Below are 57,671 nucleotides of genomic sequence, written 5' to 3' on the forward strand. Positions count from 1 at the left end.
CAACGGGAGCAACAGGTCCAACGGGAGTGACAGGAATAACGGGAGCAACAGGTCCGACCGGAGCGACAGGAATAACGGGAGCAACGGGTCCGACCGGAGCGACAGGAATAACGGGAGCAACAGGTCCAACCGGAGCGACGGGAGTAACCGGAGCAACAGGTCCGACCGGAGCGACAGGAATAACGGGAGCAACAGGTTCAACAGGAGCGACGGGAGCAACAGGTTCAACGGGTCCAACCGGAGCAACAGGAATAACGGGAGCAACAGGTTCAACGGGAGCAACAGGTTCAACGGGAGCAACAGGTTCAACGGGAGCAACGGGTCCAACGGGAGCGACGGGTTCAACAGGTTCAACCGGCCCAACGGGAATAACAGGTACAAGTATCACGGCGACGTATGCATTTGCAAATAATACGTCGGGTTCAGCGATATCGGTACTTCTTGGTGGAACGAATGTCCCGCTTCCAAATAATCAAAACATCGGTCCAGGAATTACTGTTTCTGGTGGAAATACAGTATTTACGGTTGCAAATGCTGGGAATTATTATATTTCATATACGATTAATATAACGGCTTCATTATTAGTCAGTTCTCGTATTACAATTAATGGAGCACCACTTGCTGGAACGATCAATTCTCCTGCGTTAGCAACGACATCATTTAGCGCAACAATTATTACAACTCTTGCAGCAGGAGATGCTATTAGTTTGCAACTATTTGGTTTGTTAGCTGTTGCAACATTATCAACAACTACACCAGGAGCTGTGTTAACGATAATAAGATTAAGCTAAATAATAACTCTCTTACTTTTTTAGATTAGGAGAGTTTATACATATAATAAGAAGTTAATGAAGTAAAGCATAGTTATACAAAAGTCAGAATATTATGATTGTAACGTTATGGTGACTATAATATAATGAAAACAACCTCATGAATGAACATTCATTTATTTTTATGTATTTGAAGGGGGAATGAAGATGGAAAAACCATGGTTGAAAAATTATCCAGAGGAAATTCCAAGTACAATTTCTTATGATATTCAGCCGCTTCATAAATATGTAGAACAGATGGCTTCTCGCTACCCAGAAAAGAAAGCGCTTCACTTTTTGGGGAAGGATATTACATTTTCAGACTTTCATGATAAGGTGAAGAGATTTGCAAATTATCTTCAAAAGCTCGGTGTGGAAAAGGGTGATCGAGTTGCTATTATGTTGCCGAACTGTCCGCAAGCTGTAATTGGTTATTACGGTACATTACTTGCAGGAGGTATCGTAGTACAAACAAATCCACTATATACAGAAAGAGAATTAGAATATCAGCTTCATGACTCGGGAGCAAAAGTCATTCTTTGCCTCGATTTAGTATTTCCAAGAGTGACGAATGTTCAATCTGTTACAAAATTTGAGCATATTATCGTAACGCGTATTGCGGACTTTTTACCCTTCCCTAAAAATCTATTGTATCCATTTGTGCAGAAAAAACAGTCGAATTTAGTTGTGAAAGTATCAGAGAGTGAAACGATTCATCTTTGGAACTCAGTAGAAAAAGAAGTGAATACGGATGTTGAAGTGCCTTGTGATCCTGAAAATGATTTAGCTCTTTTACAGTACACAGGAGGAACAACTGGATTTCCGAAGGGTGTTATGTTAACGCATAAAAACCTCGTTTCTAACACTTTGATGGGAGTTCAATGGTTATATAATTGCAAAGAAGGAGAAGAAGTCGTTCTTGGGGTTCTTCCATTTTTCCACGTGTACGGCATGACGGCTGTCATGAATTTAAGTATTATGCAAGGATACAAAATGGTTCTTATTCCAAAATTTGATATGAAAATGGTTTTTGAAGCGATTAAGAAGCATAAAGTGACATTATTTCCAGGGGCACCAACTATTTATATCGCTCTTTTAAATAGCCCGCTTTTAAAAGAATACGATATATCTTCTATTCGTGCTTGTATTAGTGGATCAGCACCACTGCCAGTAGAAGTACAGGAAAAGTTCGAAACAGTTACAGGGGGCAAACTAGTAGAGGGATATGGTTTAACAGAATCATCTCCAGTTACACATAGTAATTTTTTATGGGAAAAGCGAGTGCCAGGTAGCATTGGAGTTCCGTGGCCAGATACAGAAGCAATGATTATGTCGCTTGAAACTGGTGAGGCATTACCACCGGGAGAAATCGGTGAAATTGTAGTAAAAGGTCCTCAAATTATGAAAGGATATTGGAATAAGCCAGAAGAAACAGCAGCTGTACTGCAAGATGGATGGCTCCATACAGGCGATGTTGGCTATATGGATGAAGATGGCTTTTTCTATGTGAAAGATCGTAAGAAAGATATGATTGTTGCGAGTGGATTTAATGTGTATCCTCGTGAAGTAGAAGAAGTATTATATGAGCATGAAAAAGTGCAAGAAGTAGTGACGATTGGAGTTCCCGATCCATACCGAGGAGAGACAGTTAAAGCGTTTGTTGTGTTAAAAGAAGGTACAGAGTGTTCTGAGGAAGAATTAAATCAGTTTGCTCGTAAATATTTAGCGGCCTATAAAGTGCCGAAAGTATATGAGTTTAGAGATGAACTGCCGAAAACGACAGTCGGAAAAATTTTACGCCGTGTCCTAATTGATGAAGAGAAAAGAAAGAATGAGGATGAGCAAACGGGCTAAGGCCCTTTCTTTTTGAAAAAATAGGATTGACACTTTTCTAAATAGTCAGTATTATAAGAATATGAATGACTATTCATTCAGTCAGTCATCTTCTTGAAGGGGACAGTAAAGTGAAGAAAAATAGACCGAAATACAATCAAATTATTGATGCGGCAGTCATTGTGATTGCGGAGAATGGGTACCATCAAGCGCAAGTTTCTAAAATAGCAAAGCAAGCTGGGGTAGCGGATGGCACGATTTATTTATATTTTAAAAATAAAGAAGATATATTAATATCCTTATTCCAAGAGAAGATGGGAGAATTTGTCGAAACAATTCGTCAAAAAACAGCAGGAATTGAAAGCGCTGTATCGAAGTTATTCATGTTGGTAGAAACGCACTTCTTGCTGTTGTCACAAAATGATCCTCTTGCTATCGTTACGCAATTAGAGCTAAGACAGTCCAATCAAGAATTACGCCTAAAAATAAATGAAGTATTAAAAGGCTACTTACAAGTTATGGATGAGATTTTAGAGACAGGTATAAAGCAAGGTGAATTTCGAGCGGATTTAAATGTTCGCGTGGCAAGACAAATGATCTTTGGAACAGTAGATGAAGTTGTGACCAATTGGGTAATGAGCGATCATAAGTATGATCTGGTCGCACTTTCAAAAACGGTACATGGGCTACTTATTGCAGCTTGTGGTTATCGTCAATAATGGGAGGGATCATGTTGAAATTCCTATCTGTAAGAGTTGAAGATCATATCGCGGTGGCTACGTTAAATCATGCGCCAGCTAACGCGATGTCTTCACAAGTTATGCATGACGTTACTGAATTAATTGATCAAGTGGAGAAGGATGATAACATTCGTGTTGTTGTTATTCACGGTGAAGGGCGTTTCTTCTCGGCGGGAGCAGATATTAAAGAATTTACATCTGTTACTGAAGCGAAGCAAGCGACTGAATTAGCGCAGCTTGGACAAGTTACGTTTGAGCGCGTTGAAAAATGTTCAAAACCAGTTATCGCGGCAATTCATGGAGCGGCACTTGGCGGCGGCCTTGAGTTTGCTATGTCTTGCCACATGCGCTTTGCAACTGAAAGTGCAAAACTTGGTTTACCTGAATTAACACTTGGATTAATTCCTGGATTTGCAGGTACACAGCGATTACCACGTTATGTTGGGAAAGCGAAAGCTTGTGAAATGATGTTAACAAGTACACCGATTACTGGTGCAGAAGCATTAAAATGGGGACTAGTTAACGGAGTTTTTGCTGAAGAAACATTTTTAGATGATACGCTTAAAGTTGCAAAACAGATTGCTGGAAAAAGCCCAGCGACGACTCGTGCTGTACTAGAGTTATTGCAAACGACGAAATCGTCTCATTATTATGAAGGTGTACAACGCGAAGCTCAAATCTTTGGTGAAGTATTTACGAGTGAAGATGGAAGAGAAGGTGTAGCAGCGTTTTTAGAAAAACGTAAGCCTTCATTTAGCGGCAGGTAGTTTAATTATTTTTTAATATAAATTAACAGAAAATTAGAATTGATAGAATCTTTCTGAAAAACAAGGGGGTAAATGGAATGAACATCTACGTACTCATGAAACGAACATTTGATACAGAAGAAAAAATCGTAATTAAAAACGGTGCAATTTACGATGGCGAAGCGGAATTCATCATCAACCCTTACGATGAATATGCAATTGAAGAAGCAATTCAAGTAAGAGATGCACAAGGTGGAGAAGTTACTGTCGTAACAGTTGGTGGCGAAGATAGCGAGAAAGAACTTCGTACGGCGTTAGCGATGGGCTGCGATAAAGCGGTATTAATTAATATTGAAGATGATGTAGAAAATGGTGACCAGTTCACGACTGCAAAAGTGCTTGCTGAATATTTAAAAGATAAAGATGCAGATTTAATTTTAGGCGGAAACGTTGCAATTGATGGTGCATCTGGACAAGTTGGCCCGCGTGTAGCTGAAGCGTTAAATATTCCGTATGTAACGACAATTACAAAACTTGCAATTGACGGTAAAAACGTGAAGATTGAGCGTGATGTTGAAGGCGATACAGAAGTGATTGAAACTTCATTGCCAGTATTAGTAACAGCACAACAAGGTTTAAATGAACCACGTTATCCATCGCTTCCAGGTATTATGAAAGCGAAGAAAAAGCCACTAGAAGAATTAGAATTAGATGATTTAGATTTAGAAGAAGATGATGTGGAAGCAAAGACAAAAACAATTGAAATCTATTTGCCTCCTAAGAAAGATGCAGGAAAAGTGTTACAAGGCGAGCTGCAAGATCAAGTAAAAGAACTTGTATCGTTGCTCCATACAGAAGCGAAAGTAATCTAATAAAATACGAAATTATATATGCAGGAGGGAAAATCTATGGCTCGTAAAGTATTAGTAATGGGTGAAGTTCGTGATGGATCGCTACGTAACGTTTCATTTGAAGCGGTAGCAGCAGCAAAAACAATTGCAGAAGGCGGTGAAGTAGTAGGTCTTCTAGTTGGAGACAGCGTTGCCTCTTTTGCAAATGAGTTGATTCATTACGGTGCAGATCGCGTTGTGACAGTTGAAAATGATAAATTAAAATCATATACATCTGATGGGTATGCACAAGCATTTTTAGCTGTATATGCTGAAGAAAATCCAGAAGGTATTGTATTTGGACATACAGCACTTGGTAAAGATTTATCACCAAAATTAGCAGCGAAGCTTGAAGCTGGTCTAGTTTCTGACGTAACTGCTTTAGAAGTTGAAGGTGGAAATGTTATCTTTACTCGTCCAATTTACTCTGGTAAAGCGTTTGAGAAGAAGATTGTAACAGACGGCATCTTATTTGCGACAGTGCGTCCAAATAACATCGCAACGCTTGAAAAAGATGAGTCTCGCAGTGGTGACGTGTCTTCTATTACAGTAGATGTGAAAGACTTACGTACAATCATTCAAGATGTCGTCCGTAAGACGGCAGAGGGCGTTGATCTTTCTGAAGCAAAAGTTATTATCGCTGGCGGACGCGGTGTGAAGAGTGAAGAAGGATTCAAGCCATTAAAAGAGTTAGCTGACGTATTAGGCGGCGCTGTTGGAGCATCTCGTGGTGCTTGTGACGCTGAGTATTGCGATTACTCATTACAAATTGGTCAAACTGGTAAAGTTGTTACACCAGACCTGTACATTGCATGTGGTATTTCTGGTGCGATTCAGCATTTAGCTGGTATGTCTAACTCAAAAATAATCGTTGCGATCAATAAAGATCCAGAAGCAAGTATTTTCAAAGTAGCTGACTACGGTATTGTTGGCGATCTATTTGAAGTTGTACCTCTTTTAACAGAAGAGTTTAAAAAGTTAAAAGTACATTCATGATTTGAGTACCCTTGAGTTCCAAGTGAAGTACCCCTATATATAGAAAAAGGTGAGAGATCCCCTGTCTCTCATCTTTTTAGTATGTAATCCGTATTTTTATATAGTATAAAGGAACACTTTTTTGTTACAATACATAACGATACATATTATTCGCCACGTATATAAGTTAATGATATACTCTTGGTAGAATATACTTGAAGGAGGAAATAAAATGGCAATTGTAAACGCAAATGACCAAAGCTTCGCAGCTGAAACTAGCGAAGGTGTTGTATTATTAGATTTCTGGGCACCTTGGTGTGGACCTTGTAAAATGATCGCTCCTGTATTAGAGGAAATTGATGCAGAACTAGGCGAAAAAGTAAAAGTAGTAAAAGTAGACGTGGATGAAAATCAAGAAACTGCTCGTCAATTCGAAGTAATGAGCATTCCAGCTCTTTTCGTATTAAAAGACGGTAAAGTAGTTGATCAAGCGTTAGGTTACAAACCGAAAGAAGCGTTAGTGGAATTAGTTTCTAAACACTTCTAAAATAAAAGGGCTACCATTTGGTAGCTTTTTTTATTTTCCTTTTTTACACCTTTCCGTTACAATAAAAGAACGTATGTTGGGTGTTTTGGCATAGTATGTTTTCATGTGAAAATAAAAATGCTAAGCATGTAGAAATGGAGGGTAACGAGTGCACGAACATTTAAAAGAGAAATTGGCTATTTTACCAGATCAACCTGGTTGTTATTTAATGAAAGATAAGCAAGGAACGGTTATATATGTCGGAAAGGCAAAAGTGCTTAAAAATCGTGTGCGCTCGTACTTTACTGGTTCGCATGACGGGAAAACACTTCGGCTAGTAGGAGAAATTGTAGATTTTGAATATATTGTAACCTCCTCAAATCTAGAGGCTCTCATTTTAGAGTTGAACTTAATAAAAAAGCATGATCCAAAATATAACATTCAATTAAAAGATGATAAAACATATCCTTTTATTAAAATTACAGCTGAGAAACAACCACGATTACTTATTACGAGAAATGTAAAAAAGGATAAGGGAAAGTATTTTGGCCCTTATCCGAATGCACAATCAGCTCATGAAACGAAAAAACTGCTAGATCGTATGTATCCGCTTCGTAAGTGCTCAAATATGCCCGATAAAGTTTGTTTATATTATCATATGGGTCAATGTTTAGCGCCTTGTGTGAAAGAAGTGACGGAAGAACAAAACAAAGAAATTGTAGATGAAATTATTAAGTTTTTAAATGGTGGGCATAAAGAAGTTCGTTCAGAATTAGAAACAAAAATGTATGAAGCTTCAGAGAAACTAGAGTTTGAACGTGCAAAAGAGTTACGTGATCAAATCGCTCATATCGATGCGATTATGGAAAAACAAAAGATGATTATGAGTGATTTAGTGGATCGTGATGTGTTTGGGTATGCAGTTGATAAAGGGTGGATGTGTGTTCAAGTTTTCTTCGTTCGAAAAGGAAAGCTAATCGAACGTGATGTTTCTATGTTTCCAATCTACGACGAACCAGAAGAGGGATTCTTAACGTTTATCGGTCAATTTTATGAAAACAGCAGTCATTTTAAGCCGAAGGAAATCGTCGTTCCAGGAAGTATCGATTCAGAATTAGTAGAACGCTTTTTAGAAGTGGAAGCGACACAGCCGAAACGCGGTAAGAAAAAAGATCTTGTAGAACTGGCAAATAAAAATGCGAAGATTGCTCTTGAAGAGAAATTCTATTTAATTGAGCGCGATGAAGAGCGAACGATTAAAGCTGTAGAGAATTTAGGGAAGCGGCTCGGAATTGAAACGCCTCATCGTATTGAAGCGTTTGATAACTCAAATATTCAAGGCACAAATCCTGTTTCTGCAATGATTGCTTTTATTGATGGGAAACCAGCTAAGAAAGAATACAGGAAATATAAAATTAAAACGGTTCAAGGGCCAGATGATTATGAGTCTATGAGAGAAGTTGTGAGACGCCGTTATACAAGGGCACTGAAAGAGAACTTACCTTTACCAGATTTAATCATTATTGATGGCGGAAAAGGCCATCTGGCGGCTGCAAGTGATATTCTAGAAAATGAGCTCGGTTTATATATTCCGATGGCAGGTCTTGTGAAAGATGACAAACATAAAACATCCCATTTAATTATTGGGGATCCACCTGAACCTGTGATGCTTGAGAGAAATAGCCAAGAATTTTATTTATTGCAGCGCATTCAAGATGAGGTGCATCGATTTGCAATTACATTCCATCGTCAATTACATGGGAAATCTGTCATTCAATCGGCACTCGATGATATTCCTGGAATTGGAGATAAACGAAAAAAGATATTGTTAAAACATTTCGGATCGCTAAAAAAGATGAAAGAGGCTTCTGTAACAGAATTTGTCGAAGCGGGTATGCCGAAAAATGTCGCAGAGACGATTTATACTTATTTAGCGGATAAGAAGACGTTGTAGTTTACAACGTCTTCTATTTTTTGGTATAATTTCTGAAGATTTAAAATAAATTCAAATGAATGAAAATGCAAAAAGTCAACTAAACTGATATGTCTAGTTGACTGCGGGTAATGCTACACTTCAATGAGATCTTTTATATCCCATTTTACAAGAAATGTAATAGAGTCTGAACGTTTTTTCTTTTCTTCGTAGGACTCTGCAACGACGTTTCGTTGCTTTTGAATTTGTTCAGCGATGAACCCAGCTTCTAATTGATAAGAAGAATGTCTTTTTTGTTTTTGACGTTCAGCGATGAGTGTGCCTTTAAGTTGGAACTGCATTTCACGACGCTTATGTTCAATAATGCTTAAAGTGCCCCAGCCAGCTTTTTCAAAGAACTGAATGACTTCTTCAATTGTGTCTAGTGGATATTTTCTTGCAAGGTTTCTACCGGACCAGTATAAAATACCATCTAGATCGTTACCGATTAAATCAGGTAGTAATTCTTCACGTAGCAATTCGTAAGCGAAGGCGTTCAATGAAACATCTTCTAAAGATGTTGTATCGATTGTATTTTTACTCACAATATTCCCCTCTTTCTATAGGGATTATTATATAACATTTCTCATTTATAAAAACAGATTTTTCTTTGGGAAAATCTGAATATATAAGAAGAAAAAAAGAATTGGCAAATTATATGCAAATTATGTATACGTTTTCTTGACGCTTCGACAAAAATAGGAGTAAAATGAACTTGGTATCAAATTATGCTGAAATATTTCGAATAATTTTTTCAGTTTTTCTTATGCCAATAGTGAAAAAACATTATTGCCATAAACTAATCTGAAAACAGCAGTCAATCATTCAAGGGGGGTAATGGGGACATGAAAGGCCGCGAGTATACGTTTCGTAAGTGGCACTCATTAATGGGGGTCATCCCGGTTGGTGTCTTTTTGACGCAACATTTAATTGTAAACAACTTTGCAACACGAGGAGCAGAGGCTTTTAACAAAGCTGCAGGCTTTATGGAGCTCCTTCCATTCCGGTATGCGCTAGAAATTTTCATTATCTTTTTACCAATACTGTACCATGCTATATATGGTTTATATATTGCATTTACAGCTAAGAACAATGCGGTTTCTTACGGTTATTTCCGTAACTGGATGTTCGTCTTCCAAAGAATTTCAGGTATCGTTACACTGATTTTCATTTCTTGGCACGTCTGGGAAACTCGTATTCAAGCAGCGTTAGGTAAAGAGGTAAACTATGATATGATGGCAGATATTTTAAACAATCCAGCTATGTTTGCATTCTACTTAGTTGGTGTTGTTTCAACAATTTTCCACTTTGCAAATGGACTATGGACATTCTGCATCAGCTGGGGAATTACAGTATCTCCACGTTCACAAAGAATCTCTACTTATGTAACATTAGCTATTTTCTTAGGTCTATCTTATGTAGGTGTGAGTGCATTATTAGCGTTCATCGATCCACAGCTAGCAAACCAGTAAGGAGTGGGAGAGCATGAAAGGGAAACTTATAGTAGTCGGCGGTGGCTTGGCTGGCTTAATGGCAACGATTAAAGCGGCGGAAGCAGGAGTAAATGTTGAACTGTTCTCTTTAGTACCAGTAAAACGTTCGCATTCTGTATGTGCCCAAGGTGGAATTAACGGTGCCGTAAATACGAAAGGTGAAGGGGATTCTCCATGGATCCACTTTGACGATACAATTTATGGTGGGGACTTCTTAGCGAACCAACCACCAGTTAAAGCAATGTGTGAAGCAGCACCTGGTATCATTCATTTAATGGACCGTATGGGTGTTATGTTCAACCGTACGGAAGAAGGACTTCTTGATTTCCGTCGTTTTGGTGGAACGCAACATCACCGTACAGCATTTGCTGGTGCAACAACTGGACAGCAATTACTATACGCATTAGATGAGCAAGTACGTCGTCACGAAGTAGCAGGACTTGTAACGAAATATGAAGGTTGGGATTTCTTACGAGCTGTTATTGATGATGAAGGTGTGTGCCGAGGAATCGTTGCACAAGACTTACAAACTATGGAGATTAGAAGTTTCCGAGCTGATGCCGTGATTATGGCAACAGGGGGCCCTGGTATCATCTTCGGAAAATCAACAAACTCCATTATCAATACAGGTACAGCAGCTTCTGCTGTATATCAACAAGGCGCATATTATGCAAACGGTGAGTTCATTCAAATTCACCCAACGGCAATTCCTGGAGACGATAAATTACGTCTGATGAGTGAATCTGCACGTGGTGAAGGTGGACGTGTTTGGACATATAAAGATGGTAAACCATGGTACTTCTTAGAAGAAAAATATCCGGCTTACGGAAACCTTGTACCTCGTGATATCGCAACGCGTGAAATCTTTGATGTTTGCGTAGAGCAAAAACTAGGTATTAACGGTGAAAACATGGTGTACTTAGATCTTTCTCATAAAGATCCGAAAGAACTAGATATTAAACTTGGTGGAATTATTGAAATCTATGAGAAATTTACAGGTGACGATCCTCGTAAACTACCAATGAAAATCTTCCCAGCTGTTCACTATTCAATGGGCGGGCTATGGGTTGATTATAAGCAGATGACAAGCATTCCAGGTTTATTTGCAGCAGGTGAGTGTGATTATTCTATGCACGGTGGTAACCGTCTTGGCGCGAACTCACTGTTATCAGCAATTTACGGTGGTATGGTAGCAGGACCAAATGCAATTGAATATATGAAAGGTCTTTCTAAATCATCAGATGCCGTTTCATCTACTGTGTATGAACAAAATGAATTAATCGAAACAGAGAAATTTAACAATATTTTAACGCTTGATGGTAACGAAAATGCGTATGTTCTTCATAAAGAGCTTGGAGAATGGATGACAGATAACGTTACAGTAGTTCGTGAAAATAAAAAATTATTAGAAACAGATGCAAAAATTGAAGAGTTAATGGCTCGCTACAAACGTATTAACATTAACGATACAGCGAGATGGAGCAACCAAGGTGCTTCATTTACACGCCAACTTGCAAATATGTTTGAATTAGCACGTGTTATTACAATTGGCGCATATAACCGTAATGAGAGCCGTGGGGCGCATTACAAACCTGAATTCCCAAATCGTGATGATGCAAACTTCTTAAAAACTACGATGGCGAAATTTGAAGGAGAAGGAAATGCACCGGCATTCCATTACGAAGACGTGGATATTTCATTAATTAAACCACGTAAACGTGATTATTCTTCAAAACACGATGTAGCTGCTAAGAGTGAAGAGAAGGGGGATAAACAACATGTCTGAGAAAACAATCCGCCTCATCATTACGAGACAAGACGGACCAGATGCGCAAGCGTTTGACCAAGAGTTTGAAATTCCGTATCGTCCGAATATGAATATTATTTCGGCGCTTATGGAAATTCGTCGTAATCCTGTCGATGCAAAAGGAAACAAAACAACTCCGATTGCATGGGATATGAACTGTTTAGAGGAAGTATGTGGTGCATGTTCGATGGTGATTAACGGAAAACCACGTCAATCATGTACAGCTCTTATCGATCAATTAGAACAACCAATTCGCTTAAAACCGATGAAGACATTCCCGGTTGTTCGTGACTTACAAGTTGACCGTAGTCGCATGTTTAATGCTCTAAAACGTGTTAAAGCTTGGATTCCAATTGATGGTACGTATGACTTAGGACCAGGACCAAGAATGCCTGAGAAGAAACGTCAATGGGCTTATGAGCTTTCAAAATGTATGACATGTGGTGTTTGCTTAGAATCATGTCCAAACGTAAATAGTAAATCGGACTTTATTGGACCAGCTCCGTTATCACAAGCTCGTCTATTCAACTCACATCCAACGGGTGAAATGCATAAAGCAGATCGCTTACGTGCAATTATGGGTGATGGAGGACTTGCAAACTGTGGTAACTCTCAAAACTGTGTGCAATCATGTCCAAAGGGTATTCCGTTAACAACTTCAATTGCGGCGTTAAACCGTGATACAACAATTCAATCGTTCAAAGATTTCTTTGGTAGCGACAATAACTATTAAAAAATATTGCCTCTTCATTTCGAAGGGGCAATATTTATAACTGTATTATTCTGTTTATTCTGTTTATTTTGAAGTGAAAAGGAGAGGGAACAATGAAGAGAATTTCTTATATTGAAGACTTTGAGCAATGGGAAAGTGGTTTTTCGTTTTACAATCCTGTAAAGGTTCGTTTTGGTGAAGTAGATATGTTTGGACATGTAAATAATGTCGTTGCCTTTACCTATTTTGAAGAAGCACGTATCGCATTGTTTAAAGAACTTGGATTTATGCAAGAATGGACGCATGAATCTTCAGAAACGATGATTGTTGTTGCGGATTTACAATGTAATTTTATTAAGCAAATATATTTTGATGAACAGTTGAAGGTGTATGTAAAAGCTGGATCAGTTGGAAATTCTTCATTAGATTTGCATTATATGGTGAAGAATGCAGAAGGAGAAGTTTGTTTAGTTGGTCGTGGAATGATGGTCCAAGCGTCGAAAAAAACGGGAAGAGGCGAACCGTGGCCTGAAGAGTGGAAGAAAAAATTAATACAATGATAGAGTGAAAGAAAAATAAGAGAGCAATTTGCTCTCTTATTTTTTGTCTTCCATCGCCTCTTCTAATGTTAAATGATGTTTATATATGTATGTAGCGTATGGATTTCCAACGTAGCGCAAATGCCACGGTTCATATGAGTATTCTGTTGTTTCTGTTTTATCTTCTAAATAACGAATGACAAAGCCAAATTCATGAGCATGTTTTGCAACCCATTTACCTTCGTTTGTCTCTCCAAAAATAGGCTCTAATTGGAATTTAGCAGATTTTGAACTAATATCCATTGCTAAACCAGTTTGATGTTCACTCGTACCGGGAATGGCACTTACTGAATCCGCCTCAGCTTTTCCTTGACGTCTAACGTATGTATCATGTAATGATTTTTGGCGTTTGTATGAACGATAACCAGATACAGCTGTAAGTTCAAGTCCTTCTTTCTTTGCCGCTTCAAACATACTTTCAAGCGCATCTGCAGCATCTTTGCGCAGCAATGTTTTTTCTTTATCTTTTGGACTAGTAAATGGTACGTTTGGTCTCGTTAAGTCTTCAGGTGTGTATCCGTCTGGTAGTTTTCGATGTTTATTAACTAATACAAGATTAGACTCTGGATTTGTTACAACGGAAAAATCATTGTCTAGCTTCTTTGCATTATGATCAGCTTTTGGAAAAGCAGGAATCTCTTCTTTTTGGTGGTTACTATGCTGTTGACTTTCGACAGCTTTCGCATTATTTTGTAGTGGTGATTTAGAACTAAAGTAAGCGAAAGAAGTGATACCGATTACAATAGTAGTGGCAGAAATAATAATTATCTTTTTCATGATGCCTTGTAATCACAGTCCTTTCTTAATAAAATGTGTATCGTTTCTTATTATAAGTCTAGTTTAATGAAAAAGAAATATAAGAGTCGTAACGTAATAGAAATGCAAAGAAAATGTCAGAAAATGTGTGAAATTGTAGTATTTTTTTATATAATTCATTTCTTGTCTTTCATGAAATTCATTTTTTATGTAATATATATACATAAGAAGATGTAGCGATTATCGAGAATAAAGAACTTCTTGTATAGACTAGGAGTGAATGGGAATGGATTTTGCAACACTTATTGGAATTATTTTAGGAGTAGTGGCGGTAGTAGTAGGAATGGTCGTCAAGGGCGCTGACGTAATGGCCTTAGTTAATCCTGCCGCAGCATTAATTATTTTCGTTGGTACATTTGCTGCAGTATGTATAGCATTTCCAATGAATCAATTAAAAAAGATTCCAAAATTATTTAAAGTTCTTTTTGGTTCTAATAAAAAAGATTTAAGTTATGAACAGTTGCTAGAATTGTTTGTTCATTGGACATCTGAAAGTAGAAAATACGGTATTTTGTCTTTAGAGCAGCAATTAGACAAAATTCAAGATGAATTTCTTTTGCGTGGTATGAAATTTGTGATTGATGGCGTATCTGCAGAAGATTTAGAACAAATTTTAGAAGCTGAATTAGAAGCAATTGAAGAAAGGCATGCAAAGGGAGCAGCAATTTTTTCTCAAGCTGGTACATATGCACCAACATTAGGGGTTTTAGGTGCTGTTATTGGTCTTGTAGCTGCACTTGGTAATTTAACTGATATTGAAAAGTTAGGTCACGCTATTTCGGGTGCATTTATTGCAACGATTTTTGGTATTTTCTCAGGTTATATACTATGGCATCCATTTGCAAATAAATTAAAGCAAAAATCTGCAGCTGAATTAGAGAAAAAACGTTTAATTATTGATTGTCTATTAATGTTACAAGAAGGTACATATCCGTTTATTATGAAGAACCGCATTTTAGGTGCACTTTCTGCAACTGAGCGCAAAAAGCTTGAAAAAGGGGCAGAAAAAAATGCGGAGTAAAAAAAATAGAAGAAGTAAAAAGAAAAAACACGAAGAACATATCGATGAAACTTGGCTAATCCCTTATTCTGATATGTTAACGTTGTTGTTTGCATTGTTCATCGTTTTATTCGCAATGAGCAGTATAGATGCTGCTAAGTTTAAACAGATGGCTGTTGCTTTTCGAAGTGAATTAGCTGGTGGAACAGGTAACAAAGAATTTTTAAGTGATCAGAAGCCAAATGATGAAAAGGAATTATCAGCAAGTAGTTTAGAGTCTGAGAAGATTAAAAAGAATGCTGAAGCTGAAGTAAAGCAACAAGAAATGAACGAATTAAAAGCGGTACAAAAAGGTATTGATAAGTATATTGAGGAAAATCGATTATCTTCTTCTTTTAAAACTGATTTAACAGAAAAGGGATTGAAGGTAACGATATTAGAAAATGTACTATTTGATTCTGGGAAAGCGGACGTAAAATTAGAATCGTTAAGTATTGCGAAAGAAATGTCTAATTTACTTGTTTCAGCATCACCTCGTGAAATCACAGTATCTGGACATACAGATAATGTTCCTATTGCAAATGCGCAATTTGCATCGAACTGGGAATTAAGTACGCAGCGGGCAGTTAATTTTATGCAAGTATTACTGCAAAATAAAGAATTACAACCAGGAAAATTTAGTGCAGTTGGTTACGGAGAATACCGGTCAATTGCTCCAAATGATACGCAAGAAGGAAAAGCGAAAAATAGACGTGTAGAAGTGTTTATTTTACCTTTAACGAGAAATTTGCAATAAAAGAGGATGGCACATGCCATCCTCTTTTATTTTGCATCAAATGATTTTAAGTTGTCATGGCGGATTTTATCTTTTTCTGCATCTGATTTTTTGAAATCATAATCATATAAAGCGCCTTCCCAATCGCCATACATTGGATTTGGGAAAATAATAAATTTCTCCCCAAATTGTGCTTTTGAATCTGAGACTGCTTGGTTTCGGTCCTTTACAGACTTTCCATCAAAACCAGTGAAGTCAGATAAGTTATCACCGAAGAATAAAACGATATCATGTGTTTGAGAAACGAGTTCACGACGTTTTTCTTTTCCTTTTTCTTTCGGGTCTTGTAGTAATATATGTTCTTTCGTTGCTTGAGGAGCGCCTACACGCTCAAGGTTTTTAATTGTTGCATCTAGTTGGTTTGTTTTACGATTTGAGATGTAGTAAATATCTACACCTTTAGACTCTGTATATTTTAAGAAATCAATTGCACCTGGAAGGGCCTCAGCTTCAGCCTTATTAATCCAATCATCCCATTTATACGGATAGCCTTTTCCTGTTTTTACGCTCATTGCTTGATGAGGACTGTTATCTAAAACAGTTTCATCTAAATCAAGTACGATAGCGGGTTTTTTCTCGGTTCCTTTTGCAAGAGCTGCATCAAGCTTCAATTGACCGATATTGTATCCTTGGTAGTACAATGCTTTCGTTTCACCGGCTGTTTGATACCATAAATCAGCCATTAATTGCTGGTCTGTTAATTTTACTTTCTCTTCTTTCGCCACTGTTTTCTCTTGCGTTCCTGAACATGCTACAAGCGATGTAGATAGAACCGCTACAGATAATAAAGTGGTAATGCCCCTCTTCATCTTCATATGTATCCTCCTTGATGTTAAAAAATCATCTTATATTATATATTAAAATATAAAATTTTTTTATGAACATTTGCATATTGTCTTTTGTATATGTAGTAGTATGTCCTATATTAGAAAGATGAGAAAAAATGATGGGAATTATTTTGACAAGTTTAATTGTCGAAATGACAATAATAATTGACAAATCGTACGATAATATTTACAATTTTAACTAAATAGAACAAATGATGGATTAAGGCGGTGTTACATATTAAGAGGATAAAGTGTAGTGCTATATTTTATCTTGTATAAACATAGTCTTTGAAAGAGAGTATGAATGATAGTAAAGGGGAGGCTTTATACTTTGAGTTTACAAATTCAAAACTTAACGAAACAATTTGGGGAATCAAAAGCAGTTAACGGCTTGCAAATTTCATTACCAAAAGGTGAAGTGTTAGGATTGCTTGGACGAAACGGTGCAGGAAAAACAACGACAATCAAAATGCTTCTCGGATTATTAACGCCTAATGAAGGGTCTATTACATGGGATGGAAAATCATTTGGGACTAGTGGAGTAACGATAGGGTACTTACCAGAAGAAAGAGGCTTATATACAAAAAGTAGAGTAGTAGACCAGTTGCGATATTTTGGCAGATTAGAAGGCATGACGAAAAAAGAAGTAGATCTTGCTATTGATCACTGGTTAGATCGATTAGCAATACCGGAATATAAATTTAAAACGGCAGGAGAGCTTTCAAAAGGGAACCAGCAAAAAATCCAATTAATTGCTGCTCTTCTTCATAACCCTGAACTTCTCATTTTAGATGAGCCATTTAGCGGACTGGATCCAGTGAATGCGGGGATGTTAGCTAGCATTATTGAAGAACAAGTACAGAACGGAAAGACAATTATTTTATCTAGTCATCGCATGGAACAAGTGGAGGCTTTTTGCCAACATGTATGTATTTTGAAAAAAGGTGAAGCAGTCGTAAAAGGTCAATTAAGTGATATTAAAAAAGAATATGGTTTCCGTAATTTAACGATTGAAGATACAGAAGAGAATGAGAAGGGATTAAAAGCTATTCATGTATCGTATGAAAAACAACAAGGCCTTCTTTATGTGAAAGTACAAGACGATGCAGAAGCTCTAAACATTTTACAACAATTACAAGAACAAGGTATTACCTTACGACAATTTAAAATGTTAGAGCCGACGTTAAACGAAATCTTTGTAGAGAGGGCGAAATAACGATGCGTAAATTTTCACATGTATTTTCATTTTATTTTAGAGAAGCGTTTTTATCTAAAAAATCATTAATTACGAGTGCGATTTTGTTTTTAGTTGTGTTTGGGCTTTTCGCATTTAATCATTTCACAGCTGATAACGATAAAGGAAAAGATAAATTTGCTGTAGTAACAGAAAGCGATACGTATAAAGTGCAAGAAAGTGATATAACAAAGTTACTTCCGTCTGCTAAAGTAACGGTAGAAAACAAGGATAAGTTTAATAAACTACGTAAGCAAGTAGAAGATGGGGATTTAGACGGTTTATTCCGTATTACAGAAAAGAATGGTATCCCAGAAGTGACGTATATGTATAGTGGTTTTCCGAGTCAATCAACGGCTACACTTATGGCAAGTTATTTGAAGGAACAGTATACAGCGGTAATGATTGAAAAAAATAACGTATCTGCCGAAGTAGCAAAACAGTTACAGATGGAAATTCCGTTAAAGCAAGAGGCGGTAAAAGATCATGCATCTTCCTTTGGAATTGGCTATGTTTTCTCGTTTGCTTTATATATGTTTATTATTGTGTTTGGAACTGCAATTGGGACGACGATAGCATCCGAAAAATCATCCCGTGTTATGGAGTTAATGCTTCCGAAAGTAAAACCATTAACAATGCTACATGCTAAAATTTTAGCAATTGTTTCTAGTGCTTTACTATTACTTATTACTGCTTCTCTCGGTTTTCTTGTACCGTATTTATTAGGTTGGGTAGACCTAGAAAATGCATCTTTAGTAGGACTTGTACTAGACTTTTCCAAGTTGGATGCTGTAGTAATTAGTATGTTCGTTGTATATTTTGTTACAGGCTACTTACTATATGCAATGTTATATGCAGCGGTTGGTGCTGTTGTATCAAAAATTGAGGATGTGCAATCTCTTTCGTTCCCAATTACAATGTTAGGTATAGCAGCATTTTTCATTAGTATTAAATCACTATTTGATCCTAATAGTACATTAGCTGTAGTTAGTTCGTATATTCCATTCTTTACACCTATGGTTACATTTTCAAGGCTTGTAGCGGGTGAAGCAGGAACTGTAGAGATTATTGTGACTTTAGTCATTTTATTGGTGACTATTGCTATCGTCAATATGCTTGCAAGTCGCATTTACGTAAATGGTGTAATGAATTACTCAGACAAAGTAAAATTTAAAGATTTAGCGAAATTTATAAAGCGTCAATAATGAGAGAAAAGCATGATTTCCTGTTGAAATCGTGCTTTTTCTTTATGTATAAATTAAAAATAGTATATAATAATAAGAGTCGTCTTTTAATAGAATGAATAAAAAGGAGGGTGTGCAGATGGGAATTAGTAGTCGTTTTACAGTAGGTGTTCATATGTTGACATTACTTGCGATAGATCGAAACTCTCGCTGTACCTCTGAATGGATTGCCGGTAGTGTGAATACAAATCCAGTTGTGATTCGTCGCATTACAGGAATGTTGAAGAGAGCAGGACTTGTTGATGTACAAGCTGGTAAAGGTGGTACGACACTTGCTCGTGATTTAGAAGAAATTACATTACTTGATGTATATAAAGCAGTGGAAGTTGTAGAAGAAGGACAGCTATTTTCCTTCCATGAAAATCCCAACATTGAATGTCCAGTAGGAGCTAATATTCAATCAGTATTAGAAATTATTTTAATGCAAGCGCAAGAAGCGATGGAAAATGTACTTGCAAATGTAACAGTAGATCAATTAGTTACAAATTTAAAGTCTAAAATGAAAGAGTAAAAAAGCGAGCATCCTCATAATGAGGGCTCGCCTTTTTTATTTAGAAATATTGAAAATTTTATTTTTCAGTATTTAAAATGAATTTACCTACGATAGCTGCTACGATACCACCAACAATTGGTGCAACGATGAATACCCATAGTTGAGAAAGTGCCTCTCCGCCAGCGAATAAAGCTGGTGCGATACTACGAGCTGGGTTAACAGAAGTTCCAGTTAACGGAATACCTAATAAGTGAACTAAAACTAATGTGAAACCAATTACTAATCCTGCTAGAGAAGAACTTCCTTTTTTACCTGTTACAGCAACGATTACTAAAATGAATACGAAAGTTAAAATAAATTCAACTAGAAATGCTCCAGATAAACCAAGAGTTCCAAAACCGTTTTGACCTAAATTATCTAAAGGTGTTTTAGCAGATTTTAAAATTGTTACTAACGTTGCAGTTCCTAATAAACCACCTAAAATTTGAGCTAATACATAATAACAAAGTTCCATAGCGTTCATTCTTTTATTGATGAACATAGCTACTGATACTGCTGGGTTAATGTGACATCCAGAAATTGTTCCGATGCTATATGCCATAGCCACAATAGATAGACCGAAAGCCATAGCGATTCCTAATGTTCCAATTCCTTCAATTCCGCCGCCAATGACAGCTACTCCAGTTCCGAATAATACTAGTACAAATGTACCAATAAATTCAGCGATTGCTTTTTTTAACATAATTTACCTCCTATTGTTGCGCATGAACCGTATTATAACATAGGTTTTAGTATAAACCGTTAATGAAATACTATTCTGATAAGGCGCAATAGGGGGACAATAAAAAAAGAGTATGGTTCTTTGTCACAGAACCATACTCTTTTTTTATGCTGTTTTTTTCTGTTTAACGACTGGAACAGAACGGTTTAAAATGCTATTTGCAACCATTCCTAACATAATAATAATCATTCCAAGTAGGGAAAGCCCGCCAGGAAATGAACCATTTAAGAAAACAATTTCGCCAAGCACGGTAAAGACCATCGTTCCAGCTTGCGTTGCTTCAACAGCTCCAAGTAGAGCGAGATTATCTTTGGCTAAGTCAGTAGCAAAGAAAAATGTCATTGTCGCTATAACGCCAGAACATAATGCTAACAAAAATCCTTGCAGCATTTGGCTTGATGTTGGAATACCCGTAGTAGAAAATCCGAATATACCAAGTAAAATTGTTATAGGAAGACTGCCTATTGCCATTCCTAATACACGTTGGAATGTATCAAGACGCCCGCCAACAAGTTCCATCATTTTTCGGTTACCGAATGGATATAAGAAAGCAGCTAACACGACAGGTAAAAATCCTGAAATGAACTGAGTCATTGTAATGTGACCTGCTGCAGTTGCTTGCATACAAATTACACCAAGTAAAATAAATAATGCGACATATAAACTACGAAGTGGAATTTTTCCGCGTACAAGTTTCGTACCTGATTTTGTTTCTATTTTAACGAAAAATAATGGCGAGAGTAGTAAACCTGCTAATATAGTAACTTGCCAAGTTCCAGCAACGAGCCAAGCGGGAGAAAAGACAGCTGCAAAACTTAATAAAGAATAGAAACCAATACCAGCAACAGACCCCCACCCGATCCAAGCCAATGGATGTTTCTTTAATTCTTCCCATAACCCCCTTAAGTTTTTGCGAAATAAAACGATAAGGAATAAAATAGGGAGAGCAAATAAAAAACGGAAGGAAGCTGTCCAAGCCCAGCTCGTTCCAGATACATTCATCGCTCGATTAATAATAAAGGTTGCGGAAAAAAAGGCTGATGATAAAAGGCCTAATAAAATTGCGCGCATGAAGTATAGCACTCCTTTCGAAACTTGAAGAATATGTATAGTATAATATACTTTATCGTTATAAAAGTAAACTATTTTATATTTTAAGGTGGTTTTATAGATGAAAGAACATGAAGATATGCAAACGAAAGAAGTCATTCAGCAAGTAGGTCAGTTATTAAGGCAAATTCGAAATGAGCAAAAATTAAGTTTAGAAGAATTAGCTCAAAAAACAGGAGTTAGTAAATTAACGTTAGGAAAGATTGAAAGAGGCGAAACGAATCCGACGTTAGCTGTCATTTGGAAAATAACGAAAGGATTATCGATTCCTTTATCGAGATTGATGGTTGTTGGAGAACCTGTAGCTGTTGCGCGCTGCGGAGAAGGATTTGCAGTAGATGTAGGACAAGCATGGCATTTAGAAACAATGTTCCGTTATACGAAAGAAACGGGGATGGAAATGCACCGTGCTTGTTTACGATCGAATAGTATATATGAACCAGAAGCGCATCATGAAGGTGCTATTGAGCTTGTAACGGTAATGAAAGGGAAAGTATCGATTCAAGTAGAAAGCGATGTATACGAATTAAATGAGTTCGACTCGATTCAATTTGAAGCGAATAAGAAACATAGTTATAAGAATGAAGAAGATGAAGTAGCCGTATTACATTTGACGATGAAATATTCTTCATGAAAAAAATCCCCTATAGAAAATCTATAGGGGATTTTTTATACGCTATGCTCAAATATATGAAAGAAAGTTATTAGTAAGAGCGTGGCATAAGTAATAAACAAATAAAATAAACTAAAAACCCTGTCCCAAAACATAAAACAGCAATGACCCAAAGTATGCGAATGAGAGTAGAGCTAATATCAAAATATTCTCCTAAACCACCGCATATACCAAATAGCATTTTATCAGTTTCGGATTTACATAACCTTTTTGACATCTTCCAATCCACTCCTTTTTATGACAAGCTATATACTTCTATTCTATATGGAAATTTATGAGAAGACTATGAGGTTGTATTACATTTTTTTTAGAAAACAGTCGTATTAATTGTCTTAATTTTCAGTGGATATTAAAATTATATCATGAGGTGAGTTTCAATAAAGGGTGGGAGGGATAGAGATGACAGTATATTGGCTGACTAATGTAATGCTTGAATCAGGGTATACATATGAAGAGGGTAGAATTTCTCAAACAGAAACAGAGTTATGTAGTTTACTCATTGAAGATGGAAGAATTAAAAAAATGATAACAGGGGCTATTCAAGAGGAAGGGGTATCAATTTTTGATGCCAATCGTTTATTAATTTTGCCTGCTTTCGAAGAGATGCATATTCATATTGATAAAACATATTATAGTGGTCCTTGGAAAGCTTGTATGCCAGCAGAAAGTATTTTTACAAGTTTCATGAAGAAGAGGAAATTTTACCGAAGCAATTAGCAACTGCTCAAGATAGGGCGGAAAATATGCTAGCGTTATTGCTTCAAAATGGTGCAACGAATATAAGAACGCATTGTAATGTTGATCCAATTATTGGACTTGGTAATTTGGAGGCGACGTTAGCGGCGTTGGAAACATATAAAAAGCAGGTTTCTGGTAGAATTGTTGCTTTTCCGCAACATGGATTATTGCGCAGTAATTCTGTGCAACTTGTGAAAGATGCGATGCGTATGGGTGCGCATCTAGTCGGTGGAGTGGATCCAGCTACAGTGGATAATGATATTGAAAAATCATTACATACCATTATGGATATCGCAGTAGAATTTAATGCGGACGTTGATATTCATCTGCATGATGCGAATAATCTTGGGACGTTTACGATGAAGAGATTGGCAAGTTTAACAGAAGAAGCGGGATGGCAAGGTCGCGTAACGATTAGTCATGCGCTTGGACTTGGTGGTGTTACAGATAAAGAAGCTGAAGAAGTGGCGGAAAGACTAGCAGCTTTACACATTGATATTACTTCAACAGTACCAATTGGGAAACAAGTAATCCCAATTCCATTATTAGATAAAAAAGGTGTGAAAGTTTCATTAGGAAATGATAGTATTACAGATCATTGGTCACCGTTTGGAACAGGTGATATGTTGCAAAAGGCAAATCGATTAGCGGAACGTTTTGGATGGAGTGATGAAAGATCGTTAGGAAAAGCACTTCGCTTTATTACGGGAGGAAAAGAAACGTTAAACAGTGAAGGGAAGCGAGCTTGGCCGAATGTAGGAGATGGAGCGAGTTTTGTTTTGACGAATGCAACATGCGTCGCTGAAGCAGTAGCGCGTCAAACAGAGAAGCATTTAGTCGTGCATAAAGGAAATATTGTTGTTGGAAGTTTAAGTGAGGTTAAATTTAATAATCTTGTGTAAAAGAATCGTTTAAATGTTTTGAGGAGGGTTCTAATTGTGAGTATAGAACTCTTCTTTTTTATGTTTGAAATATATTTCTTATAGGTTACTAGGAAGGATGAAAAATTTGGACAATCAACATAATCAAAATCATATTATGGGAACTTTGCAATGGTTTATATTTTTATTAGCGAATTCAATCGCATTACCAATTGTCGTTGGCGGATTATTTCATCTTACGACGGAAGACATATTTTATTTAATGCAGCGTACATTTTTTGTAGTTGGTATATCATCTTTTTTACAAGGGTGGGTTGGGCATAGGCTGCCAATTGCGGATGGGCCAGCTGGATCTTGGGTTGGAGTATTTACCGTACTTGCTTACGCAACGGCCGGACAAGATCAATTACATAGTACATTGCAAATTTTAGAATTAGGAATGATAATTTCCGGTGTTATTTTAATAGGGTTAGGGGTAACTGGTTTTATAGGACGTATTTTATTTTTGTTTACGCCGCTTGTGACAGGGACGTTTTTACTTTTATTATGCTTACAATTAAGCGGTGTATTTTTAAAAGGAATGCTAGGAATTACTGCTACTGTTTCTCAAATCGACGGATTTACAGCAATGATCGCTTTTAGTATATTTCTGTTCGTTATTATACTATCTAATTTTGGAAAAGGTTTTGTCAAAAGTTATGCAGTTTTAATAGGATTAATTAGTGGATGGATTCTTTTTCTCATTGCAGGAAAAGTGACGATTCCAGCTCAAGTAACTCATTTTGTGCAACTTCCGCAAATATTTGCTTGGGGACTTCCAAAATGGAATACAGGTATGGCTGTATCGAGTTTCGTTATGGTATGTATTTTAGTTTCAAATACAGTGGCAGCTATTATAGCGATTAATCAAGCAACTATTCATAAAGCGACTATTGAACAAAAACAGTTGAAAGATGGAACATGGGTTGGAGGAATTTCACATATCATCTCTTCCGTATTTTCAACTGTAGGTGTCGTGCCGTTACCAGCAACGGCAGGATTTATACGTTTAACGAAACAAAAATATATACGATCGTTCTTACTAGCATGTATGTTACTAGTCGTAATGTCGATGTTCCCAAGTATTATTCGTTATTTAGCATCTTTACCATCCGCTGTCGCTTCTGCGGTTTTAATGGCTTCATTCGTACAGCTAATTGGAATTGGATTCAATAATATAAAACAAGTGGAGCTTAATGAAAGGAATATAACAATTTTAGGCGTTGCAGTATTATTTGGCAGCGGCGTTATGTTTCTACCGTCTGGAGCGCTCCAGTCCTTACCGTCTGTTATACAATATATATTTGGAAATGGTTTGTTCGTAGGTACCGTTGTTAGCATTTTACTAGAACAAATATGGCGTACTGAAAAGTGAGTGGATGCAAGGAGTGTCTGCACTGTATAAAAGTCTAAAATAACATGTGAAATAAAGCCCATTTTCATTCACCACCCGCACATTTCGTTCATACAATATCTTGACTAAATAAACACCCAACTTACACATACACAGCTCTGGCTTAAGCAAGGAGGGTTATACCAGTTGAAGGAAAAAGCGTATCAATCTAAACCTTTACTCACAAAGAGAGAGAGAGAAGTATTTGAATTACTGGTTCAAGATAAAACAACGAAGGAAATTGCAGGTGAACTTTTTATCAGTGAAAAGACAGTTCGTAACCACATCTCAAACGCAATGCAAAAGCTAGGGGTTAAAGGACGTTCACAAGCAGTTGTTGAGCTTCTTCGCATGGGAGAGCTCGAGTTATAAAAAGAAAGCCGACTTTTAAATGAAGAGTCGGCTATTTTTCTGTCTGTTTCTTGTTCTATATGAATGATAAGAACACTCCATACATAAATAGGTAGTAAGGAGGGGATATGTTGAAAAGGATATTGTTAGTTTCAACAAGCGCTCATGATATGAATGGACACCCGACTGGTTTGTGGCTGGAAGAGCTCGCAGCTCCTTATAATTTGTTTAAAAAAGCTAAGTTCGATGTTGATATTGTGTCGATACAGGGCGGTAGAGTGCCGATTGATAGAGTTTCTATTCCGAACGGGATACCTCGTGAATTTAAGCATGTCGCTTCTTTATTGCAAAATACGAAGTCGATCTCAACGGTTCATTTTTCGGATTATGATGCAGTTTTATTTGGTGGTGGACACGGGGCGATTGTAGATTTTCCAGGTAATCCATATGTTGCAAATTTAATTGTGAATATGTACAACAACAACCGAATTGTAGCGGCTGTGTGTCACGGAGTAAGTTCTTTAGTCGGTGTGAAAAATAAGGACGGCTCGTTTTTTAGTGCGGGTAAGCATATAACAGGTTATACAAATGATGAGGAAAAAGCTGTACATTTAGAAAAGCGAGTGCCGTTTTTGTTAGAAAGTAAATTGAAAGAAGAAGGGGCTTTGTTTTATGTTGCTCCAAATTTTACGCCGCACGTCGTAGTAGATGGGCGTTTAATTACAGGGCAAAATCCGCAGTCTAGTATGGAAATAGGGAAAGCTATAAGAAGAGTTATAAATAAAGTATAGAAAAAGTGCTCGTTACTCATAAAGGTAGCGGGCATTTTTTCTATAGCATAAATGACTCTTTAAACTAAAAAGATGTATTGAGTATAGTGACTTCATTTATAATTAATCGTGAATTTGCTATACTATTTTGTATGGACAAAAGGGGAGGCTCTTTTAATGAGAAAAGTTGCGTGTGCAAATACTTATATTAATAAAATAAAGCCCGTTATTAGAAAAACGAGTTTTAGTCAATTGAAAATAGATGAAATTGCGAAGTATATGGATATTAGTAAAGCTACTTTATATAAACGTTTTTCTTCAAAAGATGAGATTATTGAAGCTGTGGTAGAAGATTTTATGAACTACCTTCTTGAAGGGGATGCGGATAATCAAGATGAAAGTATGTCTTTTGCAGAACGTTTCCAAAAGACGTTTATTCACTCTTTAAAATGTGTGACATACATTTCTGATGTCTTTTTACAAGATTTGAAAGAGGCATATCCGCACTTATCTGATCAGTTAGTCGCTGCACAACAAAATCGTAATCATAATTTGCAAATGTTTTTTGAAGCTGGTATGGAACAAGGCTACTTTAATAAGATGAACGCACAATTATTTATGGTGCAAGATGATGTGATGTTAAGACGTATTATAGATCATTCTTTTTGTATTCAGTACGATATTACGTTAAAGAAAGCGATACTTGATTTTTATCAACTAAAGAAGTATCAACTGTTTAAACCGGAGTATATAGAAGCGATTGATGATTCTGAAATTGAAAAAGAAGTTATGGCTATTTTACAAATGATTTCGTAAAAAAGCAGATTTTCCTATATGAATGGAAAATCTGCTTTTTTTATTACATGTTCTTTTTTAAGTGTTGTAATACTAATTCAGCTACTGGACCACCTGAAGCTGGGTTTTGACCAGTGATAACACGGTTATCTTCTACGGCGAAAGCTTCCCAAGGCTGTGTAGCTTTTTCGTAAAGCCCTCCATTTTTAATAAGTTCATCTTCTGTTAAAAATGGAACGAATTGATCTAATTCAGCTAGTTTTTCCTCTTCATTTGAGAATCCTGTTACTTTTTTACCGCTAATTAAACGTTCCCCATTACTTAATGTAATATGAAATAAACCAGCAGCTCCGTGACAAACAGAGGAAACAATTCCGCCATTTTCATAAATGCTACGGCTAATCATTTGGAGTTCTTTATTTTCAGGGAAGTCCCAAATCACACCGTGACCACCTGCGTAATAAATAACAGCATAGTCTTCTGGATTCACCTCACTTGGTTTCAGTGTAGAACCGAGGCGATTCATAAATTCTTTCTTTTGATACCATTCCCAATCGATGCTCTCCGCCATTGCTAAACTATGCGGATCAATCGGTGTATAACCACCTTGTGGGCTAATATAATCTACTTCGTAACCAGCTTCTTCAACTTTTTTAACGAAATGAACAGCTTCACCAAGCCAAAGGCCAGTAGCTCGATTTAAATTTGGATATTTTTCAACGCTCGTTAATACAACTAACATTTTTTTCTTCATCATAATCCTCCTATAATGTTTCTTCTATATATAAGTTCATTATTTTATTAAGTTAAAAATTGCAAATCTGAATAACCATGTCAGTCCTCCTTATATCGGATTCGAAATTAGTGTATAATAATTTTCGAACAAAGTAAACTAAAAACACTAAATTAGTTTACTTTGTATATTTTTTCGTTGACAAACTATAATGCTGAAACTATGATAGTTCCATGAATATCGAACAACGTACATGTTTCGTTTCGAATTCAATTTGTCGCGCGATAAATGTATACATTTGATGAAGTTGTCTAGTGATAATAGAAGAGCTAAACAACTTCATTTTTCGTTTTCAATTACTACAATCAGGAGAGGTGTTACACATGGGGGAAGATATAAGTAATCATTCAAAATGGTTTGTTTTCACATTATGTTTTATCGTTTTATTAGGACCGATGAATGCGGTTTTATTTAATGTTGCGTTAGAGGATATTGCTCATGATTTATCTATTAGTCAATCGAAAGTAAGTTGGGTTGTAGTAGGTTATTCTTTAGTTGTCGGTATTGGTTCAATGATATATGGGAAGCTTGCTGATCGTTACAGTGTAAAAAAACTATTAATTATTTCGATTATCATATTTGTATTGGGTTCTATTATTGGATTTATGAATCAATCTTATGTGATTACCATTCTTGCAAGATTAGTGCAAGCGAGCGGGGGTGCAGCGTTTATTGCGCTTAGTATGATTGCAGTGGCCAAATTAGTTGTTCCTCATAAGAAGCCTGGTGCGTTAGCGATGATTAGTTCTTCTATTGCATTAGCAGTAGGTATTGGCCCTTTAGTTGGCGGGGCTATTACAAATACACTAGGGTGGCCATATTTATTTTTATTTATGGTTATTTCAGTAGTGGGGATTTTCTTGCTTATAAAATTTATGCCAGAAGAAGCACGGCACACGGATGAAGCGTTTCATTTTGATTACATTGGAGCGGCGTTACTATTTGCATTCATTACGACTGTTTTATTAGGTGTCAATATGAATAGTTGGCTATTTGTGTTATCGATAATTTCTTTATTTTTATTCACGGTTCGTATGAAGAAAGCGGAGCATCCATTTATCGATATTGAGTTGTTTTCGAACAAAGCATTTCTTCGTTTAATAACAGTCGGATTTATAATTAATGTGGCGTTATGTGCTAATTTATTATTGTTGCCATTACTGTTAGGAAGAGAGCACGGATTGTCTCCGTTTGTTATCGGAATTGTATTATTTGTTGCATCACTCTTTGGTATTGTGTCTAGTTTTATTACGGGGAAAATTGTTCCTTCGTTTGGAAATGTGAATATGATTTATGTAGCGTCTGTCATTATGATTGTTGGCTTTTTAATTTTAGGGTTTATTCCGAATGGAAGTATAGTCGTTATTGTATTGGCGATTATTTTGACATTTATGAGTTATTCTGCCATTCAAGTATCATTGAACACATTTATACCGAAAACATTACATGCAGCTAAAGTTGGAGTCGGTCTTGGCTTATATAATTTAATTAACTTTTTCGGTATGGCATTTGGACCAGCTGTTGCGAGCAAAATTATGGAATCTACAAATAGTTATCGTTTCAATTTTATTTTAATCGTCATGTTAATTTCTGCCCATTTCTTTTTATTAATAGGAATGTCTTCTTTCCAAAAAAAGATGGAGCATTAAAGATGTACTTTATTATAGAAGAAACCGACTTTCATATAGAAGGTCGGTTATTTTTCTGTCTTGCAAATTATGAAAAAAAGGAGCAAAATAAAAAAGGTCCTAGTCTATACAGGTACAAATGAAAATTTTCATATAGAAGCAGTTTAAGTGAGCGAACTTAAAGTGTGAAAAATATAATGATAAAATAAGATGATGAATGAGAAAACGGGTGATGAAGTTGAATAGAGCAATCGGTGTTATCGATTCAGGAGTTGGCGGTTTAACAGTGGCGAAGGAATTAATTCGTCAGTTGCCGAAAGAGCGCATTATATATTTAGGGGATACAGCACGTTGCCCTTATGGTCCACGTTCTCGAGAAGAAGTGCGTCAATTTACGTGGGAAATGACGGAGCATTTACTAGATTTAAATATCAAAATGTTAGTTATTGCATGTAATACAGCAACTGCAGTTGTATTAGAAGAGATGCAGAAACAATTACCAATTCCAGTGGTAGGAGTTATTCACCCAGGATCACGTACAGCTTTAAAAATGACAAACACGTATCATGTTGGGATTATTGGAACGATTGGAACGGTGAAAAGTGGTGCATACGAGGAAGCGTTAAAGTCTATTAATAATCGTGTTATGGTAGAAAGTTTAGCGTGTCCACCTTTTGTTGAGCTTGTAGAGAGCGGTAATTTCGAAAGTGAAATGGCGTATGAAGTTGTAAGAGAAACGTTGCAACCGCTGAAAAACACTGATATTGATACGCTTATTTTAGGTTGTACACATTATCCAATTTTAGGTCCTGTTATTAAACAAGTAATGGGAGATAAAGTGCAACTCATTAGTTCTGGTGATGAAACGGCGCGTGAAGTAAGTACCATTTTATACCATAGTAAAATGTTGAATGAGGGAGAGGAACAAAGTGATCATCTCTTCTTAACAACAGGGAAAATAGGTCTATTTAAAGAAATTGCATCAAAATGGTTCGGTCAACCGATTGAAAATGTGAAACATATTTATTTAGAAAAAGAATAATAATAGAATTCATATAAGTGAACTCCTGAGAAATCAGGAGTTTTTTTGTTTATAGGGAGCACAGCTTGTTCTAAAACATGAAACAGCTCGTATACATAATAGTACAAACTTAGATTTTAGGGGGGAATGGCATGCCTAAATCCACTTTTAAATGGGTTGTTGGTGCTACTGTGAGCGCTGTTTTACTAACAGGGTGTGGCTTTATAAATCAAGAGAAAGCAACGGAGCAAATTGATCCGCCAAAACAAGTTACGTATACAGAGGGTGGAAAGAAAGAAGTATCTAAGAAAGATAAGCAAGGACAAACGGTGAATAGAGAACTATACCTTGTTGATAAAAATGGCTATGTTGTACCGCAAACGTTAGCTATACCTACTCCGAAAGCAAATGAGGTTATTCAGCAAACGTTAGAGTACCTTGTGAAAGATGGACCGGTAACGAATTTGTTACCGAATGGGTTCCGTGCAGTCATTCCGGCGAATACATCGATGACCCTAAACTTGAAAAAAGATGGGACGGCAGTCATTGATTTTTCTAAAGAAATGAAAAACTATGCAAAAGAGGAAGAACGTCAAATCGTTGAATCTATTGCATGGACGTTGACGCAATTTAAAGAAATAAAACAAGTGCAGTTCCAAATAAATGGTGAAAAATTAGCGAAGATGCCTGTTGGTGGTACACCGCTTGGTGAAGGGGTGAGCCGTGCGAACGGTATTAACTTCGATGATGAGCAAGTAGCGGATGTAACAAATACAAAACCAGTAACACTTTATTTTATGGCACAAAATAATAATAAACAGCAATACTACGTACCAGTAACACGCCGCGTTGTAGAAGGAAAAGAAAATGATTATGCAGCAATTGTAGATGAACTTGTAAAAGGACCGATTCATCAATCTCTTCTGAACGATTTCAATCCAGGAGTTAAGCTCATTACGAATCCGAAATTACAAGATGGAAATCTTACATTAAACTTTAATGAAAATATATTTATAAACCCAGATAAAAATATGATTTCAAATTACGTATTGAAGTCATTAGTTTTATCTTTAACAGAAAAGAAAGGCGTGAAAAGCGTTTCTATTGAAGTAAATGGTAAAGCGAATCTTATAGATGAAAAGGGCGGAAAGTTAATAAAACCTGTAGATCGTCCAGAAAACGTGAATACAGGTAGTTTTTAATCGCCAATAATTTGATATACTTAAGTAAGAAAGGGGAATTGCTTTTTGGGTTCCCCTTCTTTTATTGTATACATATCATACATTTAAATTTGGCTATACTAACAAGTAGTTATGAGGAGGTTATTGTTATGCGAGTAGATGGTAGAGAGAAAACAGAGTTACGCCATATACATATTCATACGAATTATTTAAAACATCCAGAAGGATCAGTATTAATTGAGGTTGGGGATACTAAGGTAATTTGCTCAGCGACAATTGAAGAGCGTGTCCCGCCTTTTATGCGTGGAGAAGGAAAGGGCTGGGTAACAGCTGAATACGCGATGATTCCACGTGCGACAGAACAACGTACAATTAGGGAGTCAAGTAAAGGGAAAGTAACAGGACGTACAATGGAAATCCAGCGCTTAATTGGACGAGCATTACGTGCGGTAGTTGACTTAGAAGCGCTTGGTGAGAGAACGGTTTGGATTGATTGTGATGTTATTCAAGCGGATGGTGGAACGAGAACAGCTTCTATTACAGGTGCATATGTAGCAATGGTATTAGCGTTTGAGAAATTACTACAAGCAGAAAAAGTATCTAAAATTCCAGTAAAAGATTATTTAGCAGCAACGTCAGTAGGAATTGTTGAAGAACAAGGTGTTGTTTTAGATTTAAACTATGCAGAAGATTCTAAAGCAGACGTTGATATGAACGTAATTATGACTGGAAAAGGTCAGTTCGTTGAAGTGCAAGGAACTGGAGAAGAAGCGACGTTTAGTAGAGCGCAGTTAAATGAATTACTTGATGCTGCAGAACAAGGCATTTTCCAACTGATTGACATGCAAAAAGAAGCGTTAGGTGACATCGTATCTCATATAGAGTAGAGGTGGAAAGTATGAAACAAGTTGTTGTAGCGACAAAAAATATGGGGAAAGTACGTGAATTTGCTGAGTTATTTGAGCGATTTGATTTAGAAGTGAAATCATTACACGATTTTCCTCATATTGAAGAAGTCGAAGAAACTGGTGAAACATTTGAAGAAAATGCAATCTTAAAAGCGGACAGTTTGAGTAGACAATTGAATGCAATTGTAATTGCGGATGATTCAGGTCTTATTGTAGATGCTTTAAACGGGAAACCAGGTGTGTATTCAGCACGTTTTGCTGGAGAGCCGAAAGATGATCAAGCAAATATTGATAAAGTTTTACAAGAATTAAATGACGTAGCGTTTGAAAAGCGTAAAGCTCGTTTCTACTGTGCATTAGCAGTGGCATTCCCTGAAGGGGATAAAAAGCCTGTCATTGTAAATGGGACGTGCGAAGGGTTTATTTTAGAACAACGCCGCGGGGAAAACGGCTTCGGATATGATCCGATTTTTTATGTGGAAGAATATAAAAAAGCGATGGCCGAACTAAGTTCAGATGAGAAAAATGCTATTAGTCACCGCGGACGTGCTCTACGTAAGCTAGAAGAAAAAATCCCTGAATGGTTTTTAGGAGAATAAGGGAGAGAGATTGATGAAAGCTTTAATCGTAAGCGATAGTCATAGCTCTGTGAAGGAATTACAGCAGTTAAAAGAGAAGTATGAAGGGAAAGTAGATATCATGATTCATTGCGGTGATTCAGAGCTAACGCCTGCTCATGAAGAGCTGCAAGGTTTCCATGTTGTAAAAGGGAATTGTGATTATGCTAACTTTCAAGACGAAATTGTAACTGATGTAGATGGTGTTCGTTTCATAGTTGTGCACGGACATCGTCATAACGTGAAAATGACGTTACAAACATTAGCATACCGTGCTGAAGAGGTAGGGGCGCAAGTTGCATGCTTCGGACACTCTCACGTATTAGGTGCGGAATTAATCGACGGCGTTTTATTTATTAATCCAGGCAGTATTTTATTACCGCGTCAGCGTGTAGAAAAAACATTTGCTTTATTAGAAATGGATGAAAATCAAATGGAAGTTCGTTTTGAAACACTAGACGGACAGCTAGTTGAACAAGCAGTTTTTAAAAGAGGATAAGAAAAATTATCCTCTTTTAAAAAAGGTGTTGACTTTATGTATGGTTATACATATAATAAATATTGTCGATAGGGCAACGGCGCTAACGAAGAAAATAAAATAACCTATGCGGGTGTAGTTTAGTGGTAAAACAAGAGCCTTCCAAGCTCTGGTCGAGAGTTCGATTCTCTTCACCCGCTCCATGTCCCAGTAGCTCAGCAGGATAGAGCAACGGCCTTCAAGAAAAATAGGAGCCTTTATAGGGAAACAAGAACCTATAAAGTGGACGACACTATATCGGTGAAGCCTTAACAGTTCGGCTGATGGTAATACCGAGGAAACTTACGATCTTGAAAAAGATTAAGGAGTTTTGAATGATTAAGTGAAACTTAATGGTAAAGACTCTGAAGTATGATGAAAATCATCGTGAGGTTCCGTAGAGACTACACGTGTCGCACCTGAAATGGTGAAGATATAGTCCAGACTACAAACAGTAATTGCTGGTAGCGAAAGCTATGGTGGTAAGCTAAGCCGTCGGTCGGGAGTTCGAATCTCTCCTGGGACGCTAAAAAAACCTTGTTATCTTTTGATAACAAGGTTTTTTGTTTGTCTACAAATTGATGTATGTGCAAAAGGTGTGAAAAATATAACGTAATATATGGTAATTATTATGTGTAACGGATTGAAGTGCATGAAGAAAAGAGCGCCATTTATGCGCCCGATTCCTCTTATTTCATTTCAAGAATCAATAGGTTTATGATGGAACTCAAATCCATATCCAGATTCTCCTAACTGTTCACTTACAATATTATAAAACTTTTTACCGTCCTAGTACGATTGAGCAACCGTTATCGAAACTTATCCCCGTTAGTGTGTTACAATGGATAGAAGCGGAAAACGAGAATCTCCAATTGACTGGACCTGTGATTGGTTAGATGGTTTAAGAAGGTCGTATAAAAAAGGGAGATGGCGCAAAGATGGCGAGATCAAATGAGAATGAGTTAACGGAGAAATTGGCAGAAGGTCAACGGAAATATGGTGATGGCAACTTTACAGTACAGAACATCGGTGATGAAACTAATCCGAATTGGACTGTCGTAAAAAATGTGAGGAAGGGATCGGCAGGCATTCGCGAAGGAGAAGATATATTAAGACTGCGATCAAAATATATAAAATAGTACGGAAATGGGCGGAGTGGGAGCTCGAAATTCTCCTGGGACGCTGAGAAACCCTTGTTATCTTTTGATAACAAGGGTTTCTGTTTCGCTAATAACCAAATTCCTGGTTCAAGTATAAAGTTACTATCGGTAGATCCTTTTAAATTACATTAAAGATAAAGGGATAGAGTAAGGATATTCTGAAGTCTGTAGGTGAAAAATAATAACATTATTTATAGAACGTTAAAGGAAATCATGAATAGATTATTTGCTTATCATTACCCCGAGTAGGCGATGGAAGTTGCATTTAGTTGAGATGAGAATTACTTTATATTCTTGTTTATTGTTGTGTTGTAAAATAGCTAAGTTTGAGTAATCTTTGAAATTAGAATATTTGCCTTTGAGCATCTTTGCTAAGTTTGTTGCTTCGAATTGATTTGAGCATTTTTCAGTGATATAGCAACAACATTTATCTGGAGTTTTATGGTATTCTTCGGTGCTGCATACTAAGGTAGTGAAATTGTTCATGAAAAATCCTCCTAGTATTTATGGGAATTTTAATTTTATTATTAGTATAAAAAAGTGAGAGTTCTTTAATTTTGCATAAGATGAAAGAATTTTGTTGAAGCTTTCTTCTGGTATAAGAGAGTGCTCGAATTCAAAAAAATATATATCGGTAAATAGATTTTAGCATAATTCTAAGAAATCGCACTTGCATTGAAATTTTAATTTGTATGGGACAGAGAAACATATTGTAAATATTTCCTTGTAATGTTAAAATGAGTGTGAGGTCGTGGAGTAACGGTTTAACTCGCCTATACTTTGTATAGGAGATGGGGGTTCGATTCCCTTCGACCAAAATGTATAAATTTTTATACATTTTGGTCGGGAGGAATGAACATTGAGTTTTGTTTCTGATAATTCAGCTAATTACAGTCCGTTATATAAGCAGCAATGCCAAAATGTAAAGTTAATTGATGCGGCATATAGTAGTATTGAAAGTAAAATTAAAGAATCTATAAGAACTGAGAAAAGGGATGAAGAAATAGTTTTTACCAGATTATTATCTAATATTACAGTAATATGGATGGAAGCATCCATATTGAAAATATGTTATGATAATAATTCTTTTACAGAAGAAGATATTTTGGAAATAAGAAATTCAAAATCGTTGGAACAAAGAATAATAGGTCTAATTAATATGTCTGTTTGTAAAAAATATAATATTCCATTTACTAGAAAACACTTGGATTTAGAGCTTAGGTATACTCAAAGAGCTAGATATAAAGGGTTGATACAGTTAATAGAAAATGATTTTAAAGAGTCTGTAAGTATTAGAAATAAAATAGCTCATGGTCAATGGAAATTTGCCTATTCTAATAATGAAAACGCTCTAGATAAAGAGATTACAGGAAAGATTAATAGCGAAAATATTGTAGCGATACAATTGAAAAGAAACTTATTTAAAAATTTAATGGATCTTATTCAGCATATAGCAGTAGATTTTGAAAAATATGATTTGAATTTTGATATAATGTATGAAAAAATTGAAGGCTATAAGCATAACAAAGAAGGACGAAGTTATCAAGAATATAGGAATATGTTAATTGAGAAATATCGAATTGGATTGATTAAGAAAAATAAAAATCTTTCTCAATCACTTGTGTAAAATTAAAGCTATATAGTGAGGTATTGAATTAATTGGAAGTTTGAATATCTTTAAAGTCAATATTGAAATCTTGTTATCTTCTGGTAATAAGATTTTTTTATTTCTTATAAATTATATAATGTTATTTTTACATTTATTTAGTTAAAATGATTAACATAATCATTGTTTGGGCAACTAGATATGGTATTGATTTTAATACAAATTGATGAAGGGATTTATTTTTTAGAATTAGATGATAATATTTTTCGGCCAGTTTTTGGAGATGTGGTTAATAAATTCGTGAATTTAAATTATACCGTAACAAAAGAAAAAAGTTAGTATTTTTATGACACTAAACTTTAAAAGTGTTATATATAAATGAAATGCTAGATACTAAAAAGGTGTGATAATAGTCTATACAGTTATGAATAGGCAGGGGATGCGAAAATGTGTTGTTTATTTCAGAAAATCGTAATAAATATATGATAAAATATTTTTAATAGTAAAAGAGACAGGATTGGTGAAAATTGATGAAATGGCTTCATTTATCAGATTTACATTATTTATATAAAAATTACGAAACAGATGTTATGAGAGATAGTTTTATTACTTATTTGGATGAAACGTTTTCGGGTACAATAGATATTTTGTTTATCACAGGGGATTTTGCTCATCGAGGTAGTGATTATACAGAAGATCTATTTATTTTTTTAGAAAGTATACTGAAAAGTTTGGGGATTGAAAAATCAAGTGTGTTTATTGTACCAGGGAACCATGATGTAAAAAGAGATGAAATTGCGGAGCTTATTATAGATTCAATTATCAATAATGAAAATGCTAGAAAAAAAATTAATGAATTAGGAGAGAAACCTTTTAGGAGTCTATACAGTGGTCAAAAAGCATTTATTGAGTTTTATGAAAAATTTCTTGAACGGGAATATCCTAAGGATGATTTGCATTTTTTTATAAATCATAAAGACGTGAATATATTACATATTAATACATGTTTAGTTGCTGGAGCGGATGATGTAGAAGGGAAGATTTTGGTTGGGCTAGACAAGTTATATGCGACATTGAAAAAGTTAGATAAATCAAAAATTACTTTTGCATTGGGGCACCATACATTAAATTGCTTACATAAAGATGAAATTGAAACATTTAAAAATAGATTATCAGATAGTTGTATTGATTTTTATTTATGTGGACATGTGCATAAAACGAATTTAGGAGCGGTGTTAGATAATTTTAATGCCACATATGTATTTACTTGCGGAGCAAATGTTGTTGATGAGTATTCAGATCCTGTATTTATTGAGGGAGAATTTGATATAACGAGCACTACTGCTAAAGTGAAATATCATAAATGGCATCAAGAAAATGAATTTTGGTATATAGATAATTCATTAGATCGAAGGTTGAGAAACGGATATTTTGAATTTGGGATCGATAAACTCAAAAAAAAAACTAAATCTTTAAATAAAAAATCTAATCATCTAAATGAAAATAAATTTAAATCTTTTCTAATTAAATTTATTGAAATTTTAGACGGTGAAAAGCCTGCTACTGGGAAGTTCGTGAAAAAAGATGTAAATGATAAATTTACAAATATGCTTTGTTCTAAAAGTTTTCAAATAGATTTCGATAAACAATCAATTTATTTTCCTATTATAAATGAGATTTATAATACCTCTGCGTTTGTGAGTTTTGAAGGAAAAGATTTAATTTCAAGTTTAATATCTAGGGTTTATAGGAGGAATTGGAAAAAGTGTGAGGATGGAGATGATGTTTTTGATAGAATACTGCAGACGGTAGTTGAAGAATACATTAATGAAACGGAGCTATCTTTAATTGAAATTGAAAAATATATTTCTATATTAATATATTGGGGAATTCACGAATGTGATATTTACAATGAAACGATAAAGAAAGGAGTTTCATAATGGATTTCTTTTTACTTAATAAGCAATTTAATCTGGAAGATAATGTTTTATGGGTGGCTAAAACATGTTATGAATTGCTGGATCAAAGTTATCATTTAGATGAGTTATTTAATAAATATATCGAACAAGAAGATGTCCAGCTTAATTTGAATTTAGAAAGAATCTTATACTTAGCTTTATCTTTTTTGTACTCTTTAGAGTTAGTAAAAATAAAAAATAATAGGATTGAGAAGGTATAGTATGATTTTAAAAAAATTATATGTGTATAATTCAATTGAAAAGGAAATTAAACAAGAATATGTATTTAATCCATATGGAATAAATATAATACTTGGTGAAAGAACTAAAGCAACTGATGAAACTAATGGTGTGGGGAAATCTACAATGATTGATTCAATCAACTATTTATTAGGATCTTCTTGTCCAAGTGAATTGAAAAATAGTAAGGCCATTAAAAACTCTAGAATGCTCTTGATACTAGAAATTCAAAGCGAAGAGAGAAAAATATTTTTAGCAAGAAACTTTTTGAATAACGAAAAGGGATATATTTTAGAAGATAAAGAATTAGATTTTAATTTGGATGTATGGAAAGAATTTAAAGAGGAAGATTATAAGTCTTATATTAATGATGAAATTATTTGTTTGAAAAAGAACGAACCTAGTTTTGCTTCTTTAAAAGAATATATTATAAGAGATGAAAGAAAAGGTTTTAATGATATAAATCTGCCTAATCGTTCTGGAGAAGATGTATCAAAAATATTTTGTTATTTATTTGACTTACCTTTAGATTTTGAAAGTAAAATAAACATAATAAAGTCCGATTGGATTAAACTACAAGAAAAAATTAAGTTTATTGAGTCTATGAAGAATGAAATCGTAGAGTTAAAGACGAGACAAAAAACATTGAAAAATGATTTGAAACAAATTGATAAAAAAGTAAAGACATTAAGTATTGTTGATTCTATGGACGATTATGCGAAGAAATATAAAAAATATAGAAAAGAATACAGTGATTTACAGAATGACATTTATGAATTAGAGTTTGTAAAAAAGCAGTATGAAAAAAATATTGAAAATCTAGTTGGGAAAGTAGAGCAAATAAAAAAATTTAATGACATAGAACAGTTTTTTGAGCAGTTAATTGAATACTTTCCGGACAAAATAAGTAAATCAAAAGATGAAGTTCAAGATTTTTATGAATATATGGTTGAAAATAGGGGAGCCTATTTTACGCTAAGAATTCAAGAAATTAGCATGGAAATAAAAAAATTAAAGAACGAAATACAGAATGTAAAATTTAAATTAGATGTTTATTCTAAAAGTTTCAAAAAAAGCGATATATTAAACGATATTAATGCTATAAATTCCGAAAAAGATATTATATACAAAGAATTAAATCAAGTGGAAGGTAAGATAAATTTCTATGAGCAAAAAAGTAAAATAAATTCAGATATAGCTAAAATAAAACAAGAAGTTATGAGGCAATCATTGGTATTTCAGGAAAAGTTTGATTTGTATAAAGAATTTATTAATGAAATAAGCGATGTTTTTAATACGTTAGTTAATGAAGCATACGGCGAAGAGGGATTACTGGAATTTGAAATGAATCTAAAAACAGGCCTTACTAATAACACGGGTAGAATATTGGTTACTTGTAAAATTGACGATGAAGGTTCTCATGGAAGAAATTATATGAAAGTTAATATGTTTGATTTAACGTGGTTTATGAAAAGGTTAACGTATAATTTAAATAATATTGGTTTTTTAATTCATGATGGCTCTTATTCAAAACCAGATAAAAACCCAAAAGAAAAACTTTTAAAGTTTGTTGATAAAGAATTGGAAAATTTAGGTTGTGGTCAATATTTAGTTACTTTAAATGTAGATGAACTAAGCGATGAAGATATTCAATATTTCGATGAAAAAAACAAAATTATAGCTAAGTTTAGAAGGGGGGATACCCATAAAGATAGATTCTTAGGTGTGAAAATAAACAATAAGATTGTTTCAAATTAATCTTTTCTTTAAAGATGTGTATAACATATATTGATGTGGATTTAATATGGTTTGTATGGGGGAGTGTCTAGGTAACAATAATTGTAGTTTAAGTGAACCTAAGTGTATTAATCTCTAGTTATTCAAATAATTAGGCTTGTTTGTTGGGGGTATTGTGAAAAGATGATATTATGATTATATGGTGATTTTTATTGGAAGGAGGAAGTGCAAAAGTTATGAAAAAAATAGAAAAAGAAATTATGGGTTTTAATATTTTGAATGTTAAAATAGAAAGTACGGGTCTTCGAGGAGGAGACTCAGGTCATGGTGGTAGAACGGTTTTTAGATTGGAGGATCATGCTTCTACATCATGGAATTTGAAGTATGAGGAGAATTTGAGCGGTGTTACTAATGTGGAGCAACCACAAGCTATCGAAATTGAGCTTTTAGGCGACTCTGAACTAGAAACATTTGTTAAAGCTTTAGAGTTTGCGGTTGAAGAACTAAAAAAAATAAAAAGATAATTCTATACAAAAGAGTCATATGATCTATATGGCTCTTTTGGAATTGTATGTTATTTATGGTGCTGTAGTATTGGACTTCATAGAAGGTATAGCTGAAAAAGGTGTTGAGTAAAAGTGCACTATCATATAAAAATAAAAAGAAATTTAGCAGTTTTAAAGGTTCAAGTTGATTTGTATGAAAAAGAATATATGATTTTAACACTATAAACGGAACATTTTCGGTTTAATCTTGCAGTGTATTAAGAGAGTTCAAGTGAAATAGAGAAAATTGAATTCGATAGGAATTCTTGAAGTGAGATTTCGTTCTAGTTATTTTACGGTAAATGGAGTCGCCACAAAAGAAGGAAATAAAGAAGAATTAGATGTGTATCACATATATTAGTCCTCAAACTGACTTATGTTATTATTTTAATCCTCACTCTTCGATATCCATATCGTAATTTATGCCTAAGACAGACGTCTTTGATTTTTTCTTCTATATCATCTCTAAAACGTTTTGTTCGTTGTAACTAATGATAAAATCTAATATGCTGTATAACTCTTTTATTGTTGTTTTTGTTTTTAAATGTTTATTTTCTAATCGTAGTGGTTCCAATTCACTTAATTCTTTTGGTTATTTTCCATAAAAAATGTTTTCCTGCAGGTTGTTGAAAATGAAATGTGTGACTGGTACGATACCAGTTCATTTCTTTTAGGTAATGAACTCTCGTTTTTTTGAAATTGAAAACACCTCCATTGAATTTGCATAATTAGTGCGAATTCAGGAGGTGTTTTTAGCATGTACCACTATTCCGATTCATTTTACCTTGGATAACAAGGTTTTCTGTTTAGTTATTAATAAACTTCTCAAATACAAAACCATAATCTTTCACATTATATTGTTTCTTCGTATCAACGAGCCAGTTAAAGGCGATTTCGTTCATTTCTTTAAATTGCTCTGCTAAATTTACTTGTGCATTTGAAATACGGCTAAAAGCGTTAGATGCCATATCTAAACTTTTATGTGCATACTGCAATGTAATATCGTTGTCGTATGAAATTTCTTCGATTTTAAGTAAAGCTTTATATAAATCTTTTAATTCCTCGATATGTTTTTTATGAACATCAATTGAATAATGTTCATCTCCCATTTGAAATTTAATTTCTACATCTAAATCAATCGTTCCCGCAGTTTCAAGCGCTACGTTTTTAATTTGATATTTACTATAGCTAAAGCGGCGTAGTGTACGTTTTTTGCTTGTCGCACTTGTACCATCTAGGTGAAGTAATCCTTTGTTTGTGAAGCAATATTCATCTGATTTCGATTTAATTAGAAAATAAATTTTCTCTCCATCTTCATGCATTACGTAATCATCAGCATCGACCTTGTCATAATCTTTCGGTGTAATGACAGAACCTACATCACTTAACCCTAAAACATCAGCAGCTACTTTTTTGAACATATATAATCCCCCTTGTAAATTAAATTCTTAATTATACAAAAATATATTAACATGGTTTTAACAAAGAGTTTTCTTTTAATGAGAAAATGTTGGGAGGTAAGTTAAGAAAAGGAACGAATATTATTTTGAAAATATGTAAAAAGGTGCTGAGAAAAAGTGTACCATCATACAAAAACAAAAGGAGATTTAGCTGTTTTAAAGGCACAAGTTGATTTGTATGAAAAAGGATATATGATTTTAATACCACAAACAGAGCATTAGCCCTTTGATCTTGTAGTGTATAAAGGCGGGGTATTTAAAAGGGTGCAAGTGAAATATAGAGAGTTGAATGCAAGAGGGATACTGGAAGTAAGATTCCGATCTAGTTATTCTACAGCAAGCGGAGTCGCTGCAAAAGAAGTGAATAAAGAAGAAATAGATGTGTATTGTGTATATTGTCCTCAAACGGATTGTTGTTATTATTTCAACCCAAAATTATTTAGTAAATCTATTAGTTTAAGAGTGGATTCTCCGAAAAATAACCAAGAGAAAAAAGTTAATTTTGCAAGTGATTATAGAGAAATTCCGTGAAAGCACCTCAAGCGATATGAGGTGTTTTTTCAATCTCTCTTTGAAATCTTACAATTCTGTAAGGTAACTGTAAGGTAGTTCGATGGTAACAAATTGCTAATCCTCTATAATGAAGGTAACAACGATAAAACGAGGAGGAAGAAATAATGAAGGGATTAATCGTAACAGGTTTAACAGTTGCTTTTGGATTTGTAGCGTATGAGAAATTAACGTATGTAGTTGATGTTGTAAAACATTTAATCGCGTAGAGGAAACTACCATGAGAGGGAAAGGGAATGAGTGAATGAATGGAATGGTTATTTGGAATTATAGGTACTTGTAGTGTTGTGTTATTGTTCTTTGTCCCAAGTGGTATACTTAGTTCGACAACGAGTTTGTTCTTCTTAAGTTTGTTTGCTTGTACGATGCTCATCATTATGTTTTTAATGAAACGAAGTAAACCAATCTTCTACTTTAGCATGATTGTTATGGCAATTATTGTTCTCCAAATTATTACCCTTGTTATATACCCCACTATTATAAAAGCTTTCCATTAATGATGAATCCTCTGCTTGAATTGCTGAGGGTTTTTATTTGCATATTTTTAATTTTGAGTAGGAATTCACTTGTATTGAAATGTAAAAATTAAATATTTCTATATTTCAAACAAAGGGTTTCGGGATGTTGTGTTCTCATTACTCATTTGATATATTTACTTTAAAGATAATTAAAATCTAGAAAAAGAGGCGGACGTATGGATAAAAAAGAAAATACGGTCGTATTGTTTCCGCAACTATCAGAGCGCTATATTGATGAAGGTTTTTTAGCGCTGAAAGAGCGGAAATTCGAAGATGCATTGCGCTGCTTTGAAATATTACGTCAGTATAATGCAGAAACGGAACAAACGGAACTAGCTTCGGTTATTTGTTTGTTAGAATTAAAACATATGGAAGAAGCGAAAGAGAAATGTGAACAGTTACTGGAAACAGGAGCTGTCTTATTTGGTGATATTCTTGAAACGTATGTGACAATTTTAGTTCAAACAAATGATTATGAAGGTGTTATTGAAACTGTTGAAAAAGTTTTGCAAACGAAAGATGTAATGCCTGAGCAAAAGGAAAAATTAGCGCAGCTCGCTTTATTTGCAGAAGGTATGTTAAATGAAGTAGATACATCACGAGTTGATTCGAATTTTGAGTTAGATGAATTTACTAATGAAATATTTGGAGAAAACTTTGGGCAAAAGCTAAGAGCGATTCAGCAACTTTCGTTAAAAGATTTGGATCTTGCATTACCTATTTTAAAGAAATTTTTAATAGACGAAAAACAGCACCCTTATTTGAAAACTTCTATTTTATATAAAATGATAGAAAATCAAATAGAAGAAGAGATAGAGGTAGAAAAGTTTGGGAATACGATCAAGGTAATTCCAGCATTTACAGGTCATAATGAGGAGCAATCCGATAACATTATACATAGATTATCAAGTCGATTAGAGCAAAATTATCCTGATATATTTGATGCGATGGTTACATATTGGAAAGAATTGCAAATTAGCATTTTCCCATTCGCTCTATTAATGGATAAAGTGGAGATTTGGGCTGCTGTTTTAGAGAGAATTGGTAGAAAGCGTTTCGGGTTGACTATTGATGAAGAAGAGCTTATGACAGCGTATAATATTGAATTAGAAGAGTTTCATATTGCCTATCAATGGTTATTACGTGTTGAAAGAGAAGGATATTTGCCCGTATAATTATGAAAAAGAATCGTTCGGTTCTTGAAACGAGCATATTCTATGTTATAATGTAAGGGTTGCAAAAGGCAGAAATCTGCCTGTTTGTAAGAGAAGAGAAGTGCAATTCTCTTACTTAATATGTTTCATATTATTCTCGAACAAAATATACCGTAGTTGTCTTTTAGGCAATTAGTAGATTGGAACATTATATCTGAAAGCTTTTGCTAGAGGATTATTTGTACTTTTGTTATTTCAAAAAAGAGATAATGAAGATCTTAATCTATAGAGGTATGTGCATACATTATTATAGTTGGAGGGAAAGAATAAATGGCTGCAAAATGGGAAAAATTAGAAGGTAACGTAGGCGTTTTAACAATCGAAGTTGATGCTAAAGAAGTAAACAACTCTATCGACGCTGCGTTCAAAAAAGTAGTAAAAACAATCAACGTACCAGGTTTCCGTAAAGGAAAAATGCCTCGTCCGTTATTCGAACAACGCTTTGGTGTTGAATCTTTATACCAAGATGCTTTAGATATCATCTTACCAAAAGCATACGGTGAAGCAATCGATGAAGCTGGTATCTTCCCAGTTGCTCATCCTGAAATCGACATCGAGAAGTTCGAAAAAAATGCTAACCTTATCTTCACTGCAAAAGTTACAGTGAAACCTGAAGTTAAATTAGGTGAGTACAAAGGTTTAGCAGTAGAAAAAGTTGAAACAACTGTAACTGACGAAGATGTAGAGAACGAATTAAAATCTTTACAAGAGCGTCAAGCTGAGCTAGTTGTTAAAGAAGAAGGAACTGTTGAAAACGGTGATACAGCTGTAATCGACTTCGAAGGTTTCGTTGATGGCGAAGCATTTGAAGGCGGAAAAGGCGAAAACTACTCTCTAGCAATCGGTTCTGGTACATTCATCCCAGGTTTCGAAGAGCAAGTAATTGGTCTTAAATCTGGTGAGTCTAAAGACGTTGAAGTATCATTCCCAGAAGAGTACCATGCTGCTGAATTAGCTGGCAAACCAGCAACATTCAAAGTAACAGTTCATGAAATCAAAACAAAAGAACTTCCTGAGTTAAACGACGAGTTCGCTAAAGAAGCTGACGAAGCGGTTGCAACTCTTGATGAATTAAAAGCAAAACTTCGCACAAACTTAGAAGAAGGCAAAAAGCACGAAGCTGAGCACAAAGTACGTGACGAAGTAGTAGAATTAGCTGCTGCTAACGCTGAAATCGACATTCCAGAAGCTATGATCGACACTGAGTTAGATCGTATGGTTCGTGAATTCGAGCAACGTTTAAGCCAACAAGGTATGAACCTTGAGCTTTACTACCAATTCACAGGTACTGATGCTGACAAGTTAAAAGAGCAAATGAAAGAAGACGCTCAAAAACGCGTAAGAATCAACCTTGTTCTTGAAGCTATCATTGAAGCTGAAAACATCGAAGTTACTGAAGAAGAAGTAACTGCAGAAGTTGAAAAAATGGCTGAAATGTACGGTATGCCAGTAGACGCTATCAAGCAAGCTCTTGGAAGCGTAGACGCTTTAGCTGAAGATCTTAAAGTTCGTAAAGCTGTAGACTTCTTAGTAGAAAACGCTGCATAATAAAATAACAAGGCGCGATTTTAATCGTGCCTTGTTTTATAAATATAGAAATATATTTATAAAACTTTTCGATGAAGAAGGAAAACTTCCTTAATGAGTCGAATATACATATTTCAAAAGTTTTAAAAACTTTTTATTTGTACATAACTAGTCATATTATTTGTATTTCTCGCCACGTAGTGACATAATATGTATTTACATACGATACATTTATCGTGTACATACGAAGGCAAGAGGTTAGCACTTTGTAAGGGGTGTGAAAATATGTTTAAATTTAATGATGAAAAAGGGCAATTAAAATGTTCTTTCTGTGGTAAAACACAAACGCAAGTTCGAAAGTTAGTTGCAGGTCCAGGTGTTTACATTTGTGACGAGTGTATCGAACTTTGTACTGAAATTGTACAAGAGGAGCTTGCGAAAGACGAAGAAGTAGAATTCAAAGATGTACCGAAACCGGTAGAAATTCGTGAAATCTTAGATGAGTATGTCATCGGACAAGATAACGCGAAAAAAGCACTAGCGGTAGCGGTATATAACCATTACAAACGCATTAATTCTAACAGCAAAATTGATGATGTAGAATTAGCGAAGAGTAATATCGCACTTATCGGGCCAACAGGTAGTGGTAAAACATTACTGGCACAAACGTTAGCGCGTATTTTAAATGTTCCATTTGCAATCGCGGACGCAACATCTTTAACTGAAGCTGGGTACGTTGGGGAAGATGTAGAAAACATCTTACTTAAATTAATCCAAGCAGCTGATTATGATGTAGAGAAAGCGGAAAAAGGAATCATTTATATTGATGAGATTGATAAAGTGGCACGTAAGTCCGAAAATCCATCAATTACACGTGATGTATCTGGTGAAGGTGTGCAGCAGGCACTTCTGAAAATTTTAGAAGGTACTGTAGCGAGCGTTCCACCTCAAGGTGGCCGTAAGCATCCGCATCAAGAGTTTATTCAAATTGATACAACGAATATCTTATTCATCTGTGGTGGAGCGTTTGATGGCATCGAGCCAATTATTAAACGTCGTCTTGGTGAAAAAGTAATTGGATTTGGTTCTGAGAAGAAAAATGCTGATGTAAATGAGAAGCATGTTTTATCTCACGTATTACCAGAGGACCTTTTAAGATTTGGTTTAATTCCAGAGTTTATCGGTCGTCTTCCAGTTATTGCGAACCTAGAGCCGCTTGATGAAGATGCTCTTGTTGATATTTTAACGAAACCGAAAAATGCACTTGTTAAGCAATTCCAAAAACTATTGGAGCTTGACGATGTTGAGTTAGAGTTTGAAGAAGGCGCACTAATTGAGATTGCGAAAAAAGCAATTGAACGTAAAACAGGTGCTCGTGGACTTCGTTCTATTATTGAAGGCTTAATGCTTGAGGTAATGTTCGAGCTACCATCTCGCAAAGATATCGAGAAGTGTATTCTTACAAAAGAAACAGTAGCTGATAACGCAGCGCCAAAATTGGTGTTACAAGACGGTACTGTACTTGATACAAAAACATCTGCATAATGCGAAGGGGAAACAGCAATTTTTATAATTGCTGTTTTTCTTTATGTTTAGCTATGTTCCTCCGCGGAAATACTAAGAGATAAAACATTGCGGGAGGAAATAAATGATGAGCTGGACAAATATATTTTTACTTGTTCAACTTGTTTTTGGTGTAATTGTCGGATTGTATTTTTGGCATTTACTTCGAAATCAGCGAACACAAAAAGTTTCAATTGATCGAGAATCAAAAAAAGAATTAGAACAGCTTCGTAAAATGCGTGAGATTTCTTTAACAGAGCCGCTTGCGGAAAAGGTGCGTCCTACATCCTTTTTAGATATTGTGGGGCAAGAGGACGGGATTAAGTCGTTAAAAGCGGCTCTTTGTGGTCCAAACCCGCAACATGTGATTATATATGGTCCGCCAGGTGTCGGAAAGACAGCGGCAGCACGTCTTGTATTAGAAGAAGCAAAACGAAATCCAAAATCTCCATTTCGCACAAATGCAACATTTATTGAACTGGATGCGACGACAGCTCGGTTTGATGAACGTGGTATTGCAGACCCTTTAATTGGTTCGGTGCATGATCCAATTTATCAAGGTGCTGGTGCGATGGGGCAAGCAGGTATTCCGCAACCGAAAAAAGGTGCGGTAACAGATGCTCACGGTGGTATTTTGTTTATTGATGAGATAGGTGAACTACATCCGATTCAAATGAACAAAATGTTAAAGGTGCTAGAAGATCGAAAAGTGTTTTTGGAAAGTGCATACTATAGTGAAGAAAATACGATGATTCCAACGTATATACATGATATTTTTCAAAAAGGTTTACCAGCCGATTTTCGCTTAGTTGGGGCGACGACACGTTCGCCAGATGAGATACCTCCTGCTATTCGGTCGCGCTGTTTAGAAGTGTTCTTCCGTGAATTAGATACAGAAGAAATTCAAAAAGTAGCGAAGAATGCGGCTGACAAAGTGGAAATGCAAATCGGTGAAAATGGTATTGAAATGATTGGGATGTATGCGAGAAATGGGCGAGAAGCGATTAATCTTGTACAAATTTCTGCTGGAATGGCAATAAATGAAGAACGTCCTTTCATTAAAGATGAAGATATAGAGTGGGTTGTTCACTCTAGTCAGCTCACACCGAAGTATGAAAAACGCATTTACCCTATTCCGAGAATCGGTCTTGTAAATGGACTTGCTGTATACGGACCAAATACAGGCGCATTATTAGAAATTGAAGTAACAGCAATCAAGGCGAAAGATAAAGGATCGGTAAATGTTACCGGAATTGTTGAAGAGGAAAGTATTGGTAGTCAAACGAAATCCATTCGTCGTAAAAGTATGGCGAAAGGTTCTGTAGATAATGTATTAACAGTACTTCGATCTCTAGATGTGTTGCCAGAAGGGTACGATATACATATTAATTTTCCAGGTGGTATCCCGATTGATGGGCCTTCGGCGGGAATTGCTATGGCAACAGGCGTGTATTCAGCGGTGCATCATACGTATGTGAATAATGAAGTAGCGATGACTGGTGAGATAAGTATACACGGGGAAGTGAAACCTATCGGTGGTGTGTACGCAAAAATAAAAGCTGCGAAAAAGGCAGGAGCTAAGAAAGTTATCATTCCTGCTGAAAACATGCAACCATTTTTGTATACAATAAAAGGAATTGAAATTATTCCTGTTCGGAAGTTGAAGGAAGTATTTGAGCTAACGTTTATACAGGAAAATATACATCGAGAGCTTGATGTACATAATACGATAGACGAAACAGATGCACAATCAATGTGAGAATGAACGATAATAGTATTTGCCAGACTTCGTTTAAGTTTGTATGCTTAAGCGGAGTCTTTTTTCTTTTATAAGGGAGAAAAAACGAGGGATTTACAGTTGCGGAGAATCTCTGCAATTGCATCTAGATGTATTGTAATATAAAATAGTTGAACAGGAGTTTAATTTATTATGGAGGTGCTATGTCTAGTATGAATACGAATGAAAGAATCGTGCCCCTCCTACCATTAAGAGGCGTTCTCGTATATCCAACGATGGTTCTGCATCTTGATGTAGGACGTGATAAATCGATACAAGCACTAGAGCAGGCGGCAATGGATGAAAATATCATCTTTTTAGCAATGCAAAAAGAAATGAATATCGATGATCCGAAAGAAGATGACATATATAGTGTAGGTACAGTGGCGAAAGTGAAGCAAATGTTAAAATTGCCTAACGGTACGCTTCGTGTCCTTGTAGAAGGTTTACATAGAGCAGAAGTAGTAGAGTTTATCGAAGAAGAAAATGTAGTGCAAGTTTCTATTAAAACGATAACGGAAGAAGTGGAAGCTGATTTAGAAGAGAAAGCCCTTATGCGTACATTACTGGAGCATTTTGAACAATATATTAAAGTTTCGAAAAAAGTTTCAAATGAAACATTTGCAACGGTAGCTGATGTAGAAGAGCCAGGAAGATTAGCTGATTTAACTGCTTCTCACTTGCCAATTAAAACGAAGCAGAAACAAGAGATTTTAGAGATTATATCTGTGAAAGAACGATTACATACACTTATTTCAATTATTCAAGATGAACAAGAATTACTTAGTTTAGAAAAGAAAATTGGACAAAAAGTGAAACGTTCAATGGAGCGCACGCAAAAAGAATATTTCTTACGTGAGCAAATGAAGGCGATTCAAACTGAACTTGGCGATAAAGAAGGTAAGGGCGGGGAAGTTGAAGAACTTCGTGAGAAAATTGAACAGTCAGGAATGCCTGAAGAAACAATGAAGGCTGCGCTGAAAGAATTAGATCGTTATGAAAAGTTACCAGCAAGTTCTGCGGAGAGCGGTGTAATTCGAAATTATATCGATTGGTTATTAGCGCTTCCGTGGACAGAAGCAACAGAGGATATGATTGATCTTGCTCATTCTGAAGAGATTTTAAACAAAGATCATTACGGTCTTGAGAAAGTGAAAGAGCGCGTACTTGAATATTTAGCGGTACAGAAGTTAACAAATTCATTAAAAGGACCTATCCTTTGTTTAGTAGGACCTCCTGGGGTCGGAAAAACTTCGTTAGCGCGTTCCATTGCAACATCATTAAATCGTAATTTTGTCCGTGTATCCCTTGGTGGTGTACGTGATGAATCTGAAATTCGTGGTCACCGCCGTACGTACGTTGGAGCAATGCCAGGACGCATTATTCAAGGTATGAAAAAGGCGAAATCAGTTAATCCAGTCTTTTTATTAGATGAGATTGATAAAATGTCTAACGATTTCCGTGGAGATCCATCAGCCGCATTACTTGAAGTGTTAGATCCAGAACAAAACCATAACTTCAGTGATCATTACATTGAAGAACCATATGATTTATCCAAGGTTATGTTTGTAGCAACTGCAAATACACTTTCCAGTATTCCAGGCCCATTACTTGATCGTATGGAAATTATTTCGATTGCTGGCTATACAGAACTTGAAAAAGTTCATATTGCTCGTGAACATTTATTGCCGAAACAATTAAAAGAGCATGGCTTACGAAAAGGTAATTTACAAGTACGTGATGAAGCGCTTCTTGAAATGATTCGCTATTATACACGTGAGGCTGGTGTTCGTACACTAGAGCGCCAAATTGCAAAAGTTTGTCGTAAAGCAGCAAAGATTATCGTTACAGCAGAACGCAAGCGTATTGTAGTAACAGAGAAAAATGTTGTTGATTTACTTGGTAAGCACATATTCCGTTATGGGCAAGCTGAAAAAACAGACCAAGTTGGTATGGCGACAGGTTTAGCGTATACAGCAGCAGGTGGCGATACACTGGCGATCGAAGTGTCCGTAGCGCCAGGTAAAGGGAAATTAATTTTAACAGGGAAACTTGGGGATGTTATGAAAGAATCCGCACAAGCAGCGTTTAGCTATATTCGTTCTCGTGCAGAAGAGCTTCAGATTGATCCTGATTTCCATGAGAAAAATGATATTCATATTCATGTTCCAGAAGGAGCAGTTCCAAAGGATGGACCGTCAGCAGGTATTACGATGGCAACAGCACTTATTTCTGCACTAACAGGTATTCCTGTAAGTAAAGAAGTGGGGATGACAGGTGAAATTACACTTCGTGGTCGTGTATTACCGATTGGTGGTTTAAAAGAAAAAACATTAAGTGCTCACCGCGCAGGTTTAACAAAGATTATTTTACCGGCGGAAAATGAGAAAGATTTAGATGATATTCCAGAGAGCGTAAAAGAAAACCTTACGTTTGTGCTTGCATCTCATTTAGATGAAGTATTGGAGCACGCATTAGTAGGAGTGAAACAATGAAAGTAACAAAAGCAGACATTGTAATTAGTGCTGTTAAACCAGAACAATATCCAGACGGTGACTTACCAGAAATCGCATTAGCGGGTCGTTCCAATGTCGGGAAGTCTTCATTTATTAATAAAATTTTAAATCGTAAAAAGTTAGTGCGTATTTCTTCTAAACCAGGGAAAACACAAACATTAAACTTCTTCTTAATTAATGAGATGATGCACTTTGTGGATGTTCCAGGTTACGGATATGCGAAAGTATCTAAAACGGAGCGCGCAGCTTGGGGTAAAATGATTGAGACGTACTTTACAACACGTGAGCAATTAGACGCAGCTGTACTAGTAGTTGATTTACGTCACAAACCAACAAATGATGATGTAATGATGTATGATTTCTTAAAGCATTATGACATCCCAACAATTATTATTGCAACGAAAGCCGATAAAATTCCGAAAGGGAAATGGCAAAAGCATTTAAAAGTTGTTAAAGAAACGCTTGATATTGAAAGTGGCGATGAAGTCGTTCTATTCTCTTCTGAAACAGGACTTGGAAAAGAAGAAGCATGGAAAGCAATTCATAAATTTACAAAAACAAAAAACGCGTGACGAATGTCGCGCGTTTTTTGTTTTACTAATTTTTTTAGCGTACGTTTAATGTAACCTCAATATTTCCTCGTGTTGCTTTAGAGTAAGGGCATACACCGTGAGCGGCTTCTACAAGTTCTTGTGCTTCGCTATGTGAGACGCCGGCAACATGTACATCAAGCACAGCGGATAGGCCGAAACCACCGTCTGTATCTTTTCCGATAGAAACGTGAGCAGTTACTTCTGTACTTTCTACTTTCACACGTTTTGTACGAATGACAAGTTGTAACGCACTATCAAAACAAGCAGCATAACCAGCAGCAAATAGTTGTTCTGGATTTGTTGCCTCTCCGCCTGCACCACCTAGTGCTTTCGGCATTTTTACATCAAGATTTAATATGCCATCATCTGAAACTACTTTTCCGTTTCTTCCACCTGTAGCAGTTACTGAAGCAGTATATAATTTATCCATGTTTATTCCCCTTTTCTATCATTAATTGTTTTCATTGTTTCAATTAGTTTATTTAATTGAATTAATAAAGAACGATATTCTTGTTCTGTAATTCCTAAATTTGTAGCCATTGTTGTCGGTAATGAACAAGCCTTATCTTGTAAATCTTTACCTTGTTCTGTTAATTCAATACATACTTTTCGCTCATCTTCTCTGGAACGAACGCGTTTTACAAGGTTTAATGATTCCATTCGTTTTAGCATAGGTGTTAACGTACCTGAATCTAAAAATAGACGTTCTCCAATTTCTTTTACTGTTAGTCCATCTTGCTCCCATAGTACGAGTAAAGTAATGTACTGTGGATACGTAATGCCCATTTCTTCTAAATACGGTCGGTAAAAGCGTGTAACCTCTCTAGAACAGGCGTAAATAGAAAAACAAAGTTGGTTATCTAGATGTAAAGAATTATCTACCATACATAACTCCTTTCTCATTAAGTTGTGCACAATTTAATTTTGTAAAATCAATATAACGGAAAAGAAATACAATGTCAAATACATTGTATTGAGAAAGTTTGTGCTACAATTTGGCACAATCATACATATTTTCCTTCATGATGAAAGAAGATAGGAAAGATGATGTTATAATTCATATGGAATAGTTTCCATCACTTGATTATGAGGACTTTTTTTGGTAACGTACAAATAGAGTTATTATTTTATAATCATTATAAAGTAGAAAGTTTTTATTCATTTTACTGAATCTCCTTTCTTACATATGGAGAATAAATAAAAAAATAATCGGTTGTTCACACGATTGTCAGATTCATAAGAGGAAAGTTGTATTATGATAGTAGATAAAGTGATAAAACGGGTGAAGGGGGACATGCTGCGTGCATATTCTTGTTGTTAGTGTAAATTATCGAACAGCCCCTGTAGAATTTCGTGAGAAACTCACATTTCAGGCAACAGAACTAGAGCAAGCAATGACGACATTACAAAAGCAAAAGAGCGTGTTAGAGAATGTCATTGTATCAACTTGTAATCGCACTGAGATTTACGCTGTTGTCGATCAATTACACACGGGACGGTATTATATTAAGAAGTTTTTAGCTGATTGGTTTCAGCTTGAAATAGAAGAAGTCGCACCATATTTAACTATTTTTGAACAAGATGGTGCAATCGATCATTTATTCCGCGTAACGTGCGGTTTAGATTCTATGGTAGTTGGAGAGACGCAAATTTTAGGTCAAATAAAAGATAGCTTTTTAGAAGCGCAGCAAGTAAAAGCAACAGGGACAATTTTTAATGAATTGTTTAAGCAAGTCATTACATTAGCGAAACGTGCTCACTCAGAAACGACAATTGGTGAAAGTGCGATGTCTGTTAGTTATGCTGCTGTTGAGCTTGGGAAGAAAATATTTGGCGAGTTAACAGATTGTCACGTACTTATTCTCGGAGCTGGTAAAATGGGTGAACTTGCACTGCAAAACTTATATGGAAGTGGTGCTCGTAAAGTAACAGTCATGAATAGAACGCTTTCAAAAGCAGAAATAATGGCTGAGAAATATATGGGACACGCAAAACCTTTAAGTGAATTACAATGTGCATTATTAGAAGCTGATATTTTAATTAGTTCAACTGGTGCATCGGATTATGTCATTACGAAAGAGATGATGACAAAGGTAGAGAAAATGCGCTCTGGTCGTCCATTATTTATGGTTGATATTGCAGTGCCGCGTGATATTGATCCAGCAATTGATGAGCTAGAAGGTTCTTTCTTGTATGACATTGATGATTTGCAAGGAGTAGTAGAAGCAAACCGTGCTGAGCGTTTGAAAGAAGCAGAGAAAATTCAATTTATGATTGAAGAGGAAATTGTTTTATTTAAAACGTGGTTAAGTACACTTGGTGTCGTTCCGTTAATATCAGCTCTTCGTGATAAGGCACTTGCTATTCAAAGTGAAACGATGGAAAGTCTGGAACGAAAAATACCAACTCTTAGTGATCGTGAGAGAAAAGTAATTAGTAAGCATACGAAAAGTATTATTAATCAATTATTAAAAGACCCAATTTTAGTAGCGAAAGAAATAGCTGCTGAAGAGGGAGCAGACGAAAAATTAGCGTTATTTGCAAAGATTTTCGATTTAGAAATGGAAGACGTAGAGAGTCGTGCGGAAGAAGTAGAACATAAAAGAGCGTGGACACCATCCGTTCCATCTTTATAATTTGGAAGGATGATCGGATGAGTTTTTTAAATAACAGTATTATTTATCATATTGCAATTATTTTATATGCTTGTAGCATTAGTTTATATTTTATAGATTATTTCCAAAGTAACCGAAAGGCGAACCGATTTGCTTTTTGGTTACTTTCGATTGTATGGGTTCTGCATTCTATTTTTATGTTGCTTAGAGCTACAGATTCAGAAACGAACCCTCTTTTAACTTTATTATCAGGCATTTATTTTTATGTTTGGCTATTGATTACGATGTCGTTAGTCATTAATCGATTTATGAGAATCGATTTTTTAGTCTTTTTTACAAATGTTGTTGCATTTGGCGTAAGCGCTTTTTCTATTTTTACGCCGCTTGGAAAGATGTCGCCGGTACTTGCAGAGCAATTAGTTTCGGAGCTTGTATATGTACATGTCGGTATGGCTATTATTTCTTATGCAACTTTTACTGTATCGTTCATTTTTTCTATTATGTATTTATTGCAATATCGCCTATTAAAAAAGAAAAAATGGAATGCGAGATTAAGAAGGTTAGGGAATTTACCGAAGCTAGAATCGATGTCTTACGGATTAAATTTATTTTCTGTTCCATTTTTCTTACTAGCTATTTTATTAGGATGCATATGGGGATATACAAAATTGGACAATTTCCATTGGTATGATACGAAAGTAATCGGGTCTTTTGTCGTTCTATTTGTATATTGTGCTGGCCTATATTTACGAGCGGCAGATGTTTTGCAAGGGAAGAAAATCGTGCAGTGGAACATCGGAGCATTTCTCGTAATGCTAATTAATATTTTTCTATTAAGCAGTTTATCCAACTTCCACTTTTGGTATTTATAATGAGGAGAGAAAATTATGCGCAAAATTATTGTAGGGTCACGAAAGAGTAAATTAGCATTAACGCAAACAAATTGGTTTATTGATCAGTTAAAAGCGCTAGGTTTACCATATGAATTTGAAGTGAAAGAAATCGTTACAAAAGGCGATGTTATTTTAGATGTTACTCTTTCAAAAGTAGGTGGCAAAGGCTTGTTTGTGAAAGAGATTGAACATGCGCTACTTACGAAAGAAATTGATATGGCTGTACATAGTATGAAAGATATGCCGGCCGTACTTCCAGAAGGATTAATGATTGGTTGTACACCAAAGCGTGTTGACCCTCGTGATGCTTTTATCTCAAAAAACGGAGCGTCGTTTAAAGAGTTAGCAGAAGGCGCTATTTTAGGTACGAGTAGTTTAAGACGTAGTGCACAGCTACTCGCTGCGAGACCAGACTTACAAGTGAAGTGGATTCGCGGAAATATCGATACACGTTTACGCAAATTAAAAGAAGAAGATTACGATGCAATTATTTTAGCGACAGCGGGATTACAAAGAATGGGCTGGGATAATGAAGTTATTACAGAACATTTAGATGAGACGTTATGTGTACCTGCTGTAGGACAAGGTGCATTAGCGATTGAGTGTCGTGAGGATGATAAAGATTTACTGCAGTTGTTAGCTCATATGAATGATGGAGTAACAGAAAAAACAGTGGCAGCAGAACGCGTATTTCTTCATAAACTTGAAGGTGGATGCCAAGTGCCGATCGCAGGATATGCAACTCTTACAGAAAACGATGCAATCGAATTAACAGCTCTTGTCGGGTCTATGGACGGTTCTGTTTTATTGAAAGAGACAGTAGTAGGAACTGATCCAGAGAAAGTAGGATTAGAGGCTGCGGACCGTTTAATTAAACAAGGCGCAAAAGAACTTATTCTTGCTGCAAATAAGGGGCAACAATAAGTATGAATGCTCTCGCTGGCAAAACGGTATTGGTTACGCGTGCCCAGCATCAAGCAAAACAAATGAGTGTAGCGGTGAAAGAAAAGAGCGGAATTCCATTGGAAATTCCGCTTTTGCGTATGGAAGGTATGTCTCATAGGCAAATTCAACATATAGCAGGGCAGTTACATTCGTATGACTGGGTTATTTTTACGAGTAAAAATGGGGTAGCTTTTTTTCTAGATCGTTTGAGACAGAAGCTACCTGTAACGACTAAAATTGCTGCAGTAGGCGTGAAAACAAAGTTAGAGTTAGAAAAGCGAGGCTATGAAGTGGACTTCGTTCCAACTTCATTTGTTGCAGAAGTATTTGCAGAAGAGTTTGTAAAAAGACTAAGTGGAAACGAATGCATTTTATTTCCGAAAGGGAATTTAGCAAGAGACGTAATTCCAGTTGCGCTTCGTGAAATGGGTGTTTCTCTAGATGAGCTTATCGTATATGGTACGAAAGAGAATGTAGAGAAAAAGCA

56 protein-coding genes, 1 tRNA gene and 5 pseudogenes (1 of these 62 running past the window's edge) are annotated in these 57,671 nt (G+C 35.6%); 49 read left to right on the forward strand and 13 right to left on the reverse strand.

All coding sequences use genetic code 11. The features are described from left to right. From RTP99_RS23935 to uvrC, 8 genes are all read left to right on the forward strand, one after another. On the forward strand, nucleotides 1–791 hold a 791-nt coding region (locus RTP99_RS23935; RefSeq protein ID WP_483861661.1), incomplete at its 5' end, for a BclA C-terminal domain-containing protein. Between the two features lie 186 nt (nucleotides 792–977). Continuing rightward, nucleotides 978–2,663 (forward strand): long-chain-fatty-acid--CoA ligase, encoded by a 1,686-nt coding sequence (locus tag RTP99_RS23940; protein WP_000414718.1) that lies wholly within the window; start codon nucleotides 978–980, stop codon nucleotides 2,661–2,663. A gap of 110 nt (nucleotides 2,664–2,773) precedes the next feature. Next, the gene (locus RTP99_RS23945; RefSeq protein WP_000742224.1) at nucleotides 2,774–3,361 is read left to right on the forward strand and encodes a fatty acid metabolism transcriptional regulator FadR; all 588 of its coding nucleotides are present in this window, start codon (nucleotides 2,774–2,776) and stop codon (nucleotides 3,359–3,361) included. A gap of 11 nt (nucleotides 3,362–3,372) precedes the next feature. Next, nucleotides 3,373–4,149: an enoyl-CoA hydratase gene (locus tag RTP99_RS23950; protein WP_000911295.1), complete on the forward strand. Its 777-nt coding sequence runs from the start codon at nucleotides 3,373–3,375 to the stop codon at nucleotides 4,147–4,149. 77 nt (nucleotides 4,150–4,226) lie between these two features. Then, nucleotides 4,227–5,000: an electron transfer flavoprotein subunit beta gene (gene etfB, locus RTP99_RS23955; protein ID WP_001029026.1), complete on the forward strand. Its 774-nt coding sequence runs from the start codon at nucleotides 4,227–4,229 to the stop codon at nucleotides 4,998–5,000. A 36-nt stretch (nucleotides 5,001–5,036) separates the two neighbouring features. Next, entirely contained in the window at nucleotides 5,037–6,014 is a 978-nt protein-coding gene (gene etfA, locus RTP99_RS23960) for an electron transfer flavoprotein subunit alpha (RefSeq protein WP_000101965.1), read from the forward strand. Nucleotides 6,015–6,225: 211 nt separating this feature from the next. Continuing rightward, complete coding sequence (gene trxA, locus RTP99_RS23965; RefSeq protein WP_001018943.1) at nucleotides 6,226–6,540, forward strand: thioredoxin; 315 nt, start codon at nucleotides 6,226–6,228, stop codon at nucleotides 6,538–6,540. Nucleotides 6,541–6,688: 148 nt separating this feature from the next. Continuing rightward, nucleotides 6,689–8,473, forward strand: a complete 1,785-nt coding sequence (gene uvrC / locus RTP99_RS23970) for an excinuclease ABC subunit C (protein WP_000544279.1) — start codon at nucleotides 6,689–6,691, stop codon at nucleotides 8,471–8,473. A 113-nt stretch (nucleotides 8,474–8,586) separates the two neighbouring features. On the opposite strand, the gene RTP99_RS23975 is transcribed toward uvrC, so the two are convergent. Continuing rightward, nucleotides 8,587–9,036, reverse strand: coding sequence for a YslB family protein (locus RTP99_RS23975; protein ID WP_000042220.1), 450 nt, complete (start codon nucleotides 9,034–9,036; stop codon nucleotides 8,587–8,589). Between the two features lie 300 nt (nucleotides 9,037–9,336). Here RTP99_RS23975 and sdhC point away from each other — a divergent pair, with 300 nt between their 5' ends. From sdhC to RTP99_RS23995, 4 genes are all read left to right on the forward strand, one after another. Next, entirely contained in the window at nucleotides 9,337–9,963 is a 627-nt protein-coding gene (gene sdhC / locus RTP99_RS23980; protein WP_000678352.1) for a succinate dehydrogenase cytochrome B558, read from the forward strand. 13 nt (nucleotides 9,964–9,976) lie between these two features. Beyond that, nucleotides 9,977–11,770 (forward strand): succinate dehydrogenase flavoprotein subunit, encoded by a 1,794-nt coding sequence (sdhA, locus tag RTP99_RS23985; protein ID WP_000676735.1) that lies wholly within the window; start codon nucleotides 9,977–9,979, stop codon nucleotides 11,768–11,770. Continuing rightward, a complete protein-coding gene (gene sdhB, locus RTP99_RS23990; protein ID WP_001291825.1) occupies nucleotides 11,763–12,524 on the forward strand; it encodes a succinate dehydrogenase iron-sulfur subunit in 762 nt (253 codons plus the stop codon). The genes sdhA and sdhB overlap by 8 nt, the downstream gene beginning before the upstream one ends. 92 nt (nucleotides 12,525–12,616) lie before the next feature. Continuing rightward, a complete protein-coding gene (locus RTP99_RS23995; protein ID WP_000822739.1) occupies nucleotides 12,617–13,063 on the forward strand; it encodes an acyl-CoA thioesterase in 447 nt (148 codons plus the stop codon). Between the two features lie 36 nt (nucleotides 13,064–13,099). Here the strand turns inward: RTP99_RS23995 and RTP99_RS24000 are convergent, their stop codons facing one another. Further along, nucleotides 13,100–13,879 carry a M15 family metallopeptidase gene (locus RTP99_RS24000; RefSeq protein ID WP_000720209.1) on the reverse strand — a complete coding sequence of 260 codons (780 nt, stop codon included), beginning with the start codon at nucleotides 13,877–13,879 and terminating at the stop codon, nucleotides 13,100–13,102. Between the two features lie 265 nt (nucleotides 13,880–14,144). Between RTP99_RS24000 and motA the strand changes: the two genes are divergently transcribed. Both motA and motB read left to right on the forward strand, forming a co-directional pair. Beyond that, entirely contained in the window at nucleotides 14,145–14,939 is a 795-nt protein-coding gene (motA, locus tag RTP99_RS24005; RefSeq protein ID WP_000344868.1) for a flagellar motor stator protein MotA, read from the forward strand. Further along, nucleotides 14,929–15,714, forward strand: a complete 786-nt coding sequence (motB, locus tag RTP99_RS24010) for a flagellar motor protein MotB (protein WP_001256752.1) — start codon at nucleotides 14,929–14,931, stop codon at nucleotides 15,712–15,714. The genes motA and motB overlap by 11 nt, the downstream gene beginning before the upstream one ends. A 26-nt stretch (nucleotides 15,715–15,740) precedes the next feature. Here the strand turns inward: motB and RTP99_RS24015 are convergent, their stop codons facing one another. After that, complete coding sequence (locus RTP99_RS24015; protein WP_000782777.1) at nucleotides 15,741–16,568, reverse strand: 5'-nucleotidase, lipoprotein e(P4) family; 828 nt, start codon at nucleotides 16,566–16,568, stop codon at nucleotides 15,741–15,743. A gap of 343 nt (nucleotides 16,569–16,911) precedes the next feature. Between RTP99_RS24015 and RTP99_RS24020 the strand changes: the two genes are divergently transcribed. From RTP99_RS24020 to RTP99_RS24030, 3 genes are all read left to right on the forward strand, one after another. Next, complete coding sequence (locus RTP99_RS24020; protein ID WP_000058127.1) at nucleotides 16,912–17,796, forward strand: ABC transporter ATP-binding protein; 885 nt, start codon at nucleotides 16,912–16,914, stop codon at nucleotides 17,794–17,796. Between the two features lie 2 nt (nucleotides 17,797–17,798). Further along, nucleotides 17,799–19,019 (forward strand): ABC transporter permease, encoded by a 1,221-nt coding sequence (locus RTP99_RS24025; protein WP_001224998.1) that lies wholly within the window; start codon nucleotides 17,799–17,801, stop codon nucleotides 19,017–19,019. A gap of 118 nt (nucleotides 19,020–19,137) precedes the next feature. Continuing rightward, nucleotides 19,138–19,569: an Rrf2 family transcriptional regulator gene (locus tag RTP99_RS24030; RefSeq protein ID WP_000512998.1), complete on the forward strand. Its 432-nt coding sequence runs from the start codon at nucleotides 19,138–19,140 to the stop codon at nucleotides 19,567–19,569. Nucleotides 19,570–19,627: 58 nt separating this feature from the next. On the opposite strand, the gene RTP99_RS24035 is transcribed toward RTP99_RS24030, so the two are convergent. Both RTP99_RS24035 and RTP99_RS24040 read right to left on the reverse strand, forming a co-directional pair. Continuing rightward, nucleotides 19,628–20,293 carry an MIP/aquaporin family protein gene (locus tag RTP99_RS24035; protein WP_000913200.1) on the reverse strand — a complete coding sequence of 222 codons (666 nt, stop codon included), beginning with the start codon at nucleotides 20,291–20,293 and terminating at the stop codon, nucleotides 19,628–19,630. Between the two features lie 144 nt (nucleotides 20,294–20,437). Then, nucleotides 20,438–21,403 carry a DMT family transporter gene (locus RTP99_RS24040; RefSeq protein ID WP_001201659.1) on the reverse strand — a complete coding sequence of 322 codons (966 nt, stop codon included), beginning with the start codon at nucleotides 21,401–21,403 and terminating at the stop codon, nucleotides 20,438–20,440. 100 nt (nucleotides 21,404–21,503) lie between these two features. Here RTP99_RS24040 and RTP99_RS24045 point away from each other — a divergent pair, with 100 nt between their 5' ends. Continuing rightward, the gene (locus tag RTP99_RS24045) at nucleotides 21,504–22,076 is read left to right on the forward strand and encodes a helix-turn-helix domain-containing protein (RefSeq protein WP_000658051.1); all 573 of its coding nucleotides are present in this window, start codon (nucleotides 21,504–21,506) and stop codon (nucleotides 22,074–22,076) included. 70 nt (nucleotides 22,077–22,146) lie between these two features. On the opposite strand, the gene RTP99_RS24050 is transcribed toward RTP99_RS24045, so the two are convergent. Then, the gene (locus RTP99_RS24050; RefSeq protein WP_000044337.1) at nucleotides 22,147–22,332 is read right to left on the reverse strand and encodes a PspC domain-containing protein; all 186 of its coding nucleotides are present in this window, start codon (nucleotides 22,330–22,332) and stop codon (nucleotides 22,147–22,149) included. Between the two features lie 182 nt (nucleotides 22,333–22,514). On the opposite strand from RTP99_RS24050, the pseudogene RTP99_RS24055 reads away from it, so the two are divergent. From RTP99_RS24055 to RTP99_RS24075, 5 genes and pseudogenes are all read left to right on the forward strand, one after another. Next, nucleotides 22,515–23,755, forward strand: a pseudogene (locus RTP99_RS24055) (amidohydrolase family protein). Between the two features lie 97 nt (nucleotides 23,756–23,852). After that, nucleotides 23,853–25,148 (forward strand): purine/pyrimidine permease, encoded by a 1,296-nt coding sequence (locus RTP99_RS24060; RefSeq protein ID WP_041184706.1) that lies wholly within the window; start codon nucleotides 23,853–23,855, stop codon nucleotides 25,146–25,148. A gap of 165 nt (nucleotides 25,149–25,313) precedes the next feature. Next, the gene (gene gerE, locus RTP99_RS24065) at nucleotides 25,314–25,538 is read left to right on the forward strand and encodes a spore germination transcription factor GerE (RefSeq protein WP_000659484.1); all 225 of its coding nucleotides are present in this window, start codon (nucleotides 25,314–25,316) and stop codon (nucleotides 25,536–25,538) included. A gap of 107 nt (nucleotides 25,539–25,645) precedes the next feature. Beyond that, nucleotides 25,646–26,308: a type 1 glutamine amidotransferase domain-containing protein gene (locus RTP99_RS24070; protein WP_000919615.1), complete on the forward strand. Its 663-nt coding sequence runs from the start codon at nucleotides 25,646–25,648 to the stop codon at nucleotides 26,306–26,308. A 156-nt stretch (nucleotides 26,309–26,464) separates the two neighbouring features. Then, a complete protein-coding gene (locus RTP99_RS24075) occupies nucleotides 26,465–27,103 on the forward strand; it encodes a TetR/AcrR family transcriptional regulator (RefSeq protein ID WP_001233021.1) in 639 nt (212 codons plus the stop codon). A gap of 43 nt (nucleotides 27,104–27,146) precedes the next feature. Here the strand turns inward: RTP99_RS24075 and RTP99_RS24080 are convergent, their stop codons facing one another. Beyond that, nucleotides 27,147–27,836 carry a type 1 glutamine amidotransferase domain-containing protein gene (locus RTP99_RS24080; RefSeq protein ID WP_000728500.1) on the reverse strand — a complete coding sequence of 230 codons (690 nt, stop codon included), beginning with the start codon at nucleotides 27,834–27,836 and terminating at the stop codon, nucleotides 27,147–27,149. Between the two features lie 362 nt (nucleotides 27,837–28,198). On the opposite strand from RTP99_RS24080, the gene RTP99_RS24085 reads away from it, so the two are divergent. The 7 genes from RTP99_RS24085 (at nucleotide 28,199) to RTP99_RS24115 (ending at nucleotide 33,911) form a co-directional block, all read left to right on the forward strand. Next, the gene (locus RTP99_RS24085) at nucleotides 28,199–29,524 is read left to right on the forward strand and encodes an MFS transporter (RefSeq protein ID WP_000503387.1); all 1,326 of its coding nucleotides are present in this window, start codon (nucleotides 28,199–28,201) and stop codon (nucleotides 29,522–29,524) included. Between the two features lie 211 nt (nucleotides 29,525–29,735). Beyond that, complete coding sequence (gene racE / locus RTP99_RS24090; RefSeq protein WP_000773996.1) at nucleotides 29,736–30,545, forward strand: glutamate racemase; 810 nt, start codon at nucleotides 29,736–29,738, stop codon at nucleotides 30,543–30,545. Nucleotides 30,546–30,676: 131 nt separating this feature from the next. Next, nucleotides 30,677–31,726, forward strand: a complete 1,050-nt coding sequence (gene gerM, locus RTP99_RS24095) for a spore germination protein GerM (protein WP_001126762.1) — start codon at nucleotides 30,677–30,679, stop codon at nucleotides 31,724–31,726. Nucleotides 31,727–31,854: 128 nt separating this feature from the next. Next, nucleotides 31,855–32,592, forward strand: a complete 738-nt coding sequence (gene rph / locus RTP99_RS24100; protein WP_001261765.1) for a ribonuclease PH — start codon at nucleotides 31,855–31,857, stop codon at nucleotides 32,590–32,592. Between the two features lie 11 nt (nucleotides 32,593–32,603). Continuing rightward, nucleotides 32,604–33,212: an XTP/dITP diphosphatase gene (locus tag RTP99_RS24105; protein ID WP_000815935.1), complete on the forward strand. Its 609-nt coding sequence runs from the start codon at nucleotides 32,604–32,606 to the stop codon at nucleotides 33,210–33,212. 13 nt (nucleotides 33,213–33,225) lie between these two features. Further along, complete coding sequence (locus tag RTP99_RS24110) at nucleotides 33,226–33,729, forward strand: metallophosphoesterase (protein ID WP_000645499.1); 504 nt, start codon at nucleotides 33,226–33,228, stop codon at nucleotides 33,727–33,729. A 108-nt stretch (nucleotides 33,730–33,837) separates the two neighbouring features. Next, nucleotides 33,838–33,911: transfer RNA gene (locus tag RTP99_RS24115), tRNA-Gly, on the forward strand. Between the two features lie 535 nt (nucleotides 33,912–34,446). Here RTP99_RS24115 and RTP99_RS27935 read toward each other — a convergent pair. After that, nucleotides 34,447–34,533, reverse strand: a pseudogene (locus RTP99_RS27935) (DUF6572 domain-containing protein); the annotation flags it as partial. 152 nt (nucleotides 34,534–34,685) lie between these two features. Between RTP99_RS27935 and RTP99_RS24120 the strand changes: the two are divergent. After that, entirely contained in the window at nucleotides 34,686–34,886 is a 201-nt protein-coding gene (locus RTP99_RS24120) for an SPX domain-containing protein (RefSeq protein WP_000124462.1), read from the forward strand. A 243-nt stretch (nucleotides 34,887–35,129) separates the two neighbouring features. Here the strand turns inward: RTP99_RS24120 and RTP99_RS24125 are convergent, their stop codons facing one another. Next, on the reverse strand, nucleotides 35,130–35,393 hold the full coding sequence (locus RTP99_RS24125) for a hypothetical protein (RefSeq protein ID WP_001058923.1): 264 nt from the start codon (nucleotides 35,391–35,393) through the stop codon (nucleotides 35,130–35,132). 373 nt (nucleotides 35,394–35,766) lie between these two features. Here RTP99_RS24125 and RTP99_RS24130 point away from each other — a divergent pair, with 373 nt between their 5' ends. From RTP99_RS24130 to RTP99_RS24155, 6 genes and pseudogenes are all read left to right on the forward strand, one after another. Further along, complete coding sequence (locus RTP99_RS24130; RefSeq protein ID WP_000011491.1) at nucleotides 35,767–36,534, forward strand: hypothetical protein; 768 nt, start codon at nucleotides 35,767–35,769, stop codon at nucleotides 36,532–36,534. Between the two features lie 509 nt (nucleotides 36,535–37,043). Next, on the forward strand, nucleotides 37,044–38,453 hold the full coding sequence (locus RTP99_RS24135; RefSeq protein ID WP_000871568.1) for a metallophosphoesterase family protein: 1,410 nt from the start codon (nucleotides 37,044–37,046) through the stop codon (nucleotides 38,451–38,453). Beyond that, nucleotides 38,453–38,692 carry a hypothetical protein gene (locus RTP99_RS24140; RefSeq protein WP_000345319.1) on the forward strand — a complete coding sequence of 80 codons (240 nt, stop codon included), beginning with the start codon at nucleotides 38,453–38,455 and terminating at the stop codon, nucleotides 38,690–38,692. Before RTP99_RS24135 ends, RTP99_RS24140 begins: the two co-directional genes overlap by 1 nt. Nucleotide 38,693: 1 nt before the next feature. Further along, a complete protein-coding gene (locus RTP99_RS24145; protein ID WP_046648392.1) occupies nucleotides 38,694–40,469 on the forward strand; it encodes a DUF2326 domain-containing protein in 1,776 nt (591 codons plus the stop codon). A gap of 215 nt (nucleotides 40,470–40,684) precedes the next feature. Then, entirely contained in the window at nucleotides 40,685–40,972 is a 288-nt protein-coding gene (locus RTP99_RS24150; protein ID WP_011040716.1) for a hypothetical protein, read from the forward strand. Between the two features lie 114 nt (nucleotides 40,973–41,086). Then, nucleotides 41,087–41,388 (forward strand): annotated as a pseudogene (locus tag RTP99_RS24155) (group I intron-associated PD-(D/E)XK endonuclease); the annotation flags it as partial. On the opposite strand, the pseudogene RTP99_RS24160 reads toward RTP99_RS24155, so the two are convergent. Both RTP99_RS24160 and RTP99_RS24165 read right to left on the reverse strand, forming a co-directional pair. Further along, nucleotides 41,389–41,658 (reverse strand): annotated as a pseudogene (locus tag RTP99_RS24160) (IS3-like element ISBt2 family transposase); the annotation flags it as partial. A 141-nt stretch (nucleotides 41,659–41,799) separates the two neighbouring features. Further along, nucleotides 41,800–42,414 (reverse strand): PH domain-containing protein, encoded by a 615-nt coding sequence (locus RTP99_RS24165; protein ID WP_000475206.1) that lies wholly within the window; start codon nucleotides 42,412–42,414, stop codon nucleotides 41,800–41,802. A gap of 156 nt (nucleotides 42,415–42,570) precedes the next feature. On the opposite strand from RTP99_RS24165, the pseudogene RTP99_RS24170 reads away from it, so the two are divergent. From RTP99_RS24170 to ysxC, 8 genes and pseudogenes are all read left to right on the forward strand, one after another. Further along, nucleotides 42,571–42,984, forward strand: a pseudogene (locus RTP99_RS24170) (group I intron-associated PD-(D/E)XK endonuclease). Between the two features lie 287 nt (nucleotides 42,985–43,271). Continuing rightward, on the forward strand, nucleotides 43,272–43,520 hold the full coding sequence (locus RTP99_RS24175) for a hypothetical protein (RefSeq protein ID WP_001983650.1): 249 nt from the start codon (nucleotides 43,272–43,274) through the stop codon (nucleotides 43,518–43,520). Nucleotides 43,521–43,717: 197 nt separating this feature from the next. After that, nucleotides 43,718–44,716, forward strand: coding sequence for a hypothetical protein (locus RTP99_RS24180; RefSeq protein WP_000358269.1), 999 nt, complete (start codon nucleotides 43,718–43,720; stop codon nucleotides 44,714–44,716). A 309-nt stretch (nucleotides 44,717–45,025) separates the two neighbouring features. Beyond that, nucleotides 45,026–46,303 (forward strand): trigger factor, encoded by a 1,278-nt coding sequence (tig, locus tag RTP99_RS24185; RefSeq protein ID WP_000729259.1) that lies wholly within the window; start codon nucleotides 45,026–45,028, stop codon nucleotides 46,301–46,303. Between the two features lie 264 nt (nucleotides 46,304–46,567). Continuing rightward, nucleotides 46,568–47,827 carry an ATP-dependent protease ATP-binding subunit ClpX gene (gene clpX, locus RTP99_RS24190; protein WP_000472282.1) on the forward strand — a complete coding sequence of 420 codons (1,260 nt, stop codon included), beginning with the start codon at nucleotides 46,568–46,570 and terminating at the stop codon, nucleotides 47,825–47,827. Nucleotides 47,828–47,933: 106 nt separating this feature from the next. Continuing rightward, a complete protein-coding gene (lonB, locus tag RTP99_RS24195) occupies nucleotides 47,934–49,604 on the forward strand; it encodes an ATP-dependent protease LonB (protein ID WP_041184788.1) in 1,671 nt (556 codons plus the stop codon). 182 nt (nucleotides 49,605–49,786) lie between these two features. Further along, nucleotides 49,787–52,117: an endopeptidase La gene (gene lon / locus RTP99_RS24200; RefSeq protein WP_000097298.1), complete on the forward strand. Its 2,331-nt coding sequence runs from the start codon at nucleotides 49,787–49,789 to the stop codon at nucleotides 52,115–52,117. Further along, on the forward strand, nucleotides 52,114–52,710 hold the full coding sequence (ysxC, locus tag RTP99_RS24205) for a ribosome biogenesis GTP-binding protein YsxC (RefSeq protein WP_000869113.1): 597 nt from the start codon (nucleotides 52,114–52,116) through the stop codon (nucleotides 52,708–52,710). Before lon ends, ysxC begins: the two co-directional genes overlap by 4 nt. 34 nt (nucleotides 52,711–52,744) lie before the next feature. On the opposite strand, the gene RTP99_RS24210 is transcribed toward ysxC, so the two are convergent. Together RTP99_RS24210 and RTP99_RS24215 are read right to left on the reverse strand one after the other, a co-directional pair. After that, nucleotides 52,745–53,161, reverse strand: coding sequence for an organic hydroperoxide resistance protein (locus tag RTP99_RS24210; protein ID WP_000359781.1), 417 nt, complete (start codon nucleotides 53,159–53,161; stop codon nucleotides 52,745–52,747). A gap of 2 nt (nucleotides 53,162–53,163) precedes the next feature. Then, entirely contained in the window at nucleotides 53,164–53,616 is a 453-nt protein-coding gene (locus RTP99_RS24215) for a MarR family winged helix-turn-helix transcriptional regulator (RefSeq protein WP_000228199.1), read from the reverse strand. Nucleotides 53,617–54,032: 416 nt separating this feature from the next. Between RTP99_RS24215 and hemA the strand changes: the two genes are divergently transcribed. The 4 genes in view from hemA to hemD are tightly spaced (at most 17 nt apart) and all read left to right on the forward strand, a layout consistent with a single transcriptional unit that may run on beyond the window. Continuing rightward, nucleotides 54,033–55,367: a glutamyl-tRNA reductase gene (gene hemA, locus RTP99_RS24220; protein WP_000547872.1), complete on the forward strand. Its 1,335-nt coding sequence runs from the start codon at nucleotides 54,033–54,035 to the stop codon at nucleotides 55,365–55,367. A 17-nt stretch (nucleotides 55,368–55,384) separates the two neighbouring features. Beyond that, the gene (locus RTP99_RS24225) at nucleotides 55,385–56,218 is read left to right on the forward strand and encodes a cytochrome C assembly family protein (RefSeq protein WP_000008996.1); all 834 of its coding nucleotides are present in this window, start codon (nucleotides 55,385–55,387) and stop codon (nucleotides 56,216–56,218) included. A 15-nt stretch (nucleotides 56,219–56,233) separates the two neighbouring features. Then, nucleotides 56,234–57,163: a hydroxymethylbilane synthase gene (hemC, locus tag RTP99_RS24230; RefSeq protein ID WP_001226411.1), complete on the forward strand. Its 930-nt coding sequence runs from the start codon at nucleotides 56,234–56,236 to the stop codon at nucleotides 57,161–57,163. Between the two features lie 2 nt (nucleotides 57,164–57,165). Continuing rightward, nucleotides 57,166–57,671, forward strand: partial view of a uroporphyrinogen-III synthase gene (gene hemD, locus RTP99_RS24235; protein ID WP_000992369.1) — the 5' portion only. The gene runs 247 nt beyond the window's last position; only the first 506 of its 753 coding nucleotides appear in the window; the start codon lies at nucleotides 57,166–57,168; its stop codon lies off the right edge, out of view.

The sequence above is a fragment of the Bacillus sp. (in: firmicutes) genome (assembly GCF_031983925.1).
GTDB lineage: Bacteria > Bacillota > Bacilli > Bacillales > Bacillaceae_G > Bacillus_A > Bacillus_A pacificus.

Bases quoted from the DNA above. Each gene is read 5' to 3' on its own strand.
- RTP99_RS24050 (WP_000044337.1), bottom strand. From the start codon at position 22,332: ATGTCAAAAAGGTTATGTAAATCCGAAACTGATAAAATGCTATTTGGT.
- motB (WP_001256752.1), top strand. From the start codon at position 14,929: ATGCGGAGTAAAAAAAATAGAAGAAGTAAAAAGAAAAAACACGAAGAA.
- RTP99_RS24040 (WP_001201659.1), bottom strand. From the start codon at position 21,403: ATGCGCGCAATTTTATTAGGCCTTTTATCATCAGCCTTTTTTTCCGCA.
- RTP99_RS24125 (WP_001058923.1), bottom strand. From the start codon at position 35,393: ATGAACAATTTCACTACCTTAGTATGCAGCACCGAAGAATACCATAAA.
- RTP99_RS24085 (WP_000503387.1), top strand. From the start codon at position 28,199: ATGGGGGAAGATATAAGTAATCATTCAAAATGGTTTGTTTTCACATTA.
- RTP99_RS24035 (WP_000913200.1), bottom strand. From the start codon at position 20,293: ATGTTAAAAAAAGCAATCGCTGAATTTATTGGTACATTTGTACTAGTA.
- etfA (WP_000101965.1), top strand. From the start codon at position 5,037: ATGGCTCGTAAAGTATTAGTAATGGGTGAAGTTCGTGATGGATCGCTA.
- RTP99_RS24105 (WP_000815935.1), top strand. From the start codon at position 32,604: ATGAAACAAGTTGTTGTAGCGACAAAAAATATGGGGAAAGTACGTGAA.
- RTP99_RS24210 (WP_000359781.1), bottom strand. From the start codon at position 53,161: ATGGATAAATTATATACTGCTTCAGTAACTGCTACAGGTGGAAGAAAC.
- gerM (WP_001126762.1), top strand. From the start codon at position 30,677: ATGCCTAAATCCACTTTTAAATGGGTTGTTGGTGCTACTGTGAGCGCT.
- RTP99_RS24080 (WP_000728500.1), bottom strand. From the start codon at position 27,836: ATGAAGAAAAAAATGTTAGTTGTATTAACGAGCGTTGAAAAATATCCA.
- RTP99_RS24120 (WP_000124462.1), top strand. From the start codon at position 34,686: ATGGCGAGATCAAATGAGAATGAGTTAACGGAGAAATTGGCAGAAGGT.
- sdhC (WP_000678352.1), top strand. From the start codon at position 9,337: ATGAAAGGCCGCGAGTATACGTTTCGTAAGTGGCACTCATTAATGGGG.
- tig (WP_000729259.1), top strand. From the start codon at position 45,026: ATGGCTGCAAAATGGGAAAAATTAGAAGGTAACGTAGGCGTTTTAACA.
- RTP99_RS24075 (WP_001233021.1), top strand. From the start codon at position 26,465: ATGAGAAAAGTTGCGTGTGCAAATACTTATATTAATAAAATAAAGCCC.
- RTP99_RS24135 (WP_000871568.1), top strand. From the start codon at position 37,044: ATGAAATGGCTTCATTTATCAGATTTACATTATTTATATAAAAATTAC.
- RTP99_RS24060 (WP_041184706.1), top strand. From the start codon at position 23,853: ATGAAAAATTTGGACAATCAACATAATCAAAATCATATTATGGGAACT.
- rph (WP_001261765.1), top strand. From the start codon at position 31,855: ATGCGAGTAGATGGTAGAGAGAAAACAGAGTTACGCCATATACATATT.
- trxA (WP_001018943.1), top strand. From the start codon at position 6,226: ATGGCAATTGTAAACGCAAATGACCAAAGCTTCGCAGCTGAAACTAGC.
- RTP99_RS24225 (WP_000008996.1), top strand. From the start codon at position 55,385: ATGAGTTTTTTAAATAACAGTATTATTTATCATATTGCAATTATTTTA.
- clpX (WP_000472282.1), top strand. From the start codon at position 46,568: ATGTTTAAATTTAATGATGAAAAAGGGCAATTAAAATGTTCTTTCTGT.
- lon (WP_000097298.1), top strand. From the start codon at position 49,787: ATGTCTAGTATGAATACGAATGAAAGAATCGTGCCCCTCCTACCATTA.
- RTP99_RS24025 (WP_001224998.1), top strand. From the start codon at position 17,799: ATGCGTAAATTTTCACATGTATTTTCATTTTATTTTAGAGAAGCGTTT.
- RTP99_RS24015 (WP_000782777.1), bottom strand. From the start codon at position 16,568: ATGAAGATGAAGAGGGGCATTACCACTTTATTATCTGTAGCGGTTCTA.
- RTP99_RS24000 (WP_000720209.1), bottom strand. From the start codon at position 13,879: ATGAAAAAGATAATTATTATTTCTGCCACTACTATTGTAATCGGTATC.
- ysxC (WP_000869113.1), top strand. From the start codon at position 52,114: ATGAAAGTAACAAAAGCAGACATTGTAATTAGTGCTGTTAAACCAGAA.
- RTP99_RS24215 (WP_000228199.1), bottom strand. From the start codon at position 53,616: ATGGTAGATAATTCTTTACATCTAGATAACCAACTTTGTTTTTCTATT.
- RTP99_RS24150 (WP_011040716.1), top strand. From the start codon at position 40,685: ATGAAAAAAATAGAAAAAGAAATTATGGGTTTTAATATTTTGAATGTT.
- RTP99_RS24045 (WP_000658051.1), top strand. From the start codon at position 21,504: ATGAAAGAACATGAAGATATGCAAACGAAAGAAGTCATTCAGCAAGTA.
- RTP99_RS24180 (WP_000358269.1), top strand. From the start codon at position 43,718: ATGGATAAAAAAGAAAATACGGTCGTATTGTTTCCGCAACTATCAGAG.
- RTP99_RS24140 (WP_000345319.1), top strand. From the start codon at position 38,453: ATGGATTTCTTTTTACTTAATAAGCAATTTAATCTGGAAGATAATGTT.
- lonB (WP_041184788.1), top strand. From the start codon at position 47,934: ATGAGCTGGACAAATATATTTTTACTTGTTCAACTTGTTTTTGGTGTA.
- RTP99_RS23940 (WP_000414718.1), top strand. From the start codon at position 978: ATGGAAAAACCATGGTTGAAAAATTATCCAGAGGAAATTCCAAGTACA.
- etfB (WP_001029026.1), top strand. From the start codon at position 4,227: ATGAACATCTACGTACTCATGAAACGAACATTTGATACAGAAGAAAAA.
- sdhA (WP_000676735.1), top strand. From the start codon at position 9,977: ATGAAAGGGAAACTTATAGTAGTCGGCGGTGGCTTGGCTGGCTTAATG.
- RTP99_RS23995 (WP_000822739.1), top strand. From the start codon at position 12,617: ATGAAGAGAATTTCTTATATTGAAGACTTTGAGCAATGGGAAAGTGGT.
- motA (WP_000344868.1), top strand. From the start codon at position 14,145: ATGGATTTTGCAACACTTATTGGAATTATTTTAGGAGTAGTGGCGGTA.
- sdhB (WP_001291825.1), top strand. From the start codon at position 11,763: ATGTCTGAGAAAACAATCCGCCTCATCATTACGAGACAAGACGGACCA.
- RTP99_RS24145 (WP_046648392.1), top strand. From the start codon at position 38,694: ATGATTTTAAAAAAATTATATGTGTATAATTCAATTGAAAAGGAAATT.
- racE (WP_000773996.1), top strand. From the start codon at position 29,736: ATGAAGTTGAATAGAGCAATCGGTGTTATCGATTCAGGAGTTGGCGGT.
- RTP99_RS24030 (WP_000512998.1), top strand. From the start codon at position 19,138: ATGGGAATTAGTAGTCGTTTTACAGTAGGTGTTCATATGTTGACATTA.
- RTP99_RS24165 (WP_000475206.1), bottom strand. From the start codon at position 42,414: ATGTTCAAAAAAGTAGCTGCTGATGTTTTAGGGTTAAGTGATGTAGGT.
- RTP99_RS24175 (WP_001983650.1), top strand. From the start codon at position 43,272: ATGGAATGGTTATTTGGAATTATAGGTACTTGTAGTGTTGTGTTATTG.
- RTP99_RS23950 (WP_000911295.1), top strand. From the start codon at position 3,373: ATGTTGAAATTCCTATCTGTAAGAGTTGAAGATCATATCGCGGTGGCT.
- hemC (WP_001226411.1), top strand. From the start codon at position 56,234: ATGCGCAAAATTATTGTAGGGTCACGAAAGAGTAAATTAGCATTAACG.
- RTP99_RS24110 (WP_000645499.1), top strand. From the start codon at position 33,226: ATGAAAGCTTTAATCGTAAGCGATAGTCATAGCTCTGTGAAGGAATTA.
- RTP99_RS24070 (WP_000919615.1), top strand. From the start codon at position 25,646: ATGTTGAAAAGGATATTGTTAGTTTCAACAAGCGCTCATGATATGAAT.